54 protein-coding genes and 4 tRNA genes (2 of these 58 running past the window's edge) are annotated in these 56449 nt (G+C 67.4%); 17 read left to right on the top strand and 41 right to left on the bottom strand.

All coding sequences use genetic code 11. From position 1 onward, the window contains the following. The 5 genes from U4Y91_RS31600 to hpnI form a co-directional block, all read right to left on the bottom strand. Positions 1 to 99 carry the start of a lipoprotein gene (locus U4Y91_RS31600; protein ID WP_044849120.1) on the bottom strand. It extends 459 nt beyond the left edge of the window, so the window shows 99 of its 558 coding nt (coding positions 1–99); the start codon lies at positions 97 to 99; its stop codon lies off the left edge, out of view. An 88-nt stretch (positions 100 to 187) separates the two neighbouring features. Beyond that, positions 188 to 1243: a lysylphosphatidylglycerol synthase domain-containing protein gene (locus U4Y91_RS31595; protein ID WP_321808336.1), complete on the bottom strand. Its 1056-nt coding sequence runs from the start codon at positions 1241 to 1243 to the stop codon at positions 188 to 190. Then, positions 1240 to 2124, bottom strand: coding sequence for a hopanoid biosynthesis-associated protein HpnK (gene hpnK / locus U4Y91_RS31590; protein ID WP_321808335.1), 885 nt, complete (start codon positions 2122 to 2124; stop codon positions 1240 to 1242). The genes U4Y91_RS31595 and hpnK overlap by 4 nt, the downstream gene beginning before the upstream one ends. Before the next feature lie 3 nt (positions 2125 to 2127). Then, positions 2128 to 3570 carry a hopanoid biosynthesis associated radical SAM protein HpnJ gene (gene hpnJ, locus U4Y91_RS31585; protein ID WP_308234889.1) on the bottom strand — a complete coding sequence of 481 codons (1443 nt, stop codon included), beginning with the start codon at positions 3568 to 3570 and terminating at the stop codon, positions 2128 to 2130. Positions 3571 to 3738: 168 nt separating this feature from the next. Beyond that, positions 3739 to 4914 (bottom strand): bacteriohopanetetrol glucosamine biosynthesis glycosyltransferase HpnI, encoded by a 1176-nt coding sequence (gene hpnI, locus U4Y91_RS31580; protein WP_321808334.1) that lies wholly within the window; start codon positions 4912 to 4914, stop codon positions 3739 to 3741. 640 nt (positions 4915 to 5554) lie between these two features. Here hpnI and U4Y91_RS31575 point away from each other — a divergent pair. Next, positions 5555 to 6553 carry an LLM class flavin-dependent oxidoreductase gene (locus U4Y91_RS31575; protein WP_321808333.1) on the top strand — a complete coding sequence of 333 codons (999 nt, stop codon included), beginning with the start codon at positions 5555 to 5557 and terminating at the stop codon, positions 6551 to 6553. A 43-nt stretch (positions 6554 to 6596) separates the two neighbouring features. Here the strand turns inward: U4Y91_RS31575 and U4Y91_RS31570 are convergent, their stop codons facing one another. Next, complete coding sequence (locus U4Y91_RS31570; RefSeq protein WP_321808332.1) at positions 6597 to 7658, bottom strand: alpha/beta hydrolase; 1062 nt, start codon at positions 7656 to 7658, stop codon at positions 6597 to 6599. 174 nt (positions 7659 to 7832) lie between these two features. Between U4Y91_RS31570 and pdxY the strand changes: the two genes are divergently transcribed. The 3 genes from pdxY to U4Y91_RS31555 all read left to right on the top strand — a co-directional run bounded on the left by pdxY (position 7833) and on the right by U4Y91_RS31555 (position 12717). Further along, positions 7833 to 8693 (top strand): pyridoxal kinase PdxY, encoded by an 861-nt coding sequence (pdxY, locus tag U4Y91_RS31565; protein ID WP_044849114.1) that lies wholly within the window; start codon positions 7833 to 7835, stop codon positions 8691 to 8693. 374 nt (positions 8694 to 9067) lie between these two features. After that, on the top strand, positions 9068 to 11212 hold the full coding sequence (locus tag U4Y91_RS31560; RefSeq protein WP_321808331.1) for a phosphocholine-specific phospholipase C: 2145 nt from the start codon (positions 9068 to 9070) through the stop codon (positions 11210 to 11212). Between the two features lie 356 nt (positions 11213 to 11568). Further along, the gene (locus tag U4Y91_RS31555; protein ID WP_321798487.1) at positions 11569 to 12717 is read left to right on the top strand and encodes a branched-chain amino acid ABC transporter substrate-binding protein; all 1149 of its coding nucleotides are present in this window, start codon (positions 11569 to 11571) and stop codon (positions 12715 to 12717) included. A 219-nt stretch (positions 12718 to 12936) separates the two neighbouring features. Here U4Y91_RS31555 and U4Y91_RS31550 read toward each other — a convergent pair whose 3' ends face one another. Further along, positions 12937 to 13698, bottom strand: coding sequence for a FadR/GntR family transcriptional regulator (locus tag U4Y91_RS31550; protein ID WP_321808330.1), 762 nt, complete (start codon positions 13696 to 13698; stop codon positions 12937 to 12939). Between the two features lie 425 nt (positions 13699 to 14123). On the opposite strand from U4Y91_RS31550, the gene gudD reads away from it, so the two are divergent. Then, complete coding sequence (gene gudD, locus U4Y91_RS31545) at positions 14124 to 15476, top strand: glucarate dehydratase (protein WP_321808329.1); 1353 nt, start codon at positions 14124 to 14126, stop codon at positions 15474 to 15476. Positions 15477 to 15602: 126 nt separating this feature from the next. Here gudD and U4Y91_RS31540 read toward each other — a convergent pair whose 3' ends face one another. The 3 genes from U4Y91_RS31540 to U4Y91_RS31530 form a co-directional block, all read right to left on the bottom strand. Beyond that, on the bottom strand, positions 15603 to 16067 hold the full coding sequence (locus U4Y91_RS31540) for a DUF2214 family protein (RefSeq protein ID WP_124487413.1): 465 nt from the start codon (positions 16065 to 16067) through the stop codon (positions 15603 to 15605). A 35-nt stretch (positions 16068 to 16102) separates the two neighbouring features. Beyond that, on the bottom strand, positions 16103 to 16903 hold the full coding sequence (locus tag U4Y91_RS31535) for a hypothetical protein (protein WP_321808328.1): 801 nt from the start codon (positions 16901 to 16903) through the stop codon (positions 16103 to 16105). A 238-nt stretch (positions 16904 to 17141) separates the two neighbouring features. Further along, entirely contained in the window at positions 17142 to 18206 is a 1065-nt protein-coding gene (locus U4Y91_RS31530; protein WP_124455992.1) for a glycosyltransferase family 4 protein, read from the bottom strand. 564 nt (positions 18207 to 18770) lie between these two features. On the opposite strand from U4Y91_RS31530, the gene U4Y91_RS31525 reads away from it, so the two are divergent. Next, complete coding sequence (locus U4Y91_RS31525; protein WP_321808327.1) at positions 18771 to 20600, top strand: ABC transporter ATP-binding protein; 1830 nt, start codon at positions 18771 to 18773, stop codon at positions 20598 to 20600. Positions 20601 to 20710: 110 nt separating this feature from the next. Here the strand turns inward: U4Y91_RS31525 and otsA are convergent, their stop codons facing one another. Beyond that, positions 20711 to 22087, bottom strand: coding sequence for an alpha,alpha-trehalose-phosphate synthase (UDP-forming) (gene otsA, locus U4Y91_RS31520; protein WP_321798481.1), 1377 nt, complete (start codon positions 22085 to 22087; stop codon positions 20711 to 20713). After that, a complete protein-coding gene (otsB, locus tag U4Y91_RS31515) occupies positions 22084 to 22836 on the bottom strand; it encodes a trehalose-phosphatase (RefSeq protein ID WP_321808326.1) in 753 nt (250 codons plus the stop codon). The genes otsA and otsB overlap by 4 nt, the downstream gene beginning before the upstream one ends. 282 nt (positions 22837 to 23118) lie before the next feature. Here otsB and U4Y91_RS31510 point away from each other — a divergent pair, with 282 nt between their 5' ends. Genes U4Y91_RS31510 through U4Y91_RS31500 form a run of 3 tightly spaced genes read left to right on the top strand, consistent with a single transcriptional unit; the run spans position 23119 to position 25102 of the window. Then, positions 23119 to 23766 carry an SCO family protein gene (locus U4Y91_RS31510; RefSeq protein WP_321808325.1) on the top strand — a complete coding sequence of 216 codons (648 nt, stop codon included), beginning with the start codon at positions 23119 to 23121 and terminating at the stop codon, positions 23764 to 23766. A 15-nt stretch (positions 23767 to 23781) separates the two neighbouring features. Further along, a complete protein-coding gene (locus tag U4Y91_RS31505; RefSeq protein ID WP_321808324.1) occupies positions 23782 to 24222 on the top strand; it encodes a copper chaperone PCu(A)C in 441 nt (146 codons plus the stop codon). 10 nt (positions 24223 to 24232) lie between these two features. After that, a complete protein-coding gene (locus tag U4Y91_RS31500) occupies positions 24233 to 25102 on the top strand; it encodes a cytochrome c oxidase assembly protein (RefSeq protein ID WP_321808323.1) in 870 nt (289 codons plus the stop codon). A 22-nt stretch (positions 25103 to 25124) separates the two neighbouring features. Here U4Y91_RS31500 and U4Y91_RS31495 read toward each other — a convergent pair whose 3' ends face one another. Together U4Y91_RS31495 and U4Y91_RS31490 are read right to left on the bottom strand one after the other, a co-directional pair. Beyond that, positions 25125 to 25610 carry a GNAT family N-acetyltransferase gene (locus U4Y91_RS31495; protein ID WP_321808322.1) on the bottom strand — a complete coding sequence of 162 codons (486 nt, stop codon included), beginning with the start codon at positions 25608 to 25610 and terminating at the stop codon, positions 25125 to 25127. Positions 25611 to 25761: 151 nt separating this feature from the next. Further along, positions 25762 to 26628, bottom strand: coding sequence for a pirin family protein (locus U4Y91_RS31490; RefSeq protein ID WP_321808321.1), 867 nt, complete (start codon positions 26626 to 26628; stop codon positions 25762 to 25764). 110 nt (positions 26629 to 26738) lie between these two features. Between U4Y91_RS31490 and U4Y91_RS31485 the strand changes: the two genes are divergently transcribed. Together U4Y91_RS31485 and U4Y91_RS31480 are read left to right on the top strand one after the other, a co-directional pair. After that, positions 26739 to 27656, top strand: coding sequence for a LysR family transcriptional regulator (locus tag U4Y91_RS31485; protein WP_321808320.1), 918 nt, complete (start codon positions 26739 to 26741; stop codon positions 27654 to 27656). Between the two features lie 165 nt (positions 27657 to 27821). Then, the gene (locus U4Y91_RS31480) at positions 27822 to 28334 is read left to right on the top strand and encodes a GAF domain-containing protein (protein WP_124487423.1); all 513 of its coding nucleotides are present in this window, start codon (positions 27822 to 27824) and stop codon (positions 28332 to 28334) included. A 173-nt stretch (positions 28335 to 28507) separates the two neighbouring features. On the opposite strand, the gene map is transcribed toward U4Y91_RS31480, so the two are convergent. Next, positions 28508 to 29314 carry a type I methionyl aminopeptidase gene (gene map, locus U4Y91_RS31475; RefSeq protein WP_321808319.1) on the bottom strand — a complete coding sequence of 269 codons (807 nt, stop codon included), beginning with the start codon at positions 29312 to 29314 and terminating at the stop codon, positions 28508 to 28510. Then, a complete protein-coding gene (locus U4Y91_RS31470) occupies positions 29314 to 29550 on the bottom strand; it encodes a ParD-like family protein (RefSeq protein ID WP_321808318.1) in 237 nt (78 codons plus the stop codon). Before U4Y91_RS31470 ends, map begins: the two co-directional genes overlap by 1 nt. Before the next feature lie 140 nt (positions 29551 to 29690). Here U4Y91_RS31470 and U4Y91_RS31465 point away from each other — a divergent pair, with 140 nt between their 5' ends. From U4Y91_RS31465 to U4Y91_RS31455, 3 genes are all read left to right on the top strand, one after another. After that, positions 29691 to 30350, top strand: coding sequence for a helix-turn-helix domain-containing protein (locus tag U4Y91_RS31465; RefSeq protein ID WP_321808317.1), 660 nt, complete (start codon positions 29691 to 29693; stop codon positions 30348 to 30350). Next, positions 30347 to 30895, top strand: coding sequence for an N-acetyltransferase family protein (locus U4Y91_RS31460; protein WP_321808316.1), 549 nt, complete (start codon positions 30347 to 30349; stop codon positions 30893 to 30895). Before U4Y91_RS31465 ends, U4Y91_RS31460 begins: the two co-directional genes overlap by 4 nt. A gap of 296 nt (positions 30896 to 31191) precedes the next feature. Continuing rightward, a complete protein-coding gene (locus U4Y91_RS31455) occupies positions 31192 to 31680 on the top strand; it encodes a hypothetical protein (RefSeq protein ID WP_321808315.1) in 489 nt (162 codons plus the stop codon). 73 nt (positions 31681 to 31753) lie between these two features. Here the strand turns inward: U4Y91_RS31455 and U4Y91_RS31450 are convergent. The 6 genes from U4Y91_RS31450 to uvrC form a co-directional block, all read right to left on the bottom strand. Next, a tRNA-Cys gene (locus U4Y91_RS31450) sits at positions 31754 to 31827 on the bottom strand. Positions 31828 to 31929: 102 nt separating this feature from the next. Then, positions 31930 to 32005, bottom strand: a tRNA-Gly gene (locus U4Y91_RS31445). 51 nt (positions 32006 to 32056) lie between these two features. Beyond that, positions 32057 to 32132 (bottom strand) — tRNA-Gly (locus U4Y91_RS31440). 53 nt (positions 32133 to 32185) lie between these two features. Beyond that, positions 32186 to 32261: transfer RNA gene (locus U4Y91_RS31435), tRNA-Gly, on the bottom strand. 142 nt (positions 32262 to 32403) lie between these two features. Next, positions 32404 to 32991: a CDP-diacylglycerol--glycerol-3-phosphate 3-phosphatidyltransferase gene (gene pgsA / locus U4Y91_RS31430; RefSeq protein WP_114176520.1), complete on the bottom strand. Its 588-nt coding sequence runs from the start codon at positions 32989 to 32991 to the stop codon at positions 32404 to 32406. Positions 32992 to 33090: 99 nt separating this feature from the next. Beyond that, positions 33091 to 35121, bottom strand: a complete 2031-nt coding sequence (uvrC, locus tag U4Y91_RS31425; protein ID WP_321808314.1) for an excinuclease ABC subunit UvrC — start codon at positions 35119 to 35121, stop codon at positions 33091 to 33093. A 76-nt stretch (positions 35122 to 35197) separates the two neighbouring features. Here uvrC and earP point away from each other — a divergent pair, with 76 nt between their 5' ends. From earP to U4Y91_RS31410, 3 genes are all read left to right on the top strand, one after another. Beyond that, a complete protein-coding gene (earP, locus tag U4Y91_RS31420; RefSeq protein ID WP_321808313.1) occupies positions 35198 to 36385 on the top strand; it encodes an elongation factor P maturation arginine rhamnosyltransferase EarP in 1188 nt (395 codons plus the stop codon). 137 nt (positions 36386 to 36522) lie between these two features. After that, positions 36523 to 37080: an elongation factor P gene (gene efp / locus U4Y91_RS31415; RefSeq protein WP_014897640.1), complete on the top strand. Its 558-nt coding sequence runs from the start codon at positions 36523 to 36525 to the stop codon at positions 37078 to 37080. Positions 37081 to 37350: 270 nt separating this feature from the next. Continuing rightward, positions 37351 to 38736, top strand: a complete 1386-nt coding sequence (locus tag U4Y91_RS31410; RefSeq protein WP_321808312.1) for a sigma-54 dependent transcriptional regulator — start codon at positions 37351 to 37353, stop codon at positions 38734 to 38736. Positions 38737 to 38891: 155 nt separating this feature from the next. On the opposite strand, the gene nagZ is transcribed toward U4Y91_RS31410, so the two are convergent. From nagZ to U4Y91_RS31315, 19 genes are all read right to left on the bottom strand, one after another. Next, entirely contained in the window at positions 38892 to 39920 is a 1029-nt protein-coding gene (gene nagZ / locus U4Y91_RS31405; protein WP_321808311.1) for a beta-N-acetylhexosaminidase, read from the bottom strand. A gap of 16 nt (positions 39921 to 39936) precedes the next feature. Further along, the gene (acpS, locus tag U4Y91_RS31400) at positions 39937 to 40374 is read right to left on the bottom strand and encodes a holo-ACP synthase (RefSeq protein WP_321808310.1); all 438 of its coding nucleotides are present in this window, start codon (positions 40372 to 40374) and stop codon (positions 39937 to 39939) included. Between the two features lie 69 nt (positions 40375 to 40443). After that, positions 40444 to 41220 carry a pyridoxine 5'-phosphate synthase gene (pdxJ, locus tag U4Y91_RS31395; RefSeq protein ID WP_321808309.1) on the bottom strand — a complete coding sequence of 259 codons (777 nt, stop codon included), beginning with the start codon at positions 41218 to 41220 and terminating at the stop codon, positions 40444 to 40446. Then, entirely contained in the window at positions 41217 to 42056 is an 840-nt protein-coding gene (recO, locus tag U4Y91_RS31390; RefSeq protein ID WP_014897645.1) for a DNA repair protein RecO, read from the bottom strand. Before recO ends, pdxJ begins: the two co-directional genes overlap by 4 nt. Beyond that, on the bottom strand, positions 42043 to 42942 hold the full coding sequence (gene era, locus U4Y91_RS31385; protein ID WP_089450159.1) for a GTPase Era: 900 nt from the start codon (positions 42940 to 42942) through the stop codon (positions 42043 to 42045). The genes recO and era overlap by 14 nt, the downstream gene beginning before the upstream one ends. A gap of 60 nt (positions 42943 to 43002) precedes the next feature. Further along, positions 43003 to 44286, bottom strand: coding sequence for a ribonuclease III (gene rnc / locus U4Y91_RS31380; protein ID WP_321808365.1), 1284 nt, complete (start codon positions 44284 to 44286; stop codon positions 43003 to 43005). 153 nt (positions 44287 to 44439) lie between these two features. Then, positions 44440 to 45333 (bottom strand): signal peptidase I, encoded by an 894-nt coding sequence (gene lepB, locus U4Y91_RS31375; protein WP_321808308.1) that lies wholly within the window; start codon positions 45331 to 45333, stop codon positions 44440 to 44442. Positions 45334 to 45349: 16 nt separating this feature from the next. After that, entirely contained in the window at positions 45350 to 47143 is a 1794-nt protein-coding gene (gene lepA / locus U4Y91_RS31370; protein ID WP_321808307.1) for a translation elongation factor 4, read from the bottom strand. A gap of 238 nt (positions 47144 to 47381) precedes the next feature. Then, complete coding sequence (locus U4Y91_RS31365) at positions 47382 to 47618, bottom strand: glutaredoxin family protein (RefSeq protein WP_257767790.1); 237 nt, start codon at positions 47616 to 47618, stop codon at positions 47382 to 47384. Between the two features lie 7 nt (positions 47619 to 47625). Next, positions 47626 to 49131, bottom strand: a complete 1506-nt coding sequence (locus U4Y91_RS31360; protein WP_321808306.1) for a DegQ family serine endoprotease — start codon at positions 49129 to 49131, stop codon at positions 47626 to 47628. Between the two features lie 16 nt (positions 49132 to 49147). After that, entirely contained in the window at positions 49148 to 50200 is a 1053-nt protein-coding gene (locus U4Y91_RS31355) for a MucB/RseB C-terminal domain-containing protein (RefSeq protein ID WP_321808305.1), read from the bottom strand. A gap of 5 nt (positions 50201 to 50205) precedes the next feature. Continuing rightward, the gene (locus tag U4Y91_RS31350; protein WP_321808364.1) at positions 50206 to 50823 is read right to left on the bottom strand and encodes a sigma-E factor negative regulatory protein; all 618 of its coding nucleotides are present in this window, start codon (positions 50821 to 50823) and stop codon (positions 50206 to 50208) included. 88 nt (positions 50824 to 50911) lie between these two features. Beyond that, a complete protein-coding gene (gene rpoE / locus U4Y91_RS31345) occupies positions 50912 to 51511 on the bottom strand; it encodes an RNA polymerase sigma factor RpoE (protein WP_014897654.1) in 600 nt (199 codons plus the stop codon). Between the two features lie 91 nt (positions 51512 to 51602). Then, positions 51603 to 52067, bottom strand: a complete 465-nt coding sequence (locus tag U4Y91_RS31340) for a hypothetical protein (RefSeq protein WP_321808304.1) — start codon at positions 52065 to 52067, stop codon at positions 51603 to 51605. Positions 52068 to 52079: 12 nt separating this feature from the next. After that, complete coding sequence (gene fabF, locus U4Y91_RS31335; RefSeq protein ID WP_321808303.1) at positions 52080 to 53312, bottom strand: beta-ketoacyl-ACP synthase II; 1233 nt, start codon at positions 53310 to 53312, stop codon at positions 52080 to 52082. Between the two features lie 164 nt (positions 53313 to 53476). Further along, positions 53477 to 53716 (bottom strand): acyl carrier protein, encoded by a 240-nt coding sequence (gene acpP / locus U4Y91_RS31330; RefSeq protein ID WP_014897657.1) that lies wholly within the window; start codon positions 53714 to 53716, stop codon positions 53477 to 53479. 144 nt (positions 53717 to 53860) lie between these two features. Then, positions 53861 to 54610: a 3-oxoacyl-ACP reductase FabG gene (gene fabG / locus U4Y91_RS31325; RefSeq protein ID WP_044844773.1), complete on the bottom strand. Its 750-nt coding sequence runs from the start codon at positions 54608 to 54610 to the stop codon at positions 53861 to 53863. Between the two features lie 36 nt (positions 54611 to 54646). Further along, on the bottom strand, positions 54647 to 55579 hold the full coding sequence (fabD, locus tag U4Y91_RS31320) for an ACP S-malonyltransferase (RefSeq protein WP_166725106.1): 933 nt from the start codon (positions 55577 to 55579) through the stop codon (positions 54647 to 54649). Between the two features lie 85 nt (positions 55580 to 55664). After that, a protein-coding gene (locus U4Y91_RS31315; RefSeq protein ID WP_044844775.1) for a beta-ketoacyl-ACP synthase III crosses the window boundary here: on the bottom strand, positions 55665 to 56449 show its 3' portion. The gene runs 205 nt beyond the window's last position; only the last 785 of its 990 coding nucleotides appear in the window; its start codon lies beyond the right edge, outside the window; the stop codon is at positions 55665 to 55667.

Here is a 56449-nt window from a genome sequence, read left to right as displayed (position 1 = left end):
ACGTTGCACGTCGAGATTGCCTTGCTTGTCGTCGCAGCCGGTCAGCGCCAGCGCGGCGGCCAGCATCGTCACGGGAAGCAGCCGGAAACGGAAGATCATCGGAAGAAATGCGCGTCGAGAAAACACGCGGCAAGGATACCCGGGCAACGCGAAAAGCGCGAGACGGACCGCGCGGCCCGTCTCGGGTTCAATGCGTCGTTTCGGTGTGCGTCCCGGAATGTGCGTCGGCCTCGCGACGCGCCGCCTGCGGCGCGCGCGCCACGGCCGGCGCCCCGCTGATCCGCCGGCGCGTGCGCACCAGCTCGGCCAGTTGCCACGACCCGAGCGCGAGACAGCCGAACAGCACCTCGCGGCCGCGCTTGACCAGCGCGAGCGACAGCGCCGTCTCGCGATCGACGCCGAACATCTGCGCGAGCAGCACGACGGTCGCCTCCTGCACGCCGAGACCGCCCGGCACCATGAACGCCGCATGCCGCACGGCCTGCGTCATCGCCTCGATCGCGATCGCGCCGCCAATCGAGACCGGATGACCGAGCAGCGCGAGCGCCCAGTAGATTTCGAGCGCGCCGAGCACGTAGCCGGACAGCTGCCAGAAGAACGCACTGAACAGCAGCGGCGTGCGCGACATCAGCGCGTCGATGTCGCCGTCGAGGCGGCGGCCGTCGACGCCCTGCAGCAACCGGTGCGAATCGCCGAGCAGACGCCCCGCGAACCGCTCGATCGCATGGAAGACGCCGCCGCGCCGCATCAGCACGACGCCGAGCACCGGCAGCGGCAGGGTCAGCAGCAGCGCGAGGCCGATCGTGCCGCCGCCCATGTCGTGCGTCGTCGCGAGCAGCAGCACGAGGCCGAGCGCCGCGAACGCATACTGGACGACGATCGTCACCAGCACCTCGACGATCACCGACGCGGTCACGCGGCTCGCGTCGGGCACCTGCCAGCGCGCCATCCGGATCCCGACCAGCTCGCCGCCGATCCCGACCACCGGCAGCAGCCGGTTCACCGCCTCGCGTACGGTCGCGACCCACCACAGGAACGACAGCGACGCGCGCCGGTCGAGCAGTTGGTGCCACGCATACGCGTCGAGCAGCAGCGGCAGCGCATGGAACGGCACGAGCCACAGCAGCGCGAAGCCGGCGCGCTCGAGCATCCGCGTCACGTCGCCGATGCCTTCGTGCAGCCCGAGCGCGAGCAGGATCCCGATGCCGATCGGCCAGCCGAGCCATTTGATCCACTTGGTCATGACGGCTGCGCCCCCGCTTCGCGCGACGCGCGCGTGCCGCGCCGCGCCGCGGGCTGGCCGAACACGTCGGCAAAACCGCCGGTCGCGACGCCCGCGGCCTTCAGCGCGGCCGCGACGCGCGGCGACAGCAGCGCATCCAGTTCGTCGACCGGCCGGTAAGCGGCCATCGTCGGCGTGATCGGGCCGTCGCCGGCTTCCGCCGGATGACAGTAGATCTCGCCGACCCCGGGCGGCAGCGCCTCGAGTGCGTCGAGCAGCACGGCCTCGTCCATCGCGCCCGTATGCTCGATCCCGACCACGTAATCGTTGTGCGCGAGCCCCGCACGGTCGAGCCGCGCGCGCACCAGCGCGATCCACGGCTTGAGCAGCGCGGGCGCGCGCGTTTCGTACGGCAGCCGCACCGCACGCAGCCCGTAGTCGCGGCCGATCTCGATGATCATCGACAGCACGGTCGGATGCAGGTGGAAATGCTTGTGCGCGTTCACGTGATCGAGCGGCAGGCCGCTCGCCGCGAACGCGTCGAACTGCGCGCGGATCTCGCGGCGCAGCTGCGCACGCACGTGCGGCAGGAAGAAGAAGCGACAGCCGTCCTTCGCCATCGCGTCGCCGAAGCGCCCGTCGGGGCCGACGAGCGCCGGTATGTCATGCGCGGGCAGCGTGGCCGGCCCGTCCGCGAGGACGAGATGCAGGCCGACCGCGAGCGACGGCAGGCGCCGCGCGCGGTCGATCGCATCCTGCGCCGCGGGCGCACCGACCATCAGGCTCGCGGCGTTCAGCACGCCGTCGCGATGCGCGCGCTCGACCGCCGCGTTGACGCGCGGATGCAGCCCGAAGTCGTCCGCGGTGAAGATCAGCGCCCGCGCCGCCCGCTGCGTCGCCACGAATCAGGCCTCGTGCGCGCGCAGGAAGCGGAAGAACTCGACGCCTTCGCGCAGACGGCGCTTCATCATGTCCCAGCTCGTCAGCATCTCGCGGACGATCTCCCAGATCTTCGACGGACGGAAGTAGAACTGGCGATAGAACTGCTCGAGATGGTGATAGATCTCGTCGCGCGACAGGTGCGGATAGCCGATCGCCGCGAGCTGCACGCCTTCCTTGCTGACCAGGTTGATGGTCTTGTTCTCTTCCATCCAGCCGTTCTCGACGGCCTGCTTGTAAAGCGTCGTGCCCGGATACGGCGCAGCGAGCGACACCTGGATCGTGTGCGGATTGATTTCCTTCGCGTACTCGATCGTCTTCTTGATGGTGTCCTGCGTCTCGCCCGGCAGGCCGAGGATGAAGGTGCCGTGGATCTTGATGCCGAGCTTCTTGCAGTCCGCGCTGAAGCGGCGCGCGAAATCGGTGCGCACGCCCTTCTTGATGTTCACGAGGATCTGGTCGTCGCCGGATTCGAAGCCGACCAGCAGCAGGCGCAGGCCGTTTTCCTTCATGATCTTCAGCGACTTGTACGGCACGTTCGCCTTCGCGTTGCACGACCACGTCATGCCGAGCTTGCCCAGGCCGATGGCGATCGCTTCGGCGCGCGGCAGGTCGTCGGTGAAGGTGTCGTCGTCGAACATCAGTTCCTTCACTTCCGGCATGTTGTCGCGGATCCACTTCGCTTCCGCGAGCACGTTCTCGACCGAGCGCGTGCGGTAGCGATGGCCGCTGACCGTCTGCGGCCACAGGCAGAACGTGCAGCGCGACTTGCAGCCGCGGCCCGTGTAGATCGACACGTACGGGTAGTTCAGGTAGCCGATGAAGTAGTTGTCGATCTTCAGGTCGCGCTTGTAGACGGGCGCGACGAACGGCAGTTCGTCCATGTTCTCGAGGATCGGACGCGCTTCGTTGTGCTCGATCGAGCCGTCCTTCGCGCGCCAGCTCAAGCCCTTGATCTCGGGGAACGGCTTGCCTTCGGCGATTTCCTTGCAGGTGTAGTCGAACTCCTCGCGGCACACGAAGTCGATCGCGTCGCTCGCCGTGAGCGAGTTGTGCGGATCGACCATCACCTTCGCGCCGACCATGCCGACCAGCATCGACGGCTTCATCTTCTTCAGATCCTGCGCGAACATCGCGTCGGTCGGGAACGACGGCGTGCTCGTGTGGATGATCACGAGATCGTAGTCGTTGGCGATCTTCAGCGTTTCCTCGACCGACAGGCCGTCGGCCGGCGCGTCGACGACGCGGCTGCCCGGCACGAGCGCGGCCGGCTGCGCGAGCCACGTCGGGTACCAGAAGGAACGGATTTCGCGCTTCGCCTGATAGCGCGAGCCGGCTCCGCCGTCGAAGCCGTCATACGAAGGGGCCTGCAAGAACAGCGTTTTCATGAATGCTCCGGTAGCCTGCATAGTTCGATTCGTTTCAACGATTCAGTCAATCAACCGCGGGCCGCCCTGCCGGCGCCCGCCTCTCTGTCATGTCGCGTCGCGCGGCGTGGCCGCGCGGCGCGTCTCGGCCTTCGGGCCGGATTCGATCGGGGACCGGGCGCATCGCCGGTTCCCTTCGGGGAACGTACGTTAGCGGCCGTCCCCGCCTTCCACGATCACCGTCGCGCGTTCGCCGCCGACGACCGTCATCCTCGCGCCGCGCCACACGACGTGCGTGCCGAACACGGCCGCGAGCCATTCGAGCGCGAGCAGCGTGTCGCGCACCGCGACGAGCGGCAGGTCGCGCCAGAACGCGCGCCAGCCGTCCTCGCCGCGCGCATGCAGCACGAGCCGCCCGAACGCGCCCACGACGGCCGCGCCCCCCGCCAGCGTGCCGGCGACGGTGCCGTCGAGACGCAGCGCGAGCGCCGCGCCGATCGCGAGCCACGGCGCGGTAAACGTGATGAACAGGAACGCGAAGCCGGCCGGGTTCAGCGAACGGATCGTGCGCAGCCAGCGCGTCTCGCGGTGCCAGAGCGGCCCGAACGACGGCTCGATCACGTCGGTCGCGACCTCGACCTCGGACAGCACGGTGCGCCGCCCGAGGCGGCGCGGCAGCTCGGCCAGCCAGAAGTCGTCGGCCAGCTCGTCCTTCAACGCGAGAAAACCGCCGATCCGGTCGAGCGTGTCGCGCGTCAGCGCGAGCGTCGCGCCGAAGCCGAAGCGGCTCGAGCGGCCGAGGTGCGTGATCCGTACCGACGGCGCGAACCAGGCATCGACGAACTGCGCGCCGATCCGCGTCCAGAACCCGCCGACGCTGCGCGCATGATACAGGCACGTGACGACCCCGACCGACGCGTCGGCGAGCGGCGCCGTCACGCGCTCCAGATAGTCCGGCTTCACCGCGATGTCGCTGTCCGCGATCACGATGCGGCCGTACTTCGCGCGTTCGGCGAGATTGATCAGGTTGCTGACCTTCAGGTTCTTGCCGTGCACGCGCGCGTCGATCACGAGCGTGATGTCGCATTCCGGATAGTCGGCGCGCAGCCGCTCGACCACGGCGACGGCCGGATCGGCGGCCGACGCGACCCCGAACAGCACTTCATGGCGCGGGTGGCGCTGTTCGCAGAACGTCGCGAGGTTCTCGTACAGGTGCGGCTCGGCGCCGCACAGCGGCTTGAGCACGCTGACGGGCTCGAAACCGTCGCGCGCGGCGGTGCGCGGCGTGCGCGGGCGCGGCGCGAACGCCGCGACGAACGCATAGCCGGCCGCAGCCAGCGTGAACACGGTCAGGAGCCAGTCGAGCAGCGTGACGGTCGGCGTCATGCGCGGCGCCCTCCGGCGACGCGGGCGCCCTGCCGACCGATCGAACCGGGTTGAACGTGATTGGGTATTCCGACAGCAACGAACGCGGGCACGACCCGACTCCTTGTTCCAGCAGTGTCTGTGTAATGGGGAGGCACGGCCCATTTCCCCGAAAGCGGCCATGCCCGGCATCGCGTGGCACCTCCTCGCGCGATGCCCGGACGGGATGCGGGAAGATTCTAATGGCTGCCATCGGCACAACATGGACAGGCGCCGGATTTTAGCAGCCCGCGCCACCCCGCGCTTGGCACCACGCGAAACGGACTGCTGCGATTTCGGCAAAGCTGTGCGGCCGAGGAACCATTCTGGTGCCACCTCGTTCACGTTAGCGTAAGCACTTTGCAGGCGGATTGCAGTCTTGAAAATCAAACGTTTCGTGGAAATTTGTACGTCGATGCGAAGACATGCCCAATCGTAGTAAAGATTGGTAATTATTCGGCGATTAGATTGATTTTTGCAACAATTGCCCGCCCCGCCTTGCACCCCTGAAAGGCGCATGGGTATCCGCGCGTCGCCAGCGCGTTCCGGAACCCTTTGGCAAAATCGTCGCCATCTGTTGCGCATGCGCATCACCGCGCCCCTCCCTTCCGAAGGCCACCCGATGATTCCGTTTTCCGTACTCGATCTCGCCCCCATTCCCGCCGGCGCCGACGCCGCGCAGGCGTTCCGCAACACCGTCGATCTCGCACAGCACGCGGAGCGCCTCGGCTACCGGCGCTACTGGCTCGCCGAACATCACAACATGCCCGGCATCGCGAGCGCGGCGACCGCCGTCGTGATCGGCCATGTGGCGGGTGCGACGAAGACGATCCGCGTCGGCTCGGGCGGGATCATGCTGCCGAACCATGCGCCGCTGGTGATTGCCGAGCAGTTCGGCACGCTCGCATCGCTGTATCCGGGGCGCATCGACCTCGGGCTCGGCCGCGCGCCCGGCACCGACCAGACCACGTCGCGCGCGCTGCGCCGCGACCTGATCGGCAGCGCCGACTCGTTTCCGGACGACGTCGCCGAGCTGCAGCGCTACTTCGCGGAACCGGTGCCCGGCCAGCGCGTGCGCGCGGTGCCCGGCGCGGGGCTGGACGTGCCCGTGTGGCTGCTGGGTTCGAGCCTCTTCAGCGCGCAGCTCGCCGCGATGCTCGGGCTGCCGTTCGCGTTCGCGTCGCACTTCGCGCCCGACTACCTGATGCGCGCGCTCGAGCTCTATCGCGCGCAGTACCGGCCGTCGGCCGCGTGGCCGAAGCCGCATGCGATGGTCGGCGTCAACGTGTTCGCGGCCGACACCGACGACGAGGCGCGGCGCCTCTTCACGTCGCTGCAGCAGCAGTTCATCAACCTGCGCCGCGGCACGCCCGGCAAGCTGCCGCCGCCCGTCGACGCGCTCGAGGCGAGCGAGTTCGAACTCGCGAACGTCGCGCATGCGCTGTCGTTCGCGGCCGTCGGCTCGCGCGACACGGTGCGCGACAAGCTGCGCGACCGGATCGCGCAAACCGGCGCGGACGAGGTGATCATCACCGCGCAGATCTACGATCACGCCGCGCGCGTGCGCTCGTTCGAGCTGGCCGCGCAGATTCGCGACGAACTCGCGAACGAAACCCGCTGACCGGGCGCGCGGGCCCACCCGGGCGGGTGCGCCCGCCTGCGCGTCACTGCGGGTGCACCGCCCCCATCCCGTCGAGCAGCGCCTTGTGGAACGCGTCCGGGTCCTGGATCTGCGGCGCGTGCCCGAGCGCCGGGAATTCGATGAGCTGCGCGCCGGGAATCGCCGCCTGCGTGCGTTTCGCGAGTTCAGGGTAACGGCCGAGCTTCGCGTGCACGTCCGGCGGCGCCACGTCCTTGCCGATCGCGGTCGTGTCCTTGTCGCCGATCAGCAGCAGCGTCGGCACGCGAATCGCGCCGAGTTCGTAGACCACCGGCTGCGTGAGGATCATGTCGTAGATCAGCGCCGAGTTCCACGCGACCGTGTCGCGGCCCGGGCCGCGATACATGCCGGCGAGCATCTGCACCCAGCGCTCGTAGGACGGCGCCCACTTGCCCGCGTAGTAGGTCGCCTGCTCGTAGCGGCGGATGCCGTCCGCCGTCGTCTTCTGCTCGCGTGCGTACCAGTAGTCGACCGACAGCGGCGGCACGCCGAGCGCCTTCCAGTCCTCGAGGCCGATCGGGTTCACCAGCACGAGCTGCTCGGTCGCCTTCGGGTACATCAGCGCGTAACGCATCGCGAGCATCCCGCCCGTCGAATGGCCGACGATCGTCGCCGATTTCACGCCGACCGACTCGAGCAGCGCATGCGTGTTGCGCGCGAGTTGCTGGAAGCTGTACTGGTAGCGCTCGGGCTTCGACGACTTGCAGAAGCCGATCTGGTCCGGCGCGATCACGCGGTAGCCGGCGCGGCTCAGCACGCCGATCGTGTCCTCCCAGGTCGCCGCGCAGAAGTTCTTCCCGTGCAGCAGCACGACGGTGCGGCCGTTCGGGTGCGCCGGCTGCACGTCCATGTACATCATCTCGAGGGTGTCGCGCTGCGACACGAACGCGTAGCGGTGCACCGGCTCCGGATAGGCGAAGCCTTCCAGGCGGGAGCCGTACGCGGGCCCGTCGTTGCCGGCCGGTGCCGGGACGGCGGCCGCGGCCGACGTCGCGCACGCGGCGGCGACGCCCGCGCCGAGCAAGGCCGCACGCGCGAGAGAGAACATCTTGCAATTCGAAGGCATGGCGCTCACGGTAATGGGAAATGCACGCGGACAGCCGGGCGGCTTCGTGCCCCGCGATTCTACGCGGTCGGGCTGACGACGGCGCGCAACACTCGATGGCCGCGCGACTTCCGCGCACGCGACGAACTCGGGTATCGTGTGACGTGACCCTGAAACGCCTGCAGGCGAACGCTCATGAAAAACGTCCTCAGCATTCAGTCGCACGTCATCTACGGACACGCCGGCAACAGCGCGGCCGTGTTCCCGATGCAGCGCCTCGGCGTCAACGTCTGGCCGCTCAACACCGTCCAGCTGTCGAATCACATGCAGTACGGCCACTGGGCCGGCAGCGCGATCGACGCCGCGAAGATGGAGCAGCTGGTCGACGGCGTCGCCGCGATCGGCGCGCTCAAGCGCTGCGACGCGGTACTGTCCGGCTTCGTCGGCTCGCCGGCGCAAGCGCGCGCGACGGTCGAGATCGTGCGCTCGGTGAAGGCGATGAACCCGAACGCGTGGTACTTCTGCGATCCGGCGATGGGCCAGACGGGCGGCATCCGCCCCGAGCCCGGCGTCGAGGAATTCATCGTCGCGGAGATGCCGGCGCTCGCGGACGGCATGTCGCCGAACCACACCGAGCTGCAGAAGCTCGCCGGGCGGCGCATCGAGACCGTCGCCGAAGCCGTCGACGCGTGCCGCGCGCTGATCCGCCGCGGCCCGAAAATCATCCTCGTCAAGCACCTGCACGACCGCAGCAGTCCGGCCGACCGCTTCAACATGCTCGCCGTCACCGAGACCGAAGCGTGGATCGGCCAGCGCCCGCTGTATGCGTTTCCGCGCCATCCGGTCGGCGTCGGCGACCTCACCAGCGCCATTTTCGTCGCGCGCCGGTTGCGCGGCGACTCGGTGCGCGCCGCGTTCGAGCACACGCTCGCGGCGGTGCACGCGGTCGTGAAGGCAACCTACGACGCACGCCGCTACGAGCTCGAACTCGTCGCCGCGCAGGACGAAATCGCGCGCCCGAGCGAATGGTTCGGCGCGTGGGTGACGGACGCCTGAGGCCGCCGCATCCGCATCGCCGGCGCGCGTCGCGCGCCATCTGCTGTCCTGCTGTCCTGCTGTCCTGCTGTCCTGCTGTCCGCTTTCCTGCTGTCCGCTTCCCGCTTCCCGCTTCCCGCTATCCGCTATCCGCTGTCCCGCTGTCCCGCTGTCCCGCTGTCCCGCTTTCCCGCTGCCCGTTGCACCGCGACCGTCGGTCGTTGTCCGTTCAACGCCGCGCCTGCAAACGTTTCCGGACTTCACATGAATGACACCGAATCCCCGCTATGCTCGCGGCGGCACGACCGGCGCAGCCGCATCCTGCGCCCCGGACGCGCCTGTTTTTTCCCGCATGTCCCGCCAATCGGCTCCCCCTTTAACGCACGATAACGACCATGACCCGATCGAACCGTCGTGACTTCCTGCGCGTCGCCGCCGGCACCGCCGGCGCAGCCGCGCTGAACCTGTTCCCGCCCGTGATCCGCGATGCGCTCGCCATCCCCGCGAACCGCCGTACCGGCACGATCCGCGATATCGAACACATCGTGATCCTGATGCAGGAGAACCGTTCGTTCGACCATTACTTCGGCACGATGCGTGGTGTCCGCGGATTCGGCGACCCGCGCCCGCTGCGCCTCGCGAACGGCAAATCGGTGTTTCACCAGCCGGTCGGCCCGGCCGAGCTGCTGCCGTTCCACCCGGGCGCCGACAAGCTCGGCCTGCAGTTCCTGCAGGACCTGCCGCACGGCTGGCAGGACATGCACGCCGCCTGGAACAAGGGCCGCTACGACCAGTGGGTGCCGAACAAGGGCACCACGACGATGGCGTACCTGAAGCGCGACGACATCCCGTTCCACTACCAGCTCGCCGACGCGTTCACGATCTGCGACGCGTACCACTGCGCGATCCCGAGCTCGACCGACCCGAACCGCTACTACATGTGGACCGGCTACGTCGGCAATGACGGCACGGGCGGCGGCCCGGTGCTCGGCAACGAGGAAAAGGGCTACGGCTGGACGACCTATCCGGAAGTGCTCGAGCAGGCCGGCGTGTCGTGGAAGATCTACCAGGACGTCGGCACGGGGCTCGACGCGAACGGCTCGTGGGGCTGGACGCAGAACCCGTACATCGGCAACTACGGCGACAACGCACTGCTCTACTTCAACCAGTACCGCAGCGCACTGCCCGGCACGCCGCTGTACGACAAGGCGCGCACCGGCACCAACATCAGCGCCGGCGGCACGCTGTTCGACGTGCTGCAGCAGGACGTGAAGAACGGCACGCTGCCGCAGGTGTCGTGGATCTGCGCGCCGGAAGCGTACTCGGAGCACCCGAACTGGCCGGCGAACTACGGCGCGTGGTACATCGAGCAGGTGCTGAAGGTGCTCGTATCGAATCCGGACGTGTGGAGCAAGACCGCACTCTTCATCACCTACGACGAGAACGACGGCTTCTTCGACCATGTGCCGCCGCCGTTCGCACCGCAGTCGCGCGACAACGGGCTGTCGACGGTCGCGACGACCAACGAGGCATTCGCCGGCGACGCGTCGCACATGGCCGGCCCGTACGGGCTCGGGCCGCGCGTGCCGATGCTGGTGGTGTCGCCGTGGACCAAGGGCGGCTGGCTCTGCTCGCAGACCTTCGATCACACGTCGCTGCTGCAATTCATCGAAGCACGCTTCGGCGCGCAGTACGCGGTCACCGCGGCGAACGTGTCGCCGTGGCGCCGCACGGTATGCGGCAACCTGACGTCCGCGTTCGACTTCGCGACGCCCGACGCAAGCTGGCCGCAGCTCCCGGACACGAGCGGCTACGCGCCGCCCGACCGCAACCGTCACCCCGACTACATCCCGGTGCCGCCGGTCGTCCAGCATCTGCCGAAGCAGGAGGCCGGCCTGCGTCCGGCGCGCGCGCTGCCGTACGAACTGTTCGTGCACGGCCGGATCGACAATGCGAGCGGCCAGTTCCGGCTGACCTTCGCGAACACCGGCACCGCGGGCGCGGCGTTCCAGGTCCAGGCGCGCAATCGTGTCGACGGCCCGTGGACCTACACGGTCGACGCCGGCAAGCGGCTTTCCGACCTATGGAGCCCGGCGCCGTCGCTCGGCCTGTACGACCTCGACGTGTACGGCCCAAACGGCTTCTACTGCCACTTCCGCAGCCCCGCGGCGGCGGCGGTCGGCCCCGCGAGCATCAACCCCGAGGTGATCTACGGCTACGACGTCGCGAACGGCAACGTCACGCTGCGCCTGATGAACCGCGGCCACAAGGCCGTGCGGCTCAGGGTGACGAGCGCATATGGCCACGGCCATGCGCGCGAGTTCGACCTCAAGCCGGGTACGCACGTCGACGACTACTGGGATCTGCGCGGCAGCCACGGCTGGTACGACCTGACCGTCAGCGACGGCCGCCCGCTCGGCTTCCTGCGCCGTTTCGCGGGCCACGTGGAGACCGGCCGCCCGAGCACGAGCGACCCGGCGATCCGCACGAACGCGTCGCATGACGACGCCGAAGCCGCGTCGGACGCCCTGTCCGACTGACGACGGCGAACGCGGCGCGGCCCCGCCGGGGGCTGCGCCGCCCGCCAGCACCCGCCTCCCGTCCGTTCGTGACGGGAAACTCCCGATACCGGCCGCCCGCGCTCGCGCGGAAGCTATGCGCAAATCCGCACCGAATGCGCGGCAAATTGCCAAGACCCGTGCATATCGGCGACCTATATATCAAGACGATCGGGGCTCCTCGCAGAGCCTGACGGGAGATCCTTCCGGGAAGCATCAGCAAGCCGACCTCCCCGCCCGATTCCGAGAAGCGGTCGAACCGCCCGCCCGTCGCACGCGCCCGGCCCGCCGGCTGCGTGCGGTACCCACCCGCTGGTGTAAGAACAAGAGGAACGAACATGACATTCCGTCATTCCCTGTTGTCGGTATCGGTCGTATCCGCGGTAGCCCTTCTCTCGCAACACGCCGCCCAGGCCGCCGACGCGTCCGACGTGAAGGTCGGCTTTGCCGCGCCGCTCACCGGCGTGAACGCCGGCTACGGCAAGGATCTCCAGAACGGCGTGCAGCTCGCGCTCGACGACGCCGCCGCGCAGAAGGTGCAGATCGCCGGCAAGCCCGTGCATTTCGACCTGGTCGTGCAGGACGACCAGGCCGACCCGCGCATCGGCGTGCAGGCCGCGCAGGCGCTCGTCGACCAGAACGTGTCGGTGGTGGTCGGCCACTTCAACTCGGGCACGACGATTCCGGCGTCGGTGGTCTACGACAAGGCCGGCATTCCGGTGATCGACCCGGCCGCGACCAACCCGACGCTCACGTCGCGCGGGCTCGCGAACATGTTCATGGTGATCGCGACCGACGGCCAGAACGCCGGCAACGCGGGCAAGTACGCGGTCGACGTGACCAAGGCGAAGCGCATCGCGATCATCGACGACCGCACCGCGTTCGGCCAAGGTGAGGCGGACGAGTTCGAGAAGGCCGTGAAGGCGGCCGGCGGCAACATCATCGGCCGCGAGTTCACCAGCAATCAGGCGGTCGACTTCCGCGCGCAAATCACGAGCCTGAAGGGCAAGAACCCCGACCTGATCTTCTTCGGCGGTCTCGATTCGCTCGCCGCGAACTTCATCAAGCAGATGCGCCAGCTCGGGCTGAACGCGCAGTTCGTCGGCGGCGGCGGCGTGAAGGACAACGAGTTCATCAAGATCGCCGGCCCGGCCGCGGAAGGCGCGATGGCGTGGGAATACGGACGGCCGCTCGACGAGCTGCCGCAGGGCAAGGATTTCGAGCAGCGCTTCAAGAAGCGCTTCGGCGTCGACGTGCTGTCGTACGCGCAGTTCGGCTACGACGCGGCGTGGGCGGCGATCAAGGCGATGCAGGCGGCCAACTCGACCGATCCGAAGGTCTATCGCCCGGCGCTGAAGAAGGTCGACTTCGAAGGCGTCACCGGCCGCATCTCGTTCGCGAACGACGGCTCGCTGAAGAGCGGGATGTCGACGCTGTACCAGGTGAAGAGCGGCACGTGGAAGACCATCGTGACGAAGGGGGGCTGATCGGGCAGGATCGGCGGTCCGGATAGCCGGGCCGCCCCGGGGCGCGGGTGACGGCGGGAACGCCGCCCCGCCGCCCCTCGCACGATGCAGGTGACCGGACGATCTGCAGCCAAAGCTAAAACGATCGGCGCAATCGCACCGACCTCATACGATGACTGATGTTATGGCGATATTCGTCATAGTCTGCGGCACTGCGCAGACCGTGTCAGCGGCCACGCGTCAGCTGGCCTGCGTGTCGCGCTCCGCCTCGGCCGCCTCGTGCGCACGGCGCAGCCGCTCGCGGCTGTTGGTCAGGTGCGTGCGCATCGCGGCGCGCGCGGCTTCCGGGTCGTGACGCGCGATCGCCTCGTAAATGTCTTCATGCTCGTGATTGAGCCGGCCGACATAGCGCTCGAGGTCGTCGCCGGCGAAGCGCGCCGAATTCACGCGCGTGCGCGGAATGATCGACGCGCCGAGCTGCGTCATGATGTCGACGAAATAGCGGTTGCCGGTGGACTGCGCGATCTGCAGGTGGAACTGGAAATCGAGTGGTGCCGTGTCACGGCCGCCACCCGCCCCCGACGCGATCGCGTCGAGCGCGCGCCGCAGCGCGGCGAGATCGGTGTCGTTCGCGCGCTGCGCGGCGAGGCTCGCGCATTCGCTTTCGAGGCTGATGCGCAGCTCGAGCACCGCGAGCACGTCGCGCAGCGTCGTGATGGTCGCGGGATCGATGCCGAGCGCCTGGCGGCGCGTCGGCTCGAGCACGAAGCTGCCGATGCCGTGGCGCGTCTCGACGAGGCCGCTTGCCTGCATCCGCGAGATCGCTTCGCGCACGACCGTGCGGCTGACGCCCTGCGCCGCCATGACTTCGGTTTCGGTCGGCAGCTTGTCGCCGGGACGCAGCGTGCCGTTTTCGATCTGCGCGGTCAGCGCGTCGACGACATCTTGTGCGAGGCTGCGTGCGCGACGGCGCGGCGCTGCGGGAAGCGTGGGCACGGACATGAGGCCGGTTCCTTTTTGAATGATCGTAATGTGAGCCGAGGGTTTACGCGGGGTTTGAGCGAACGCCGATGATTCATTATACTGCGTCACAAGTCATCCGACGACTGATGATCGCGACACGGATCTCCTGTCGACCGAGGCTGGCGCTCCAGCGCCTGCCGGGTCCCGTGGTTCGCGATCGGCCGGCATTCGCGCTTCTGCGCGGCTGCCGGCGCCCGGTTTCGCGACCGATCGACGCGCGCTTGCGCGCGTGCTCCGGCCTGTCGCGACACCGGCATCGAGCGGGTCGCCCCCATCCTTTCGGGTTGCTGTCGACATGCGGGGCTTGCGCACCGCGCACGTCGGTTGTCGAATGATCGCACCTCCCGCCGCGCGCAGCAAAGATTTTGCCGCACGGCATTGCCCACTCTTTTGCCATCGCCGCCATGAACGCCGTCACTGCCTCGCCTTCCCACGACACGCCGCGCATCGTCGACTTGCAAGCCATTCCGGTCGCCGGCCACGACAGCATGCTGCTCAACCTGAGCGGTGCGCACGGCCCGTTCTTCACCCGCAACCTCGTGATCCTGAAGGACAGCGCGGGCCGGACCGGCGTCGGCGAGGTGCCGGGCGGCGAAAGCATCCGCCGCACGCTGGAGGACGCGCGCGCGCTCGTCGTCGGTCAGCCGGTCGGCAACTACCATGCGGTACTCAACGACGTGCGGCGCACCTTCGCCGACCGCGACGCGAGCGGCCGCGGCCTGCAGACCTTCGACCTGCGCACCACGATCCACGCGGTCACCGCGCTCGAAGCCGCGCTGCTCGACCTGCTCGGCCAGCATCTCGGCGTGCCCGTGGCTGCCCTCCTCGGCGAAGGGCAGCAGCGCGAGCGCGTCGAGATGCTCGGCTATCTGTTCTACATCGGCGACCGCACACAAACTGCGCTGCCCTATCGCGACGGCCGCGGTGCGACCGACGACTGGACCCGCGTGCGCGACGAAGCCGCGCTGACGCCCGAGGCGGTCGTGCGCCTCGCCGAAGCCGCGCATGCGCGCTACGGGTTCAACGACTTCAAGCTGAAGGGCGGCGTGTTCGAAGGCGCGCGCGAGATCGACGCCGTGACGGCGCTTGCCGAGCGCTTCCCCGAAGCGCGCGTGACACTCGATCCGAACGGCGCGTGGTCGCTCGACGAAGCCGTGCGGCTGTGCCGCGACCTGCATCACGTGCTCGCATATGCGGAAGATCCGTGCGGCGCGGAGAACGGTTATTCGGGCCGCGAGGTGATGGCCGAATTCCGCCGCTCGACCGGGCTGCCGACGGCCACCAACATGATCGCGACCGACTGGCGCCAGATGGGCCACGCGGTGCAGTTGCAGGCGGTCGACATCCCGCTCGCCGATCCGCACTTCTGGACGATGCAGGGCTCGGTGCGCGTCGCGCAGATGTGCCGCGACTGGGGCCTCACGTGGGGCTCGCATTCGAACAACCACTTCGACGTATCGCTCGCGATGTTCACGCACGTCGCGGCCGCCGCGCCCGGTCAGGTCACCGCGATCGACACGCACTGGATCTGGCAGGACGGTGAACGGCTGACGCGCGAGCCGCTGAAGATCGAGAACGGGCTCGTGGAAGTGCCGAAGCGTCCGGGCCTCGGCATCGACATCGACATGGATGCGGTCGCGGTCGCGCACGAGCTGTACAAGCAGCACGGGCTGGGCGCGCGCGACGACGCGGCCGCGATGCAGTATCTGATTCCGGGGTGGACGTTCAACAACAAGCGCCCCTGCCTCGTGCGCTGAGCGCGGGACGAAACGGGCGGCGGATCCGCCCGGTCGACATGCGCGGCCGGCCGGGCCTAGCCGGCTGCACCTGCCCGGCCATGCCTAGCCGGCCGCATCTGCCCGGCCACGCCTAGCCGGCCGCACCTACCCGGCCAGCCCAATCCCCCGCGCCATCCCCGACGCGGCGAGCACGATCACCATCACGAGCACGGCCTGCCAGTGGCCGATCCGCACATAGGTCCGTGCGCGACCCAGATCGGGCATCTGCTGCTGCCGTGCGGCGATGCGCCAGCGGATCAGCCCGAGCATCGGCACGATCTCGAGCAGCAGGATCAGCACGAGCGCGGTCATCTTGAGGTGAAAGAGCGGCTCATGAAGGTAGTACGCCGAGCCCTTCTCGAAGCCGCCGAATGCGCGCGTGAGCCCGGTCGCGATCAGTACCAGCGCGGACAATCCCCAGGCCGCGTCGGCCTTGAACACGCCGGGCAGGTCGGCGGCCTGCGCCGACGCGATGACCCGGCGCAGCGCACGGTTGCGTCCCGCGATCGCGGCGAACGCGACGCCGAATGCCATCAGGTGAACGGCTGCCAGCAACCAGCGGACGATCATTGCGTCTCCTTGTCGCCCGCGCCGCGCAGGCCTTGTCAGACGATCTGTTTGAGCGCCGCGTCGAGCGCGAGCACCGCGATGCGGTCGCCCTCGGTCGCGAGCGGCGCGCGCATCACGATCTGCCGGTTATGGCCGACGGCCGCCGGCGAATCCCACAGCAGCTCCACCTTCGGCCGCCGGAACAGGCTGCCGCGACGCGGCGGCACGGCGGCCGGCTGCGCACCCTGCTCGCCCACGGCGGGCGCGACCCGGCCGGGCCAGCGCACCGACAGTTCGCGCGCGTCGTACTGACCGACCTTGCGGCTCTCCATCCAGACGATCGCGGTACGCGTGAGCGTATCGAGCGAGATCGCGTAGCGGCCGACCGCGAAGCGGCGCGCGGCCACGTTGGTGCGCCACAGCGGCCGCGGGCGGCACATCCAGACGATCGCCGCATACAGCGCCGGCGCGGCGACGAGCCAGCCGTTGGTCGCCGTCACCGCGTGCAGCGCGCGGCGCCAGCCGTCCGCCCACGCGAACGCGCCGATCGACCACACGGCGAACAGGAAACCGATCAGCGCGAAGACCCGCAGCGCCTGGCGCAGCCACTGCGGCAGCGGATGGAACGGCCGCTCGGCGCGCGCGACGGCGCCCGGCAGCGCGAGCAGCAGGAAGATCAGGACGAGATAGACGAACGCCCAGGGCGACGACACCATCGCCGACAGCGACGCGCGATAGCCCATCTGGGACATCGAGAACAGCCAGCGCGCGAGCAGCACGAGACCGATCGCGCGCAACGCGAAGATCACGCCGGCGCCGGGGGCCGGTGCTGCGCGCGTGGTTTTCGTTCTCGCCAAGACTGCTCTCCTCTCGATGTTCGTGCGGGGCCGGATTTCACGGCACGGCCATTATAGGGACATTACCGTCTGGACAGACGGCCGGATGGCGTGCCGGACCGCTTCCGGGGCCGTTCGCGGCGCCGGGCGCGGCGAGAATACAACAGATCCGCGCCGCAGATGTGACAACGCCCCGCCGGAGACCCGGACGGGGCGTCGATGACGGGGCCTCAGCCGCAGTGCGGCCGGCGGCCCGGCATCAGCCTGCGTTGACTTCGCGCAGCACCGTGCGGTGCTTCTGGCGCAGCAGTTCCTCGTAGCCCTTCACGTAGTTCTGCGCCATCACCTTCGACGAGAAGCGGGCTTCGAATGCGGCGCGCACCTTCTCGCGCGGCAGCGTATCGAGGCGCTTGAGCGCCGCGACGGCCGACAGTTCGTCTTCGACGACGAAGCCCGACACGCCGTTGTCGATCACTTCCGGCACCGAGCCGCGCTTGAACGCGATCACCGGCGTGCCGCACGCCATCGCCTCGATCATCACCAGGCCGAAGGGCTCCGGCCAGTCGATCGGGAACAGCAGCGCATGCGCGTTGCCCAGGAATTCGGTCTTTTCCGACTCGCTGATTTCGCCGATGTACTCGACGTGCGGCAGCGCGAACAGCGGCTTGATCTTCTCTTCGTAGTACGCGCGGTCAGCCTTGTCGAGCTTCGCGGCGATCTTGATCGGCAGGCCGGCCTGCTCGGCGATGCGGATCGCGGTGTCGACGCGCTTTTCCGGCGAGATGCGGCCGAGGAACGCGAGGTAGCTCGGCTTCACGTTCGGGATCGGCGTCAGCAGGTTTTCCGGCAGGCCGTGATACACGGTCGACAGCCAGTTCGCCTGCGGCAGCGGGATGCGCTGGTTGTCGGAGATCGACACGACCGGCACGTCGCTGAACGCATTGAAGATCGGCTGCAGTTCCGGCAGGTCGAGACGGCCGTGCATCGTCGTCAGATGCGGGACCGGCTGGCGCGAGAACAGCGAGAACGGGTAGTAGTCGATGTGGCAGTGCAGGACGTCGAACTCTTCCGCGCGGCGGCGCACCTGCTCGAGGAGCAGCATGTGCGGAGCCATCACGTCGCGGATCGTCGGGTCGAGGCGCAGTGCCTGCGGCCAGCACGCTTCGAGCTTCGCCGACGTTTGCGAATCGCCGCTCGCGAAGAGCGTGACGTCATGCCCCATCTCGACAAGTGCTTCGGTGAGGTAGGACACCACTCGCTCGGTACCACCGTACAGTTTCGGGGGCACCGCTTCGTGCAACGGAGCGATTTGGGCGATTCGCATGCGTAACTCCTAAAAAATCGGCTAAAAACCAGGTATGGGTCGGCAACCTGCCGGCGGTCCGGGCTGGATGCATTTCATCCGAAAAATCGGACGAATCAGCCTGCCGGGGGCGTCGAACCCGCGCTGCTCAAGGAGCGTCGGCGACGCGACAGGCATAGAACGTTTGAAACGAAGACCCGTTGACAGGGGTTCGTAAAAAACCTGGAATCGAACCCGGAGCCGATTATCTAGGGTTAATCCCGATACGGCGCACAACATTTCAAACTCTTTGCTTTGTTACAAAGGCGCAACACTTTGCAACCCGCGGACTTGGGTGTCCGTTCTAGAGTGGAAGGCCCTTTTGGCGTTCCGAGTCATCCCGCCACGGCCGGCAGCGTGATTCCGGTGCATGCGGCAGGACGGATGCCGGATTTTATCTCAAAATTGATCGCGCGCCCCTGACCAAGGCAAGATTCGCGCAGCGCAATGCACGGCCTTGTTTACAATGCCGGATTATTCAGTCCGGGCGGCCGCGGGCTGCGATCCAGCCGATCCGCTCAATCACCGAATCACCGCACGCATATTTTGGAATCTCTCACCCCTGCCCAGCGCAACGCCCACAACGCGAAGCTGTCGAGCTACGCGCATCGGCCGATCGCGTTCCTGTTCCGCTACATCCGCCTGCATCCGGTCGCGCACCTCGTCGTGCTCTGCAGCGTGCTGGCCGCCGTCGGCTGCGCGCTCGGCTCGCAATACGCGATCAAGCACCTGATCGACGTGCTCGCGACCGGGCGCCATCATCCGGGCCCGCTGTGGAGCGCGTTCGCGCTGCTCGTCGGCCTGATCGCGGCCGACAACCTGCTGTGGCGCGTCGGCGGCTGGGCCGCCGCGCACACGTTCGTCGCGGTCACCGGCGACCTGCGGCGCGACCTGTTCCAGTACCTGATCGGCCATTCGCCGACCTACTACTCGGAAAAGCAGCCGGGCACGCTCGCGAGCCGCATCACCGCCACGTCGAACGCCGTCTATACGTCGGAGAACACGATGGCGTGGAACGTGCTGCCGCCGTGCATCGCGGTGATGGGCGCGATCCTGATGATCATCGTCGTGAACCCGCTGATGGCCGCCGGGCTGCTCAGCTGTTCGGCCGTGCTCTCCGTCGTGCTGTTCAAGCTCGCCGGGCGCGGCTCCGCGCGCCATCACGCGTTCGCGTCGAAGGCCGCCGCGGTCGACGGCGAGCTCGTCGACGTGATCGGCAACATGGGCCTCGTGCGCGCATTCGGGATGACGCTGCGCGAACAGAAGCGCTTCGGCGCGACGGTGAAGGCCGAGATGGACGCGCGCCAGCAAAGCCTGTTCTACCTCGAGAAGCTGCGCCTGCTGCACGCGGTGATCACCGCGATGCTGTCCGCCGGCCTGCTCGGCTGGGCGCTGTGGCTGTGGGATCAGGGCCGCGCGACCTCCGGCGACATCGTGCTCGTCAGCTCGCTCGGCTTCACGATCCTGCACGGCACCCGCGATCTCGCCGTCGCGCTCGTCGACGTCACGCAGCACGTGGCACGCCTGTCCGAAGCCGTGAAGACGCTGCTCGAGCCGCACGGAATGCCGGACCGCTCCGACGCGCAGCCGCTGTCGGCCAAGGGCGGCCGCGTCGATTTCGAACGCGTGACGTTCGCATATCCGCATCGCCGCGCGATCCTCGACCACTTCGATCTCCAGATCGAACCGGGCCAGCGCGTCGGCCTGATCGGCAAGTCGGGCGCCGGCAAGTCGACCGTGCTCGCGCTGCTGCAGCGCTTCTACGACACGCAGGACGGCGCCGTGAAGGTCGACGGCCAGGACGTGAAGGCGATCACGCAGGACAGCCTGCGCCATGCCATCGCGCTCGTGCCGCAGGACATCTCGCTGCTGCACCGGACCATCTACGACAACATCGCGTACGGCCGCCCCGAGGCGACCCGCGAGGAAGTGCTCGCCGCCGCGCGCGACGCCCGCTGCTCGGAGTTCATCGAGGCGATGCCGGAAGGCTATGACACGATCGTCGGCGACCGCGGCGTGAAACTGTCGGGCGGCCAGCGCCAGCGCATCGCGATCGCGCGCGCGATCCTGAAGGACGCGCCGATCCTGCTGCTCGACGAAGCGACGTCCGCACTCGACAGCGCATCCGAGGAAGCGATCCAGAGCGCGCTCGACCGCCTGATGGTCGGCCGCACGGTGATCGCGATCGCGCACCGGCTGTCGACGCTGCGCAACTTCGACCGGATCATCGTGATGAGCAACGGCAAGGTGATCGACGACGGCAGCCCCGACGTGCTGCGCAACCGTCCGGGCCTGTACCGCGACCTGCTCGCGAAGCAGCACGGCCGCCATCACGCCCCCGACGGCACCGCACCGACCGGCGAACGCGTGGCCTGACGCCGCCCAGGCAGCATCCCGTCCTGGCAGCCGATAAAAAAGCCGCCGTGCGTGAAGCACGGCGGCTTTTTTTCATCGCGGCGCGCGGGCTCCGCCGCGCGGCGCGCCCATTACACGCGCTGCAGGTCGCGCAGGAAGTTGTCGCGCCACACCGACACGTTGTTCTCGCGCAGCTGCGCAATCATGTCCGCATAACGCGCGCGCCGCTCCGCGAGCGGCATCGTCAGCGCCTGCGACAGCGCATCGGCCATTCCGTCGATGTCGATCGGATTGACGATCAGCGCGCCCGTCAGCTCGCGCGCGGCGCCCGCGAAGCGCGACAACACCAGCACGCCCGGATCGTCCGGATTCTGCGCGGACACGTACTCCTTCGCGACCAGGTTCATCCCGTCGCGCAGCGGCGTCACGAAGCCCACGCGGGCGAGGCGATACAGTGCGGCCAGCACCTGCCGATCGTACTGGCGGTGAATGTAGAGAATCGGCGCCCAGTCGAGCTCCGCATAGCGGCCATTGATGCGCCCCGACTCCGCTTCGAGCTGCAGGCGGATGTCCTGGTACGCGCGCAGGTCGGCGCGCGTCGACGGCGCGATCTGCAGGAACGACACGCGGTTGCGGATCGAGGTCTGGTGCTCCAGCAGCTTCTCGAACGCGCGGAACCGCTCGACGAGCCCCTTCGAATAATCGAGCCGGTCGACGCTCATGATCAGTTGGCGCCCGCGCAGCGACGTGGCCATGCGCGCGGCCTTGCCGTGCTCGCCCGCCTGCGCGAGCGACGCGATCTCGTCCGGATACACGCCGATCGGATAGGCGGCCGCGCGCAGCGTGTTGCCGAACGCGCTCACGCGCACCGTGTGCCCTTCGCGCGCCACTTCGCCGCCGGCCTCGAACTCGATGTAGTCGCAGAACGCGCGCAGGTCCGGCTCGGTCTGGAAGCCGAGCAGATCGAACGCGCACAGCGACTCGACGAGTTCGCGATGCGGCGGCACGTTGACGAGCACCTGCGCGGCCGGAAACGGAATGTGCAGGAAAAAGCCGATGCGGTTCTTCACGCCGGCCGCACGCAGCGCACGCGCGAACGGGATCAGGTGATAGTCGTGCACCCAGATCACGTCGTCGTCCTGCAGCAGCGGCACGAGCTGCTGCGCGAGCCAGACGTTCACACGGCCGTAGCCGTCGAACTCGTGGCGGTCGTACTGGATCAGGTCCGCGCGGTAATGGAACGCGGGCCACAGCGTCGCGTTCGAGAAACCGCGGTAGTACTGGTCGTAATCGCGGCGCGACAGCCCGACGGTCGCGAACGTCACGGGGCCGCGCTCCTCGATGCGGATCTGCGGCGCACCGGACGCGACCACCTCGCCGCTCCAGCCGAACCACATGCCGCCCGTCTCCTTCAGCGCATCGTAGACGCCGATCGCGAGACCGCCCGCCGCCGGCTCGCCTTCCGAAATCGGGGCGACGCGGTTCGAAACGATGATGAGTCGGCTCATGCGCCCGGCTGCTCCGCGCCAAGCCAGCGGGCGATCTGCGCGTGCAGCGCGTCGACCGAGTCGAGCCGCGTGCGGGCCGACGTCTCGCCCGCGCCGACCTTGATCGACAGGCCGCCGCGCGCGTTGACCACCGCGAAGCCCTTCTCGTCGGTCAGGTCGTCGCCCGCGAACAGCGGCACGCGGCCCGCGAATGGCGGCTCGTCGAGGAACGCGGCCAGCGCGCGCCCCTTGTCGACACCCTTCGGCTTGATCTCGAACACCATCTTGCCGGGCTGCAGCACGTACGCATCCGCATATTCGGCGACGAGGCGCTCGGCCGCTGCGCGCGCGGCCGGCTCACGCTCGGGCGCGTTGCGGTAGTGCAGCGCGACGGCCGCCCCCTTGATTTCGAGCAGCATGCCCGGATGACGGTCGACGACGGCCGCGAGCTCGCGCTCGATGCGCAGCAGCCGTTCGTCGTTGAAGCCGATGCGCTGCGTGTCGCCGTTCGCGTCGCGCCGCTCGGCGCCGTGCAGGCCGGCGATCGGCAGGTCCGGCATGTTCAGGAACGTGTCGAGGTTGTCGATGCCGCGACCCGACACGACGGCGACTGCACCGTGCGAACGGCGCCGCAGTTCATCGAGCAGCGACAGCAGCGACGGCGGCACGTGAATGCTGTCGGGCGTCGGCGCCAGCTCGACGAGCGTGCCGTCGAAGTCGAAAAAGAACGCGGTATCGGTCAGGGACAGGGAAGCCGGAACGGATTGCATCGATTCGATGGTCTGAGAGCGGCCTGCAAACGCGGGGCCGCCGCTGCGAGAATGGAATTGTGCGCATCTTACCGCGCCTGCGTACCGAGATGGGCGAAACCGGTGCGGGGCTTGCCTCGCGCCGCCATCCGCGTCAACTGCGACATATTGCCCCGCTCGCCCGTGCCGCACGGGTTTCGAAAGGACGCGGGCGCGGGAATTGCGCTACAGTCGGCAACCGCCGGCCGCGCGACGCATGGCGCCGCGCCGGCCGACGACCGTTCCGTCCGATCGAGCCCCAGGATGTCGTCTGCCCGTCCCGCGCCGCACTGGCGCTTCCTCAGCCTGACCCGCCTCGTCCGCACGGCCGCGGCGCTGACCGCCGCCGTCGCGCTCGCCGCCTGCACGCACGACGAGCCGAGCTGGCGCCTGACCAACGTCACGGGCCACCTGCCCGACCTGTCGTTCACGCTCACCGGCGGCGACGGCCGCCCGGTCGACGCGAACGCGTTTCGCGGCCGCATCGCGCTCGTCTATTTCGGCTACACGCACTGTCCGGACGTCTGCCCCGAAACGATGGCGCGGCTGATGGAAGTGCTCGCGAAGCTCGGCCCGCAGGCGAACGGCGTGCGCATCCTGTTCGTCTCGGTCGATCCCGCGCGCGACACGCCGCAGGCGATGCAGTCGTACGTCGCCGCGTTCGATGCCGCGCACGCGCACGGCCTGACCGGCACCGACGGCCAGATCGAATCGCTCGCGAAACGCTATCGGGTCGCGTACCAGATGGAAAAACGCGATCCGTCCGGCGGCTACGAAGTCACGCACAGCTCGGCCGTGTACATCTTCGACGCGACCGGCCGCGCGCGCCTGCTCGCGACCGACCGCGATTCGCCCGACGCCATCGCCGCCGATGTACGCCGGATCATCGACACCGCCTCCACTCCCTCCTGAATTCCGAACTCCGACATGAAGACGACCCTCAAGACGTTCGCCCTCCTCGCCGCGCTGTGCACCGCTGCGCAAGCCAGTGCCGCGGGCGCGATCACCGCGCAGAATGCATGGGTGCGCTGGCTGCCGAACCGGCTGCCCGCGGGCGGCTACGTGACGCTCGTCAACACGGGCGACAAGCCGGTCGATCTCGTCGACGTCGACAGCCCCGACTACGGGATGGCGATGCTGCACCAGACCGTGTCGAACGGCTCGACGCAGAAGATGGAAATGGTCGACAAACTGACGATCCCCGCGCGCGGCAAGGTCGACATCGCGCCGGGCGGCTATCACTTCATGCTCGAGGAACCGAAGCACGCGATCAAGCCCGGCGACACCGTGCGCCTGCGCCTGAAGTTCTCCGACGGCGAAACGGTCGACACGCCGTTCGCCGTGAAGTCGCCGGCCCAGGCGAAGTGATGCGCGCGCGATGAACGTCCTGTACTGGCTCGATCCGTGGGAACCGTCGCCGACCGTGGTCATCGCGGTGCTGACGGCCGCCGTGCTGTTCGCGCGCGGCGTGAAGAAGGCGAAGGTGTCGCCGCTGCGGCAGTTCTCGTTCTGGCTCGGGCTGACGGCGCTCTACATCGCGCTGCATACGCGGCTCGACTACTTCTTCGAGCACGAATTCTTCCTGCACCGCGCGCAGCACCTGGTGCTGCATCACCTCGGGCCGTTCTTCATCGCACTGGCCTACCCGGGCGCCGCGATCCGCGCGGGCATTCCGTTTCGCTGGCGGCAACGCTTCGTGCGCCCCGCGCTCGCGTGGGCACCCGTGCGCGCGACGCTCGACGTGGTGTTCCATCCGGTCGTCGCGGTCGTGCTGTTCGTCGGGCTGATCTATTTCTGGCTGCTGTCGCCGATCCACTTCGTCGCGATGCTCGACTGGCGCCTGTATCGCGTGATGAACTGGAGCATGGTGATCGACGGGCTGCTGTTCTGGTGGCTCGTCGTCGATCCGCGTCCCGCGCCGCCAGCGCGGCTGTCGCCGGGCCGCCGGATCCTGATCGTCGTCGCGGCGATCCCGCCGCAGATCGCGCTCGGCGCGCTGATCTTCTTCACGCCGCACGAGCTGTATCCGATCTACTCGATCTGCGGACGCGCATTTACGTGGCTCAGCCCGCTGCGCGACCAGCAGATCGGCGGCCTGCTGCTGTGGATTCCGGGTTCGATGATGAGCGTGATCGGCGCGCTGATCGCGCTGCGGCACTGGTTGCGGTTGTCCGCGCGCGGTCGTCTGATCGGCGAACGCGCGGTGCAGCACGCGGACAAGCCGCCGGTGCCGCACGCCGCGCACTGACCGCGGCGCCGCGCGGTGCGCATCACGCGCGCGCGCTGCTCATCCACACGTGCGGAATGCCGTCCTCGTCATGCACGTCCGAACTCGGCGTAAAGCCGAATGCGCCGTAGAAACGCTGCAAGTGCGCCTGCGCGTGCAGGCTCACCGGCGTATCCGGCCACTGCGCGCGGATATGCTCGAGCGCGCGCGACAGCAGCCCGTTGCCGAGGCCCGCGCCACGGAACGCGGCTGTCGTCAGCACGCGGCCGATCCGCACGTCGGTGTTCTGCGCATCGGGCAGCAGCACGCGCAGATAACCGGCCAGGCGGCCGGCCGGATCGAACGCGGCCAGGTGCCACGCGGTCTGGTCCGCGTCGTCGATGTCGCGATACACGCAGTTCTGCTCGACGACGAACACGGCGCTGCGCGCCTCGAGGATCGAATAGACTTCGCGCGCAGTCAGCGCGTCGAAGGATTTCCAGCGCCAGTCGAGATCGACGGCGCTCGGGGATGCGGCGGATGCGTTCATGTGCGGTCCTGATTCGGGCGCGCCGGCCGGCGCGCGGCAACCGTCGATTATGCCCCGAAGCGCACACCGCGCGCGACCGCCTGCTCGCGCGCGAAAAAAAGCCCCGCATCGCGCGGGGCCTGTTCGTCATGCCGTTATTACTGCACGACTGTCATGCCGGCATCTGGCCGAAGCGGCCGTTGTTGAAATCGTCGATCGCGGTCCGGATTTCCTCTTGCGAGTTCATCACGAACGGCCCGTAACCGACGACCGGCTCATCGATCGGCTCGCCGCTCAGGATCAGCAGCTTGGCGTCGCCGTTCGCTTCGATCTCGACGTCGCGGCCGTCGCGGCTCAACTGCACGAACTGCGCTTCGCGGGCGACCGTCTCACCGTTCACCAGCAGCGTACCGCTCAGCACGACCACCGCGAGCGTGCGCCCTTCGGCGACCGGGAACCGCGCACGGCCGCCGGCTGCGAGCCGCACGTCCCACACGTCGATCGGCGTGTGCGTGCGGGCCGGGCCGCGCCGCCCGTCGAATTCACCCGCGATGATCCGCGCGCGACCTGCGCCGTCCGGCAGTTCGACCACCGGGATGTCCGCGTCCAGAATCGTCTGATAGCCGGGCGCACCCATCTTGTCGGCGGCGGGCAGGTTCACCCACAGCTGCACCATCTCGAGCGGACCGCCCCGCTTCGTGAACGCTTCCGAGTGGAATTCCTCGTGCAGGATCCCGCTCGCGGCCGTCATCCATTGCACGTCGCCCGGGCCGATCACACCGCCCGCACCGGTCGAGTCGCGGTGCGCGACTTCGCCGTCATAGACGATCGTCACCGTTTCGAACCCGCGGTGCGGGTGCTGGCCCACCCCGCGCGGTGCCGAAGCCGGCTCGAAGTTCGCGGGACCCGCGTAGTCGAGCAGCAGGAACGGGCTCAGGTGCGTCCCGTGAGACTGGTAGCTGAACATCGAACGCACCGGGAAACCGTCGCCGACCCAATGACCGCGCGGCGCACTGTACACACCCTGGATCTTCTTCATTTGCCTTCTCCGAATTGCGGCGAAACACGTGTTTCGCATCCTGAGTAGGAATATAGAGGTGGAACGATCGATCCGGTAGACTGCCAAAATCGCACTCAGCGTTCTATTTCATGAACGATAACGAACGGGATCTGAACGATCTCTATTACTTCGTGCAGGTGGTCGAGCACGGCGGCTTCGCGCCGGCCGGGCGCGCACTGAACATGCCGAAGTCGAAGCTGAGCCGCCGCATCGCGCTGCTCGAGGCGCGGCTCGGGATGCGGCTGATCCAGCGTTCGACGCGCCGTTTCACCGTCACCGACGTCGGCCAGACCTACTACGCGCATTGTCGCGCGATGCTCGTCGAGGCGGACGCCGCCGACGAGGCGATCGCGCTGCTGCACGAGGAGCCGCGCGGCATCGTGCGGGTCAGTTGCCCGATCGTGCTGCTCGATTCGCTGGTCGGCACGATGATCGCCGCGTTCATGGTCGCGTGCCCGCGCGTCGAGATTCACCTGGAAGCGACCAACCGGCGCGTCGACGTGGTCGGCGAAGGGATCGATGTCGCGATCCGCGTGCGCCCGCCGCCGCTCGAGGACAGCGATCTCGCGCTGCGCGTGCTGGCCGAGCGCGGCCAGTGCCTCGTCGCGAGCCCCGCGTTGCTGCGCGAGCGCGGCGTGCCGGCCGTCCCCGCCGACCTGACCCGCCTGCCGAGCCTCGATCACGGCGTGCCGCAGGCGACGCACGTGTGGCGGCTGCGCGGCCCCGACGGCGCGCAGGCGGAAATCCACCATCAGCCGCGGCTCGTGACGGGCGGCATGCTCGCGCTGCGTGCGGCGGCCGTTGCGGGCGTCGGCGTCGTGCAGTTGCCGACGATGATGGTGCGCGACGAGGTCGCGCACGGCGACCTGGCGACCGTGCTGCCCGACTGGGCGCCGCGCCGCGAGATCGTGCATGCGGTGTTCGCGTCGCGGCGCGGGCTGCTGCCCGCGGTGCGCGCGCTGCTCGATTTCCTGGCCGAGCGGTTCGCCGAACTCGAACCTGATTGAGCGACATCGCCACGGCGATCGCCCCGCGTTCGGCGTTCGGCGTGTGCGTCGCGAACCGGACGCTGCAGACCGGCCGCGCGTGCCGTAGACTGCGGGACGCGCATCGCGCTTTTCACGGCCCTTTTCACAACCCCGCTGTTCACAACCTCTTTTCGCCTTTCAGCCATGTTCACGCTGTCCACCGACCCTCACGCCTCCAAGGCCGAACTCTATGCGACGCTCGTCGAGCAGGCACGCGCGCTCGTCGAATCGGAACGCGACCTGACCGCGAACGCCGCGAACTTCTCCGCGCTCGTCTATCACTCGCTCGACCGCCTGAACTGGGCCGGCTTCTATTTCTTCGACGGTTCGGAACTCGTGGTCGGGCCGTTTCAGGGCAAGCCCGCGTGTGTGCGGATCGCGCTCGGCAAGGGCGTGTGCGGCACGGCTGCGCAGACCCGCGAGACGCAGGTCGTGCGCGACGTGCATGCATTCCCCGGCCATATCGCCTGCGACGCCGCGTCGGAATCGGAAATCGTCGTGCCGCTGGTAGCGGCCGACGGCACGCTGATCGGTGTGTGGGACGTCGATAGCCCCGTCGCCGCGCGTTTCGACGACGAGGACCGCAACGGGATGGAAGCGCTGTGCCGCGTGTTCGTCGAACACGCGTGGCAGAAGGCGCGCGGTCGAGCCGCATGACGCTGCCAGCGGCGGCTGCGGAGGCCGCCGCCTGCTGATCGCGCCGCTTGGCCGCCAACGAAAACGGGCCCCGTTGATGAGCGGGGCCCGTTTTCGTTGCGTCGTTGCGTCGTTGCGTCGTTGCGTCGTTGCGTCGTTGCGTCGTTGCGTCGTTGCGCGCGGCCCGCCGCGCGTCAGGCCGCGTGCGTGCCGGAAAGCGCCGCGAACGCCGGCGGCGTCACGTCGTCCGACAGGATCTCGAAGCCCTGCTCCGTCACGACGACCATGTGCTCCCACTGCGCGGACAGCGAGTGATCCTTCGTGACGACCGTCCAGCCGTCCGCCAGCACGCGCGTATCGCGCTTGCCCGCATTCAGCATCGGCTCGATCGTGAAGATCATCCCCGGCCGCAGCGGCACGCCGGTGCCCGGGCGGCCATAGTGCAGCACCTGCGGCTCGTCGTGGTACACGTCGCCGATCCCGTGCCCGCAGTACTCGCGGACCACGCTGAATCCCTCACGATGCGCGACCTGCTGGATCGCATAGCCGACGTCGCCGAGCGTCGCGCCGGGACGCACCGCGCGGATGCCCGCATGCATCGCCTCATAGGTCGTCGCGACGAGGCGCCGCGCGAGTTCGCCCGGCTCGCCGACGAAGTACATTCGGCTCGTGTCGCCGAACCAGCCGTCCTTGATCACCGCGATGTCGAGATTCACGATGTCGCCGTCGCGCATCGGCCGCGACGACGGAATGCCGTGACAGACCACGTGATTGACCGACGTGCACAGGGTTTTCGGATAGCCGTGATAGCCGATATTCGCCGGGATCGCGCCGAGCACGTCGACGATATATTCGCGGCAGCGCACGTCCAGCTCGTCGGTGGTGACGCCCGGTTTCACGTGTTCGGTGATCATCGTCAGCACCTGGGACGCGAGCTTCGCGGCCTCGCGCGACTTGGCGATTTCCGCGGCACCGCGGATCGGGATTTCGCGCCTCGCCATTACGCCACCTGCTCGATGCCGTGGGCGACCGACTCCGTGCGGCCGGCATCGCCGCCGCGCGCTTCGGTCTCGATCAGCAGCCGGCAGATATCGCCGTAGGACAGCGACGGATTGAGTTCCGCCAGCATCCCGACGCGCAGCCAGTGCTCCGCCTGCGCATTGATCGAACGGCTCAGCGCGGTACTGGTCGAGCGCAGCCGTTCGTGCATGTGCTCGGATATCTTGATGATTCCCATATGTCTCTAATTAAACGAAATATAGCCGTTTCGTATATTACGCTCACCCCGGTCGCCGGGCAAGCGCCGGGCTGCCGGCGAATCGCCGATCCGGGATCCTGTTGACATCGAATTCCAACTTGCTGGAAAATAAATCCATCATGCAAGAACCAACCAGCGCCCCTGCCGACGACACCGGCATCAACGAACGCATCGCCCGGCGCGTGCGCGAGCTGCGCACGCTACGAGGCTACACGCTCGATGCGCTTGCCGCGCGTTCCGGTGTCAGCCGTTCGATGATCTCGCTCATCGAGCGCGCGTCGGCGAGCCCGACGGCCGTCGTGCTCGACAAGCTCGCGGCCGGTCTCGGCGTGTCGCTGGCCGGGCTGTTCGGCGGCGATCGCGACGACGCGCCCGCGCAACCGCTGGCGCGGCGCGCGCAGCAGGCGGAATGGCGCGATCCGGCGTCCGGTTACGTGCGGCGCAACCTGTCGCCGCACGGCTGGCCGTCGCCGATCCAGCTCGTCGAGGTCGATTTCCCGCCCGGCGCGCGCGTCGCGTACGACTCCGGCGGGCGCGAAAGCGCGCTGCATCAACAAATATGGGTCGTCCACGGGCGCGTCGACGTCACGTGCGGCGACCAGCTTCACGAACTTCACGAAGGCGACTGTCTGGCCATGCGCGTCGATCAGCCGCTGATTTTCAGCAACCCGTCGTCGCACGTCGCGCGCTATGTCGTCGCGATCTGCGATGTCCCCGCCGCCGCCGGCGCGCGGAGTGTTTCATCCGTTCAAGGCCGACAGGCGCAGGAGCCCGCATGAATTCCCCGAAACCGCGCGAAGACGTGCGCCTGATCGATTGCAGCGAGGCCGAGCATGCCGCGGCCATCCTCGACATCCTGAACGATGCGATCGCGAATTCGACCGCGCTGTACGACTATCGGCCGCGCCCGCCGGAAGCGATGGTCACGTGGTTTGCGACGAAGCGCGCCGGCGGTTTTCCGGTCGTCGGCGCGGTGGATGAATCGGGCGCGCTGGTCGGCTTCGCGAGCTGGGGCACGTTCCGCGCGTTCCCCGCGTTCAAGTACACGGTCGAACACAGCGTGTACGTCCACCGCGACCATCGCGGCCGCGGGCTCGGCGAGCTGCTGCTGCGCGAGTTGATCCGGCGGGCGCGCGAAGCCGAAGTGCATGTGCTGGTCGGCTGCATCGACGCGACCAACGGCGGCAGCGTCGCGCTGCACACGCGCCTCGGCTTCGTGCACTCGGGCACGATCACCGAAGCGGGCTTCAAGTTCGGCCGCTGGCTCGATGCGGCGTTCTATCAGCTGAGGCTCGACACGCCGGCTCGGCCGGTCGATGGCTGATCGGCATCGCCGCATGGTCGGCACGCTCATGGTGACGCGGGCGGCGTAGACGGCGCCGCAGCGCCACCATCACTTCTCTCCCGCGACAACGCGCGATCGAGCCGCCTTGCCGCCTTGCCGCGTTGTCGCCCCGCCTTCAGTCTTTCCAGACGCATCCCGGGCCCCGGGCCCGCACCTTTTCCCCGTGACCGCACGTGTGACGTTCGCCGCATTCTCGCGCGAGAACGGTAGCGATACGGTATTCCCCAGCGGCCGCAGCACGGTCGCATACCGATCCATCACCCGGAGAATGCCGTATGAAAACGCCCCATGCCCTGCCGCACCATCCTGGCTCGCGACGCGATGCCGGCCTCGCGCGACGCGCGGCCCGATGTGTTGCGTGGTCGCTTGCCGCCCTCCCGCTTTTCTGCGGAGAAGCGTTCGCGGCCGGCGCGTGTCCGACGCCGTTTACGCTGAGCGGCAACACCGATCTGCTGTGGAAGGAGGTCACCAACAACCAGTGGCGCAACATGCTGCCGCGCGGCTGGACCGACAACGGTTTCCATTTCTACAGCCGGGTGCGCAGCCGCGGTCCGGAAAACGGCATCAACACCCCGTCGGATCTCGAATCGGAAATTCGCAAACAGGTTTCGGACGAACCGGCCGGCGGCAACAACCCGAATCGCCGGACGATCACACTGCCGATCCTGAACAGCAAGGGCCAGCATCTGCTCGCGATTTACGACTACGACGGCAAGAGCACGTCGAAGTGCGAGCTGGTGACGCTGACGTATCCGGCGGAGTAGATGCGCGGATGAAGTGCGGATCGAGCGCAGAAAAAAGAAAAGCCCCGCCGAAGCGGGGCTTTTCTTTTCTTGCTGGAGGCGCGAACCGGAGTCGAACCGGTCTAAACGGCTTTGCAGGCCGCTGCATAACCGCTTTGCTATCGCGCCAAAAGCGGACTGTCCGGATGCCATGGAGGCAAGCGACAGATTCTCTTATTCGAGGACCGTCGGTCCATCAAATAAAAAGGGAAGCGTGGCTTCCCCATGACTTGGAGCGGGAGACGAGTCTCGAACTCGCGACCTCAACCTTGGCAAGGTTGCGCTCTACCAACTGAGCTACTCCCGCATTGTCCTGCACCTGCAGCGCTTTGCCGTACAACACGCTGCCAGAAAAATCTGGAGCGGGAGACGAGTCTCGAACTCGCGACCTCAACCTTGGCAAGGTTGCGCTCTACCAACTGAGCTACTCCCGCATGTGTCCTGCATCTGCAGCGCTTTGCCGTACAACACGCTGCCAGAAAAAATCTGGAGCGGGAGACGAGTCTCGAACTCGCGACCTCAACCTTGGCAAGGTTGCGCTCTACCAACTGAGCTACTCCCGCGTATTGCTGCGCTACTGCGTCCCCGTCACACACTTACTTCGTCGTGCAGCGGAGAAGCGAGATTATGTCGAAGGCACATTCGTGTGTCAAGGGCTTTTCCAGCCCTTTTTCCAAAAAACTGCGAACCGACCGTGCGGGCCGGTCACGCGCCGCCGCGCTCGCGAATCTGCGGCCATGCGAGCTTCATGTAGTACAGCATCGACCAGATCGTCAGCACCGCCGCGAGGTACATCAGCCACTCGCCCCACACGCGCGTGTCGATCGTCGCGACGCCGAGCGGCAGCGGGCCGTAGTACAGCAGCATCGGAATCGCGACCATCTGGCACGCGGTCTTGAACTTGCCGAGCTGGTTCACCGCGACACTCTTCGACGCACCGATCTGTGCCATCCATTCGCGCAGCGCCGAAATCGCGATCTCGCGGCCGACGATCACGAGCGCGATCGCCGCATCGACCCGCGAAATCTGCACGAGGATCAGCAGCGCGGCCGTCACCATCAGCTTGTCCGCGACCGGATCGAGGAACGCGCCGAACGACGACGTCTGGTTCCACTTGCGGGCGAGAAACCCGTCGAACCAGTCGGTCAGCGCGGCGAGGATGAAGATCGCCGCCGCCGCGAGGTTGCGGTGCGCGCCGCCCATCACCGTGTCCGGCAGATAGAACACGCCGACGACGAGCGGGATCAGCACGATCCGTACCCACGTCAGGAAAATCGGGAAATTGAACGGCATGGCATGCGGGTCAGTAAAGGATTCGCAATTGTGCCGTGTCGACCGGCCTGCCACAAGAACGCGAGATCGCGCCCAGGCGCGGCCGGTCGCACGGCCGGATCAGTGAAGCTGCTTGTAGATCTGCTCGGCGAGCGCGTGCGAGATGCCGTCGACGCTCGCCAGCTCCTCGACGCTCGCCGCGACCACACCGCGCAGCCCGCCGAACCGCGCAAGCAGCCGCTGCCGGCGTTTCGCACCGACCCCTTCGAGCTCCTCGAGCCGCGAGGTCTGGCGCGCCTTCGCCCGTTTCGCGCGCATCCCGGTGATCGCAAAGCGGTGCGCCTCGTCGCGGATCTGCGCGACGAGCATCAGCGCGGCGCTCTCCTTGCCGAGTTCGAGCGGCGTGCGGCCGTCGGCGAACACGAGCGTCTCGAGGCCGACCTTGCGCCCCTCGCCCTTCGCGACGCCGACCAGCATCGACGTATCGAGCCCGAGCTCGGTGAACACCTGGCGCGCGATCTCGACCTGCCCCTTGCCGCCGTCGATCAGCACGATGTTCGGCAGCAGGCTCGCTGCCTCGGCCTGGCGCGTCGATTCGCCGTCGATGCCGGCCGCGTCGTCGGCGGCCGCCGCCTGCGCGGCCTGCTCGACCATCTTCTCGTAGCGGCGCGTCAGCACCTGCCGCATGGCCGCGTAATCGTCGCCCGGCGTGATGCCGGTGATGTTGTAGCGACGGTACTCGCCCGACTGCATCTTGTGATGGTGATAGACGACGCACGACGCCTGCGTCGCCTCGCCCATCGTATGGCTGATGTCGAAACATTCGATCCGCAGCGTCGCGAGATCGTCGCCTTCGAAGCTGAGCGTTTCCGCGAGCGCGCGCGTGCGCGCCTGCTGCGAACCCTGCTCGGACAGCAGCCGCGCGAGCGCGATCTGCGCGTTCTGCTCGGCCATCGACAGCCACGCGCGCCGCTGCCCCTGCGGCTGCCGCACCAGCGAGACCTTGTGACCAGCCTGCTCGGACAGCAGCTCGAGCAGGTCGCGGCTCGCGGGCGCATGGCTCGCGACCAGCACGGGCGGCACGCGATTGCCGAGATAGTGCTGCGCGATGAACGCATCGAGCACCTCGGCCTCCACCGACGCGCCCGCGTCACGCGCGGCGGCAGCTTCTTCCGCGGGCCGGTCGGGCAACGCTGCAGCGGTGTCGTCAGCAAGCTCCGCTGCCTCGGCCTCGTCGCCGAGCCCGCCTTCGGCCAGCGTCAATGCACTTTCGACGTGCGCCGGGAAATAGGCCTTGTCGCCGAGATGCCGGCCGCCGCGCACCATCGCCAGGTTCACGCACACGCGTCCGCCCTGTGCAACCACCGCGAGGATGTCGACGTCGCTGTCGCTGCCGACCTCGATCGCCTGCTGGTGCAGCACCGTCGCGAGCGAGCTCATCTGGTTGCGCACGGCGGCCGCCTGCTCGAACTTCAGCTCGGCCGCGAACGCGTGCATCTTCTGCTCGAGTTCCTTCATCACTTCCGATTGCCGGCCGAGCAGGAACCGCGCGGCGTTCGACACGTCGATCGCGTAGTCGTCCTCGGAAATCGCGCCGACGCACGGCGCCGTGCAGCGCCCGATCTGATGCAGCAGGCACGGCCGCGTGCGGTTGTTGAAGACCGAATCCTCGCAGGTGCGCAACTGGAACACGCGCTGCAGGATCTGGATGCTCTCGCGCACGGCCCACGCGCTCGGGAACGGCCCGAAATACTGGTTCTGCTTGTCGACCGAGCCGCGGTAGTACGCCATGCGCGGAAAGCGGTGCGCGGTGAGCTTCAGGTACGGATACGACTTGTCGTCGCGAAACAGGATGTTGTAGCGCGGCGCGAGCGCCTTGATCAGGTTGTTCTCGAGCAGCAGCGCCTCCGCCTCCGAGCGCGTGACGGTCGTCTCGATGCGCGCGATGCGCGTGACCATCATCGCGATGCGCGGCGACAGCTGCGTCTTCGTGAAATAGCTCGAGACGCGCTTCTTCAGGTCGCGCGCCTTGCCGACGTAAAGCACGACGCCCGCCGCATCGTAGTAGCGGTAGACGCCCGGCATGTGCGGCAGTTGCACGAGGATCTTCTTCGGTTCGAACGGGGTGTCGGCGGCTTCTGGGGATGTCATGCGCGATTCGGGTGCCTTGTGGCGCGGAACGGGTCCATTAGAATCGCCAGTTTAGAGCATTCACCGGCCCGCTTCGATGCCCCGCACCGCCCCCGCCTCCCCTGCGCCGCTCGCACCCGACGAACCGATCGCGTGCGACCTCTTCTGCACCGTGATCGACAACTTCGGCGACATCGGCGTGTGCTGGCGCCTCGCCCGCCAGCTCGCGCACGAGCACGGCTGGCAGGTGCGCCTGTTCATCGACGACCTGCGCACCTTCGCGCGGCTGCTGCCGGGGGTCGATCCCGATGCCGGGCGGCAAACGCTCGACGGCGTCGTGATCGAACACTGGCATGCAGAAGTCGGCGACGCACTGGAGATCGCCGACGTCGTGATCGAGGCATTCGCGTGCGAGCTGCCCGGCGCCTATCTCGCGGCGATGGCGCGCCGCGCACGCCGCCCGGTGTGGATCAATCTCGAATACCTGAGCGCCGAGGACTGGGTCGCCGATTTCCATTTGCGGCCGTCGCCGCATCCGCGCTATCCGCTGCTGAAGACGTTCTTCTTCCCGGGACTGTCGGCCGGCACGGGCGGCGTGCTGAAGGAACGCGACCTCGACGCGCGCCGCGCGGCCTTCGAAGCCGACGCGGCGGCGCGCACCGCCTGGTGGCGGCATGCGACGGGCGACGCGCCACCGGCGCCGGGCACGACCGTCGTCAGCCTGTTCGCGTATGAGAATCCGGGCGTCGACGCGCTGCTCGCGCAGTGGCGCGACGGCCCGTCGCCCGTCGTCGCGCTCGTGCCCGCCGGCCGCGTGTCGCCGGCCGTCGCCCGCTTCTTCGGGGTCGAATCGTTCGGCGCCGGCGCGCGCGCAAGCCGCGGCAATCTGACCGCGTACGGGCTCGCGTTCGTCCCGCAGGCCGACTACGACCCGCTGCTGTGGGTGGCCGACGTCAACTTCGTGCGCGGCGAGGATTCGTTCGTCCGCGCGCAATGGGCGCGCAAGCCGTTCGTGTGGCACATCTACCCGCAGGCCGACGATGCGCACCTGCCGAAGCTCGATGCCGCGCTCGCACACCTGTCGACCGGCCTCGCCGACGCACCGCGCGCGGCGCTCGAGCGCTTCTGGCATGCGTGGAACGGCGCCGGCACGCCCGACTGGGCCGATTTGCTGCAACATCGTGCCGTGCTGGACGCCAACGCGGCCCGCTGGGCCGACGCGCTGGCGAGCGTCGGCGATCTCGCCGGAAAGCTGGCGGAATACGCAAAATCTCAGTTAAAATAAGCGGTTATCCGACGGTTGACCACGCAAGCGCACGCGTTTGAGCTTTGGGCGCCCACCGGAACGCACCCTCGCTTGCGCCGTCAGCCGTTGCGCAACGCTCAGGCACCTATTTATTTGATTGGATCAGGACAGTTTTTATGAAGACCGCACAGGAACTCCGCGTAGGCAACGTCGTTCAGATCGGCAGCGAAGCATGGGTCATCGCAAAGGCGGAATACAACAAGTCGGGCCGTAACTCCGCCGTCGTCAAGATGAAGATGAAGAACCTGCTGTCGAACGCAGGCCAGGAATCGGTCTACAAGGCTGACGACAAGTTCGAAGTCGTCATGCTCGACCGCAAGGAAGTGACGTACTCGTACTTCGCCGACCCGATGTACGTGTTCATGGACGCCGACTACAACCAGTACGAAGTCGAAGCGGAAATGATGGGTGAAGCGCTGAACTACCTCGAAGACGGCATGGCTTGCGAAGTCGTGTTCTACAACGAGAAGGCGATCTCGGTCGAACTGCCGACGGTCCTGGTTCGCGAGATCACCTACACGGAACCGGCCGTCAAGGGCGACACGTCGTCGGGCAAGGTGCTGAAGAACGCCAAGCTCGCAACGGGCTTCGAACTGCAAGTGCCGCTGTTCTGCAATACCGGCGACAAGATCGAAATCGATACGCGTACGAACGAATATCGCAGCCGCGCGTAATCGCCTGCGATTTCCGGATCGAACAAAGCGCCCTGCGGGGCGCTTTTTGTTTGTCTGCCGTCAACAGCAGCGGGCGTCGGCACCATGGACAACACAAAATCCAGCATTAAAGGTATTCAATTTGTATCATCGGTAACTGTTTTATAGCGTCAGAGAAATAATGCACGTCAGGCGTTCAGCGGGGCATAAAATCAGTTTTTAATCTGACATGCGGCTGCGGCCGGCTCGATGGCCGACAGCCCGCCTCTCTTGACTCGACTCGCGTCCACCATGCCACACGCCCTGATTGTCGAAGACGATCCCAACAGCCTGTCCGGCCTGACCGCGCTGCTCGCCGCAGACGGCTTCTCGGTCGACACGGCCACGTCGCTCGCCGAGGCACGCACGGCGCTCGGCCGCTCGATTCCCGATGTTGTCCTCGTCGACCTGAACCTGCCGGACGGCAGTGGGTTCGACCTGCTCCAGCACCTGCCGCAGCAGCAACCGAACGGCTCGCTGCCGGTGATCGTGCTGACGGGCAACGCGACGGTCGAGAGCGCGATCGAAGGCCTGCGTCACGGCATCTGGGACTACCTGCTGAAGCCGATCAACATTCCGCGCCTGCGCAGCCTGCTGGCCCGGATTCCGCGCCCCTACGAACTGATCGACGAAGTGCGGACGCTGCGCGCGTCGCTGCGCCACCTCGGCCGCTTCGGCGCGCTGGTCGGCTGCAGCGAGGCGATGCAGCACGTGTACGACATGATCGAGCACAACGCGGGCACCGAAACGGCCGTGCTGTTCACCGGCGAAGCCGGCACCGGCAAGAAGCTGGCCGCGCGCACGCTGCACGACCTGAGCCGGCGCCGCAAAGGGCCGTTCGTGTCGTTCGACTGCCGCACGATCGCCCAGGCCGGGCGTCACGGTGCGTCGCTCGACAGCGTGCTGTTCGGCCATGAACGCGGCGCGTTCGACGGTGCCGAGCGGCGCGAGTCGGGCCTGTTCGAACAGGCCGGCGGCGGCACGCTGTTCCTCGACGAGATCACCGCACTGCCGCTCGTGCTGCAGGAGGCGCTGCTGCATGCGCTCGACTCGCAGAACTTCATGCGGATCGGTGGCACGAGCTCGATCGCGAGCGACTTCCGGCTGATCGCGACCACGCGCCGCCCGGCCCGCGAGGCGGTCGCGAACGGCATGCTGCGCGAGGATCTGTGGCTGCGTCTCGATGCGGCATCGATCACGATGCCGCCGCTGCGCGAACGCGACGGTGATGTACTCGCCATCGCGGACGCGCTGATCGACGACCTCAACCGCGAAGCGCGCGGCACCGGCCGCAGCACGACCGACAAGCGCGCGGCGCCGGGCTTCGTGCGCGAATGCGTGTCCTACGAATGGCCCGGCAACGTGCGCGAACTGCAGGAGCGCGTGCGCTTCGCCTATGACGCATCCGGCGATTTCATCGAAACGCTGCGCGCGGGCGAAGCGAGCTTCGCGGCCGGCGCCGCGCTGAACGGCAGCAGCGTGCAGATCAAGGTCGGCACCCCGCTGTCCGACGTCGAGGATCTGCTGATCCGCGCGACGCTCGACGCGGTCGGCGGCACGCGCCATCGCGCGGCGACGCTGCTCGGCATCAGCCCCAAGACGCTGTACAACAAGTTGCAGCGGATGAAGGTCAACTGACCGCGCCGCCGTTGTTCGGGGCGCCGGCCAGAACTGACGGTTAGTTGCGCAAAGACGTGTCGCCCCGCGCTTTGCCGTCAAAGCAAAAAGCCGCGCAAAAGCGCGGCTTTTTGCTTTCGGCAACGGGACAGGCGGCATCGTGCCGCCCTTCCCGCTTACGCCAGTGCGCTGCTCAACAGCGCCTGCGCCTGCAGATACTCAGGCTGCGCGATCAGCTTGTCCCACTTGAGCGGCTTGCCGCGCGCCCGCATCCGCTTGATGCGCCGCACCGACTCGGCCGATGCCTGCGCCTTCAGGCCGTTCAGCACGACTTCGGCTGCATCCGGCTGGTTGCAGACGAGCACCATGTCGCAACCGGCGGCGAGCGCCGCATCGGCCGCCTGCGTGAGCGTGCCGCCCTCGCGTGCCGCCTCCATCGACAGGTCGTCGCTGAAGATCGCGCCCGTGAAGCCGAGCTGCCCGCGCAGGATGTCCTGCAGCCACACGCGCGAGAAGCCGGCCGGCCGCTTGTCGACCTGCGTGTAGATCACGTGTGCGGGAATCACCGCGGACAGCGACAGGCCGAGCCAGTCGTACGGCGCGACGTCCTGCTTGAGGATCGCGTCGAGCGGCCGGTCGTCGGTCGGCAGCGCGACGTGCGAATCGGCTTCCGCGAAGCCGTGCCCCGGGAAATGCTTGCCGCAGTTCGCCATGCCCGCGAGCGACAGCCCGTGGTTCAGGCTCTTCGCGAGCAGCGTGACGACGCGCGGGTCGCGATGGAACGCGCGATCGCCGATCACCTTCGAGTGCCCGTAGTCGAGATCGAGCACCGGCGTGAAGCTCATGTCGATCCCGCATGCGCGCAGCTCGGCCGCCAGGATGTAGCCGACCGCGGTCGCGACCTTCGTCGCGAGCAGCACGTCGCGGTCCCACAGTTCGCCGAGGCGGCGCATCGCCGGCAGCACCGTGAAGCCGTCGGTGCGGAACCGCTGCACGCGGCCGCCTTCGTGATCGACGGCGATCAGGATGTCCTCGCGCACCGCGCGGATCGAGTCGGTCAGCGCGGTCAGCTGCGCACGGTTCTGGAAATGCCGCGCGAACAGGATCACGCCGCCGGTGTTCGGATGCGCAAGGCGCCGCGCATCGTCGCGCGACAGGGCCGTGCCGACGACGTCGAGCATGACCGGGCCGGGAGTCGTTTTCATCGAATCGGAAAGTCCGTCAGGGAGTGGTTCGGGAAACAGGTGCGGGTGCAGGCGGCGCTACGTCGGTCTCGGCGACCACGAACGACACCGCGTAGTCGCGTTCGTCGCTGACCGTCACGCGCGCCGTGATGCCGCGCGCGGCAAGCCAGTCGGCCAGCTCACCCGACGCGACGACGTACGGTTCGCCGCTGCGTTGGTTGAGAGTCTGCAGCGCGCGCCACGTCATCGGCCAGTGCATGCCGAGCCCGATCGCCTTCGAGAACGCTTCCTTCGCGGAAAAGCGCGTCGCGAGAAACGCGATGCCGCGCGCCTCGGAGCGCGCGCGGCGCGCATGGAACACGCGCAGCTCGTCGGGACCCAGCACCTTCTCGGCAAACCGGCCGCCCGTGCGCTCGAGCACGGCCGCGATGCGACTCACCTGGACGATGTCGGTACCGATGCCGTAGATCGCCATGTCAGCGCCCGCCGTGATACACGGACGACGCCGGGTGACGAGCGAAGCGCGCGCGCACGGAATGCATCGTCAGCGCGCGCCGCCGTGCAGCGCGGCCACACGCGCGGCGACCATGATCGCCTTCATCTCGCGCACCGCGTTGTCCCAGCCCGCGAAGATCGCGTGCGCGACGATCGCGTGGCCGATGTTCAGCTCGACGATGCCGTCGATCGCGGCGATCGGCTGCACGTTCGTGTAATGCAGGCCGTGACCGGCGTTGACCTTCAGGCCCAGTTGCGCGCCGGCCTGCACGCCCGCGACGATGCGTTCGTATTCGCGCTGCTGCTCGGCTTCGTCGTGTGCATCGGCGTAGCGGCCGGTATGCAGCTCGACCACCGGCGCGCCGGCTTCGTGCGCGGCGCGGATCTGCGTCTCGTCCGGATCGATGAACAGCGACACGCGCACGCCGGCGTCGGCGAGCTGCCGGCATGCCGCACGCACGGCCTCGAAGCGGCCGGCGACATCGAGACCGCCTTCGGTCGTCAGTTCCTCGCGCTTCTCGGGCACGAGGCACGCGTCGTGCGGACGCACTTCGCATGCGATGTCGAGCATCTCGGCCGTCACCGCGCATTCGAGGTTCATCCGCGTCTTCAGCAGCGGGCGCAGCGTGCGCACGTCGGCGTCGACGATGTGGCGGCGGTCCTCGCGCAGGTGCAGCGTGATCGCGTCCGCACCGGCCTCTTCGGCGGCGAGCGCCGCGCGGATCGGATCGGGATAGGCCGTGCCGCGCGCGTTGCGCAGCGTCGCGACGTGGTCGATGTTCACGCCGAGGTCGATGACGGTGGGCGTTGTCAGGAAGAAGCTCATAGGTTTTGCAGGTCGATCAGGATCTGACGCGTGGCAAGCGGCGTACCGCCGAGATAGGTGTTCAGCAGGAAGCGCATCAGCGTCTTGCTTTGCGCGACCGTCTGGGCTCGATGGTAATCGTCCTGCTCCATGTCGAGCAACGTCTGTCCGGTAATCACCGGCCAGTGCGACGGCACGTCGTCGTCCGCATTGCGCACGCCGCGCTCGGGATCGAACACGTAGCGGCGATCGGGCTCGACCGCCCGGCGCGCGACCGTGCGGTTCAACGCCATTGCATAGCCGGTCTCGCGCAGCAGCACGCGCTCGAACGAACGCAGCACCTGCACCGCGGGTTCGCCGTGCGCGAGGCGCGTGAGGGTCAGCACGTAATGATTGAAGAGCGGCGGCTGCGGATCCTCGCGCGCGCAGAATTTCACGAGCAGCTCGTTCGCGTAGAAGCCGCACAGCAGCCCGTCGCCGCCGAGCGGCAGCATCCCGCCGACCCATTCGGCGCCCGTCAGCGTGCGCACTTCGGATTTGCCCGACCAGGACAGCAGCAGCGGCTGGAACGTCTGCAGCACGCCGCGCAGCGCGGAGTGCGGGCGCTTCGCGCCCTTCGCGACGAGCGCGAGCCGGCCGTGATCGCGCGTCAGCACGTCGATGATCAGGCTCGTTTCCCGGTACGGATAGCTGTGCAGCACGAATGCCGGCTGCTCAGCGACGCGGAAATCGGACGTGCGAGAGGTCGCGCGCCGCGCCTTGCGACGCGGCGGTTCGGGCGGTGCCGGCAACGGCGCGTCGTTCGCGCCGGCGGTCACCGCATCTTCGGTCGACGTCAGCGCGTCATTCGTACCCATAGGCGCGCAGCCCCGCCTCGTTGTCGGCCCAGCCGCTCTTCACCTTCACGAAGGTCTCGAGGTACACGGGGCCGTCGAACAGCTTCTCCATGTCCATCCGCGCCTCGGTACTGATCTGCTTGAGCTTCTCGCCCTTCTTGCCGATCACCATCGCCTTGTGCGAATCGCGTTCGACGAGGATCGTCGCGAAGATGCGCTTCAGGCGCCCTTCCTCCTCGAACTTGTCGATCAGGACGGTGCTCGTGTACGGCAGTTCGTCGCCGGTCCAGCGGAACACCTTCTCGCGCAGGATTTCGGCCGCGAGAAAACGCGAGCTGCGGTCGGTCAGCTCGTCCTCGCCGTAGATCGGCTCGCCTTCCGGCAGGTACGGCTTGATCGTGTCCAGCAAGCGCTTGATGTCTTCCGGGCGCTGCGCCGACAGCGGCACGAGTTCGGTGAATTCGCGCAGCCCGCTCATCTGCTGCATGAACGGGAACAGCGTCGCCTTGTCGGTCACGCGGTCGATCTTGTTCGCGATCAGCAGCGTCGGCATGCCGGGCGGGATCAGGTCGAGCACCTTCTGGTCGTCGGGCCCGAAGCGGCCGGCCTCGATCACGAACAGGATCACGTCGACCGACGTGAGCGTCGACGTGACCGCGCGGTTCAGCGAGCGGTTCAGCGCGGTGCTGTGACGGGTCTGGAAGCCCGGCGTGTCGACGAACACGAATTGCGCGTCGTCGAACGTGTTGATGCCGGTGATGCGATGGCGGGTCGTCTGCGCCTTGCGCGACGTGATGCTGATCTTCTGGCCGACGAGTGCGTTCATCAACGTCGACTTGCCGACGTTCGGGCGGCCCACGATCGCGATCATGCCGCAACGGAAACCGGTAGGAGCGGGAGTGTTCATATCGTTTGGGAGACAGGTTCGGAAACGGCCGCGCGACGCGCGGCACGATCGATGGGCAATTCAGTGATCGGCATCGGCCACGCGCGCCTGCGCGGCAGCGAGGCTTGCGCCGCCCTGCGGCGTTTCGGTGTCGGGTGCCGCGGCGTCGCGGGCGCGCGGCGTCGCACGCGACGCGGCGTCGGAACCGGCAGCAGGCTTGTCGGCGGACGACACGGCCGGATCGGTCGCCTGCCCCGCCGGCTTGTCGGCTGCACGGGGCGCGCCTTCGGCGGGCTTGTCGGCGCGTTCGGCGGGCTTGTCCGCCACGCGCGCGCCGGGTTCGCTGCGATCCGCCGGCTTGTCTGACGGTTTGTCGGTCGCCTTGTCGGCAGGCTTGTCGGCCGTCGACTTCGCGGGCCGGTCGGCCTTGTCCGCGGCTGTATCGACATGCGCCGCGCGAATCGCGGCCATCGGCGCCTGCGCCGGCCGGTCGCCCGGCTGTGCGGCGGCATCGGCCCCTGCAGACGCGGCAGCGGCCGCCTTCGCGTCGCGCGCCGCCGCACGCTCCTTCCGTTCCGGAGAACGCAGGTCGAGCGCTTCCTGCACCCCCTTCACGCCCGGCACGATTTCAGGCTCGACATGCTTCGACCCGCGTGCGTTCTTCGAACGCTTCGGCTTCGAGGCGAGCATCGGCGCGGCCGCCAGCACCTCGTCGAGCGCCTTCTTCGCGGCAGCCTGCTCGGCCGCGCGCCGGCTCGCGCCGGAGCCCGACACCTTCACGTCGAGCTTCGGCACCGTGCATTCGACCTCGAACTGCTGATTGTGCGCCGCACCATGGGTCGCGACGACCGTGTAGGTCGGCAGCGCGATCTTGTGCCCCTGCAGGTATTCCTGCAGCAGCGTCTTCGCGTCCTTGCCGAGCGTGCGCGGATCGATGTGATCGAGAATCGGGATATAGAGGCGCTTGATGACCCCTTGGGCGGCTTCGAAGCCGCCATCGAGGAATACCGCCCCGATGATGGCTTCGAACGCGTCCGCGAGGATCGACGGGCGACGGAAGCCGCCGCTGCGCAACTCGCCCTCGCCCAGCCGCAACCCTTCGGAAATATTCAGGGCCTGAGCGATTTCATACAGCGACTGCTGCTTGACGAGGTTGGCGCGCACGCGCGACAGGTCGCCTTCGTCCAGCTTGCTGAAACGCTGGAACAAAAGGGCGGCCACCGCGCAATTCAGAACGGAATCGCCGAGAAACTCGAGCCGTTCATTGTGCGTGGCACTGTGACTGCGATGGGTCAAAGCCTGGCGCAACAATTCCGCATTGCGAAATTCGTAGCGTAGCCGGCTTTCCAACTGGGATGGGGGCATGTGCAGGAGTATAACGCGGGCGCCGGTCGGGCCGAAACGGCACGGCCGGACGCGAAAAGGCGTGACGAGGCGGTGTTGCCGCCGGTTCTTAAAGTAGTTCGGCAATACGCGACGCGGCCCGTGCGTCGCGTATTGCGTGTGAATCGAATGCGGTCAGTTGAAGGAACCGATGCGCTTCAGGTCGCCGAAGTTCATCCAGATGAAGAACGCGCGGCCGACGATGTTGTTGTCCGGCACGAAACCCCAGTAGCGGCTGTCCGCGCTGTTGTCGCGGTTGTCGCCCATCATGAAGTAGTGACCGGGCGGCACCTTGCAGATCACGCCGCGGCTGTTGTACGTGCAGTTGTCGCGATACGGATAGTCGTAGGCGCCCATCACGAACGGCGGTACGGCGGGATTGTTGAGGATCGCGTTCTTCTTCGTGCCGATCGTTTCCTCGAACTGCTTCGCGTAGTTCTGGCGCTCGTCGTCGAAGAAATCCGGCAGCGGCGTTTCGGGCACGGGCTGGCCGTTGATCGTCAGTTGCTTGTCCTGGTATGCGACCGTGTCGCCCGGCAGGCCGATCACGCGCTTGATGTAGTCGACCGACTCGTCCTTCGGATAACGGAACACCACGACGTCGCCGCGCGACAGCGGGCTGCCCTGCGTGATCTTCGTGTTCGTGATCGGCATGCGCAGGCCGTATTCGAACTTGTTGACGAGGATGAAGTCGCCGACCAGCAGTGTCGGCACCATCGAGCCCGACGGGATCTTGAACGGCTCGACGATGAACGAACGCACGACGAACACGGCCAGGATCACCGGGAAGAAGCTCGCGGTGTACTCGAGCCACCACGGCTGGCGTAGCTTTTCGTCGCGCAGCTTCGAACGCGTCTGCCCTGCGTTTTCGTCCGCGAAACGCTTGTCGATACGCGACTGCTGACGATCGAACTCCTCGATCGCCACGTCGGCCGCCTTGCGCCGCCGCGGCAGGAACACCAGTTTGTCCAACACCCACGCTACGCCCGTCACGACGACGAGCACAAAAAGAATCAGCGCAAAATTCATAAAAGGATCAGTCCTGTTATTTGTCTTCGACGCGCAAGATCGCGAGGAACGCCTCCTGCGGGATCTCGACCGAACCCACCTGCTTCATGCGTTTCTTACCTTCTTTCTGCTTCTCGAGCAGTTTCTTCTTTCGCGTGATGTCGCCGCCGTAGCACTTCGCGAGCACGTTCTTGCGCAGTGCCTTGATGTTCTCGCGTGCGACGATGTGCGCGCCGATCGCGGCCTGGATCGCCACGTCGTACATCTGGCGCGGAATGATCTCGCGCATCTTCGCGGCAACCTCGCGACCGCGGTATTGCGACTGCGACCGGTGCACGATGATCGACAGCGCGTCGACCTTGTCGCCGTTGATCAGCATGTCGACCTTCACGACGTCCGACGAACGGTATTCCTTGAACTCGTAGTCCATCGACGCATAGCCGCGCGACACCGACTTCAGGCGATCGAAGAAGTCGAGCACGATCTCGGCCATCGGGATTTCGTACGTGAGCTGCACCTGGCGGCCGTGATACTGCATGTTGATCTGCGAGCCGCGCTTCTGCTCGCACAGCGTGATCACGGAACCGACGTAGTCCTGCGGCATGTACAGGTTCACGGTGACGATCGGCTCGCGCACTTCGGCGATGCGGCCGGGCTCCGGCATCTTCGCCGGGTTCTCGACCATGATCGTCGAGCCGTCGCTCTGCACGACCTCGTAGACGACCGTCGGTGCGGTCGTGATGAGGTCCATGTCGAACTCGCGCTCGAGTCGCTCCTGCACGATTTCCATGTGCAGCAGCCCGAGGAAGCCGCAGCGGAAACCGAAGCCGAGTGCCTGCGACACTTCCGGCTCGTACTGCAGCGACGCATCGTTGAGCTTCAGCTTCTCGAGCGATTCGCGCAGCGCGTCGTACTGGTTCGCCTCGACCGGATACAGCCCCGCGAACACCTGCGGCTTCACTTCCTTGAAGCCCGGCAGCGGTTCGGCGGCAGCCTTGGTCACGTGCGTGACGGTATCGCCGACCTTCGCGGCCGTCAGTTCCTTGATGCCGGCGATGATGAAGCCGACCTGCCCCGCCGACAGCGAGTCGAGATTACGCGACTTCGGCGTGAACACGCCGACGTGCTCGACCGGATACTGCGCGCCGGTCGCCATCATCTTGATCTTGTCCTTCGGACGCAGCGTGCCGTTGACGATCCGTACGAGCATCACGACGCCGACGTAGTTGTCGAACCACGAATCGATGATCAGCGCCTGCAGCGGCGCGGCCGGATCGCCCTTCGGCGGCGGCACCTTCGCGATCAGCGACTCGAGCACGTCTTCGACGCCGAGCCCCGTCTTCGCGCTGCAGCGCGTCGCGTCGGTCGCGTCGATGCCGATCACGTCCTCGATCTCCTCGATCGCGTTCTCGGGGTTCGCGGCCGGCAGGTCGATCTTGTTCAGCACCGGCACGACCTCGACGCCGAGCTCGATCGCCGTGTAGCAGTTCGCGACCGTCTGCGCCTCGACGCCCTGGCTCGCGTCGACCACGAGCAGCGCACCTTCGCACGCGGACAGCGACCGGCTGACTTCGTACGAGAAGTCGACGTGCCCCGGCGTGTCGATCAGGTTCAGGTTGTAGACCTTGCCGTCGCGGGCGCGATAGGACAGTGCCGCGGTCTGCGCCTTGATCGTGATGCCGCGCTCGCGCTCGATATCCATCGAGTCGAGCACCTGCGCTTCCATTTCACGGTCGGCGAGGCCGCCGCATACCTGGATGATGCGATCCGCGAGCGTCGACTTGCCATGGTCGATGTGCGCGATGATCGAGAAATTGCGAATATGATCCATTCAGTGCCGATCAAGCGAAAAAGGCGCGCTCGACGACTGCGGAGCACGCCTTGTAAGTCGGTGAAAAAACGGCTTATTTTAGCCGAAAAGGCCTTTGCCGGGCGGTAATTTGGGACGCCTGGTTAGGGGCGGCCGGCTAGCGACGCCCGGCCAGGGGCGCCCCGCCGGAGGCCCTGGCCGGCGGATCCACCGCCGGAAGCCCCGCGCAACGCGCGGCCGGCCGGCAGCGGAGCCGAGTTCAGCGCCGGGCCGCGAGCGCGCCGCGCACCCTCGCCTCATCGAACCGGTGGCGGCACACTTCCGTGCCGTCCAGCAACAGCACCGGCACGTCCTCGTCGTAACGGGCAACGAGTGCCGGATCCGCATCGATGTCGACGTAGTCGACCGCGACGCCGAATTCGGCCGCCACCGGCGCCAGCGCATCGCGCAGGTCGTCGCACAGATGGCACCAGCCGCGGCCGTAGAGCGTGAACATCGGCGCGTTACTTCTGAACCGGGCGCGGACGCACCGGCACGAACTGCGTGTTGTCGCCGCGCCGCACCAGCACCGCGACCGCCTTCTGCGGATCGAGCTGCGCGGTCACGTCGGCGAACTGCTTCGCGCTCGTGATGTCGGTGTCGCCGACGCGCAGCACGATGTCGCCGCGCTGCAGGCCCGCACGGGCCGCCGGGCCGTCGACGCCGTCGATCTGCACGCCGTTCTTCAGCTTCAGCGACTTCAGCTGATCCGCCGAAAGGTCGCTAACCGTCAAGCCGAGCGAATTCGCCTGGCGCGGCTTCTGCGGCGCACTCTTGCGCTGCTCGGCCTTCGCCGTCGTCTCGGCCGGCGTCTCGGCGATCGTGATCGGCAGATCGCGTGCCTGACCCTTGCGCCACACGCTGACGGTCGCCTTGGTGCCCGGCTTCGTGTCGCCGACCATGCGCGGCAGATCCGACGCCGTATCGACCGGCCGGCCGTTGAACTTCAGGATGATGTCGCCCGGCTGGATACCGGCCTTGTCGGCCGGACCGCCCGGTTCGACGCTGCTGACGAGCGCGCCTTCCGCCTTCGGCAGCCCGATCGAGTCGGCCACGTCCTTCGTCACCTCGCCGATCGCCACCGCGATGCGGCCGCGCGTGACCTTGCCGGTCGCCTTCAGCTGGTCGGCCACGCGCATCGCCTCGTCGATCGGGATCGCGAACGAAATGCCCATGAAACCGCCGGTGCGGCTGTAGATCTGCGAGTTGATGCCGATCACCTCGCCCTGCATGTTGATCAGTGGGCCGCCCGAGTTGCCGGGGTTCACCGCGACGTCGGTCTGGATGAACGGCAGGTAATCGCCCGTGTTGCGGCTCTTCGAACTCACGATGCCGGCCGTCACGGTGTTGTCGAGGCCGAACGGCGAACCGATCGCGACGACCCACTCGCCGACGCGCACCTTGTTCGAATCGCCGATCGCGACGACCGGCAGGTTCGACGCCTGGATCTTGACGACCGCGACGTCCGTGCGGTCGTCGACGCCGATCAGCTTCGCCTTGAATTCGCGCTTGTCGGTCAGCGTCACGTAGATGGTGTCCGCGTCGTCGACGACGTGCGCGTTGGTCATCACGTAGCCGTCTGCCGACACGATGAAGCCCGAACCGACACCGCGGTTCTGCTCGGTGTCGGGCGGATTGTCCGGCGCCGGCGCGTTCTTCGGGTTGCCATTGCCGCTGCCGCCACCGTTGCCGGGCGCCTGCGGCAGCGGAATGCCGAAGAAGCGCCGGAAGAATTCCGACATGTCGCCATTATCGAAGCCCGGCGGGAGCACGCCGCGCGGGCCGGCCGTCGGCACGTTCGCGGTGGTCCGGATGTTCACGACGGCCGGCCCGACCCTTTCGACCAGATCGGCGAAATCGGGAAGGCTGGCAGCGGGCGGCGTGACCGCGGCCGCGGTATGCGGGGCGAGCGGCAGGCAGGCACACAGCACCGCCGCCGCGAACACTTTGCGCAGCGTGAGTTTCGTCATGTCGGAAGCCGTAGCGTTACTTGGAAGCCTTGTATTCTATGGCAGACGCGAACTGCTGCAACGTGGCCGGCGGCACTTCGCCGAGCACGGTGATCCAGTAGTCGCCGCGACGCTTCACGAGCACGTGGGTCGCGCCGGTGCTGCCCGCGCCTTCCTTGCGCGTATTCTTTTCGGCCGGCTCGATGAAGACTGAGATCGTCGCGAGGCCGTCGGTGAAGACGGCCTGGTCGACCGGAATCGGCGGATCGCCGGCGTCGCGCGCGGCCATCGGCCGGCGCACCTCGCGAATCTTCCGGAAGCCGGCGATGGTCGGCGCGATCTGCCAGCCCTGCGCTTCCATGTCGACCGCCGCGACCGGCGGGCGGACCACCGTCCAGCCGCTCAGGTTACGCATGCCGGCCGCGATCGCGGATTTGTCACCGGTCGCGCCGCCCGTCTGCAGCTGCGAAAACGCGACCTGCTCGAGCACGTGATCGCTCGCATCGAGCGTCTGCGAACGCAGCAGCAGCCCGGTGCGGACGTCGGCCCACAGCTTGTAGGTGAAGCGGTACGCATCCTTCGGCACGAGCTCGACCACCTGCGCGTCGATCCCGGCCACCCGGTCCTTGCCGAGCAGCTTCGCGTCGTAGACCGACATCACGTGCTCGCCGCCCGCACCGAGCAGCGCGGGGAACGAATCGCGCGTCTGGCGGCGCTCGACCACGCACAGCTTGCGCTCGGGCACGAACGTGTACAGCTCGTCGTTATGCCGCAGCACCTTGCGCGGCTTGCCGTCGAGCGACTCGATCCGCTCGAACTCGCCGTCGCGGGACGCCACATGCGCGATGCGCGACGACTGGACATACGCGCCGCGCTGGTAGACGAACGTACCCTCGTAGCTCTGCTGCTGCGCCGCCTGCTGGATGCGGTCGAGCCAGTCCGCCGCACCCTTGCGGGTCGCGACGGGATCGTCCGGTTGCTGGGCGCTGGCAGGCAGGGATTGAACGGACAACAGGGCGGCTGCGCAAAGCAGGAGAGCCGGCAGCCGCTTCCATCCGGAGATGGCGTGATTCAACTGCAATGTCCGCATCGGGTTTATTGGCCTGGCGTGGTGGTCACGGCAGCGCGGATCAGCGGCATCGAGCCCGTGACGACGGGCTGCTGCGCGAATTGCTGGTGCGCTTCAAGGTATTGGTCGAGACTTGCGTCGCGGATGATGTTGACGTCCTGCAGGCCCGGCTGCGCCGATGCCTGTGCAACCGTCACGCGCTGCAGGTTGCTGCCTTGCGGCGCGCCTGCCGATGCGACCTGGACGGCGCCCGGCGCACCCGCCGTCTGCATCTGCGGGACGACGATCCACGTCAGCGTGGCTGCCGCGGCGGCCACCGCGAACGCGGGCACGACACGCCGGCGCAGCGACAGCAGCTTGCGCGCGACGGGCGCGGCGGCCGGGGCGAGCAGGTGCGGCTCGCTTTCGAGCGCGGCGGACATGCGCGCGGTGAACGCGACGCTCAGCGCGGGCGACAGCGCGAGCTCGTCCGAGCGCAGCGCATCGCCGATCAGGTGGTAATGGGCCCACGCAGCGCGATCCGCGCGGTCGAGCTCAGCCAGAAACTGCCCGTGATCCGGGCCGTCGAACGGTTCACCGTCGACCAGAGCGGAAAGGCGCTCGCCGCGCGAGCACGCTTGCGACTGCGTATTGACCGACCCCATGATGCTCCCCATCTTGCACACACCCCGTCGTGATTTCACGACTCTATCCGTAACTAGACCCCGACCCGCGTCGTTGCACCCGTCGCGCTTACCAGCGCTTGCCTTCGGGCGTATCGAGCAGCGGACGCAATTTCGCAGCGATTGCCTCGCGCGCCCTGAAGATCCGCGACCGGACCGTCCCGATCGGACAATCCATCATTTCCGCGATCTCTTCGTAGCTCAGGCCCTCGATCTCGCGCAGCGTGATTGCCTGGCGCAGTTCTTCGGGCAGCAGAGCCATTGCAGCGTTGACCGTCTCGGCAATCTGCTTGCTCATCAACATCGACTCAGGCGTGTTGATATCCCTTAGTTGGTCTGCGTCGGAGAAAGTTTCCGCTTCCTCGGCATCGGCCTCGGTGGACGTCGGTGCCCGGCGACCCTGCGTCGCAAGGTAGTTCTTCGCCGTATTGACGGCAATCCGGTACAACCACGTGTAGAACGCCGACTCGCCGCGAAATTGCGGCAGCGCACGATACGCCTTGATGAACGCGTCCTGGGCCACATCCTCGACCTCGGCGGGATCCCGCACGAGGCGCGAGATCAGCCGAATGATCTTGCGGTGGTATTTGGAGACCAGGAGTTCGAACGCCGCCTTGTCGCCTTTCTGTACGCGCTCGACCAGAGCCTGATCGATTTCTTTTTCACTCACCTGACAAATCCGTTAACTAGGGATGCAACGCGGAACGTTATTGTAGCGTTCCGGCGCCGGCCGCTGGTTACGGCTGGTAACCGCGCCGCCGTCACGCCCGCCCCGCCGTGCCCGCGGTACGCGCCAGCACGGACAGCGCGCTGAACGACGCGGCGTCGAGCGCATCGGCCGGGATCAGCAACGGCCGCGCGCGCCGGGCGCCCTGCCCGACCGACAGCACGAGCAGCAGGCTGCTCCAGTGTGCATGGCCCGTCACGCGGCCCCGGGCCAGCAAGCGCCCGGTGCGGCCAAACGCCGCAATCTCCCCGAATGCATCGATCCGCAACTCGGCCGGCAGCCGGCGGGCACAGGCCCGTGCGGCACACACGGCAAGCAGCGCGGCGGTCGCCGCCGACACGCCCGCGCCGGCGGCGGCACCGGCCCGCGGCGCCCAGAACAGGTACGCGGACGCGGCCGCCGCCGCGACGAACGCGGCCAGCACCACATACGACACGGCCGAGGCCCGCAACGCAAAGCGCTGCGGACGCCCGGCCGGAGCATCGAATGGACTCGTCAAGCGATTTCAGCGTCAGACGCGCTTGAACACCAGCGTGCCGTTGGTACCGCCGAAGCCGAAGTTGTTCTTCACGGCCACGTCGATCTTCATGTCACGCGCGGTGTTCGCGCAGTAATCGAGATCGCACTCGGGGTCCTGGTTGAAGATGTTGATGGTCGGCGGCGATACGCTGTTGTGCATCGCCAGCACCGTGAACACCGATTCGAGGCCGCCCGCACCACCCAGCAGGTGGCCCGTCATCGACTTCGTCGAGTTCACGACGAGCTTGTACGCATGCTCGCCGAAGGCCGCCTTCACCGCGTCGGACTCGTTCTTGTCGCCAAGCGGCGTCGACGTGCCGTGCGCGTTCAGGTACTGGACTTCGTCGGCGTTCACGCCGGCGTCGCGCAGTGCCGCGACCATGCAGCGGCGCGGACCGTCCATGTTCGGCGCGGTCATGTGGTACGCGTCGCCCGCCATGCCGAAGCCCGCGACTTCCGCATAGATCCTCGCGCCGCGCGCCTTCGCCGATTCGTACTCTTCAAGCACCATCACGCCCGAGCCCTCGCCCAGCACGAAGCCGTCGCGATCCTTGTCCCACGGACGGGACGCAGTAGCGGGATCGTCATTGCGGGTCGACAGCGCACGCGCGGCCGCGAAGCCGCCGATGCCCAGCGGCGACACCGTCGATTCGGCGCCGCCCGCGACCATCACGTCGGCGTCGCCGGCCTGGATCAGGCGCGCCGCGAGGCCGATGCTGTGCAGACCGGTCGTGCAGGCCGTGACGGCCGCGAGGTTCGGGCCCTTCAGGCCGAACATGATGCTCAGGTGACCCGAGATCATGTTGATGATCGAACCCGGCACGAAGAACGGCGAAATCCGGCGTGGGCCGCGATCGACGTAGGTCTGGTGCGTGTCTTCGATCATCGGCAGGCCGCCGATGCCGGAGCCGACCAGCACGCCGATGCGTTCCGCATTGGCTTCGTTCACTTCGATGCCGCTGTCCCGGATGGCCTGGACGCCGGCTGCGATGCCGTAATGGATGAACGTATCCATGTTGCGGGCTTCCTTCGCCGGGATGTACTCCTCGGCGCTGAAACCCTTCACTTCGCCCGCGAATTGGCAGGCGAGGTTCGACGCATCGAACTTCGTGACGGTGGCGATACCGGACTTGCCGGCGACGAGATTGGCCCAGCCGTCGGCAACATTATTGCCAACAGGCGAAATCAGCCCCAGGCCTGTAACAACAACACGACGGCGGCTCACGGTAACCTCTTTTCCATTATTGGATGACAAAAACAAAAGCCACAGTGGCCACAGGAATCAGCCCTGCGAGCCCTGTGGCTGTTAGTCCGTCCGGCACGAAGCCGGCAGGATGGCGCGTCAATCGCGAAGATCGCGGCGACGTGGCGGACAAGCGCGAAAGGCGCTTACGCCTTGACGTTTGCGCGAGCGTAGTCGATCGCTTGCTGAACGGTCGTGATCTTCTCTGCTTCTTCGTCCGGGATTTCCATGCCGAACTCGTCTTCCAGAGCCATCACCAGTTCGACCGTGTCGAGCGAGTCCGCGCCCAGATCGTTCACGAACGAAGCTTCGGTCTTGATCTCGGCTTCCGCGACGCCCAGTTGCTCAGCGACGATCTTCTTGACACGTTGTTCGATGTTATCCATTACCCCTCCGAGGGAAAGTTCAGATTTACAAGTGCGCGCATTTTATCAGGTTTGCTGACGCCAAAACGCGCGTTGGCTTGATGGTCGATCAAGCACCGATCCGCCTGAAAAACGGGATACGGCGCGGATGGTAAACGAAAACCGTTACGACATGTACATGCCGCCGTTCACGTGCAGCGTCGTGCCGGTGATATAACCGGCCTGCGGCGATGCGAGGAACGCGACGGCATGGGCGATGTCTGCCGGGCTGCCGAGGCGGCCGAGCGGAATCTGGGTCTTGAGCGCGGCCTGCTGTTCTTCCGGCAGCGTCTTCGTCATGTCGGTGTCGATGAAGCCCGGCGCGACGCAGTTCACCGTGATGCCACGGCTGCCGATTTCACGTGCAAGCGCACGCGTCATGCCCGCGACGCCGGCCTTCGCGGCCGCGTAGTTGACCTGGCCCGGGTTGCCGGCCGAGCCGACCACCGACGTGATGTTGATGATGCGGCCGCCGCGGGCCTTCATCATCGGGCGCAGCACCGCGCGCGACAGGCGGAACACCGACTTCAGGTTGGTGTCGATCACCGCGTCCCAGTCCTCGTCCTTCATCCGCATCGCGAGCTGGTCCTGCGTGATCCCCGCGTTGTTGACGAGCACGTGGAGCGCGCCGAACTCCTTCACGGTCGCGTCGATCAGCGCTTCGGCAGCCGCCGCGTCGTTGACGTTCAGCACCGCGCCGCGGCCCGTCACGCCCGCTTCCGCGAACCCGGCGGTAATCGCGGCGGCGCCCGATTCGCTCGTCGCCGTGCCGATCACCGTCGCGCCCAGGCGCGCGAGTTCGAGCGCGATCGCCCGGCCGATGCCGCGCGATGCGCCGGTCACGATCGCAACCTGTTTATCGAGAGTCTTTTCCATGAATCGAATATCCGTCTCTTGAGGAAAGGCGCCGCGTCAGGCGGTCGCCAGCTTCAGTGCTTCGTCGAGCGAAGCCGGATCGAACACCGAGGCGCCGACCAGGTTGCCGTCGATGCGCTTCGTCAGGCCTGCCAACACCTTGCCCGGACCGCATTCGATCACGTGCGTGACGCCCGTGCCCGCGATGTGCTGCACGCATTCGACCCAGCGCACCGGGCCTGCGGCCTGGCGCACCAGCGCGTCCTTGATCGCGGCCGGATCGCTGACCACCGCGACGTCGATGTTGTTGACGACCGGAATCTGCGGCGCCTTCACGTCGACGTTCGCGAGATAGTCGCGCAACTGGTCCGACGCCGGCTTGAGCAGCGACGAATGGAACGGCGCCGATACCGGCAGCGGCAGCGCGCGTTTCGCGCCCTTCGCCTTCGCGATCTCGCAGGCCTTCTCGACGGCCGCCTTCGCGCCCGCGATCACGACCTGCGCCGGCGCGTTGAAGTTCACGGCTTCGACGACGCCCGCTTCCGCGGCTTCGGCGCACACAGCGCGCACCGTGTCGTCATCGAGACCCAGGATCGCCGCCATGCCGCCCTGGCCGACCGGCACGGCCGTCTGCATCGCCTGCGCGCGGAAGCGCACGAGCGGCACCGCGTCCTTGAACGCGATCGCGCCCGCGGCGACGAGCGCCGTGTATTCGCCGAGGCTGTGGCCCGCGACGATCGACGGTGCCGGACCGCCGGCCTGCTGCCACGCGCGATAGCACGCGTAGGCGGCCGTCAGCATCACGGGCTGCGTGTTGGTGGTCAGATTCAGCTCTTCGGCCGGACCTTCGGCGATCAGCTTGCCGAGATCCTGATTGAGTGCATCGGATGCTTCCTGGAGCGTCTCGCGCACGACGGCCAGATCGGCGAATGCGTTGAGCATGCCGACCGACTGCGAGCCCTGCCCCGGAAAAACGAATGCGAATTTCATATCGTCCCCAATTGAATCGATTCGGACGGCGCGCGCGAACGGCGCGCCGGTTCGGGATCCGCGCGCAGCAGTTGCGCGCCGCGGATCAGTAGCGGAAGACGGACGCGCCCCACGTGAAGCCGCCGCCGACGCCTTCGATCAGCACGTGCTGACCGCGCTGGATGCGGCCGTCGCGCACCGCGGCGTCGAGCGCCAGCGGGATCGACGCAGCCGACGTGTTGCCGTGCTGGTCCACCGTCACGACCATGCGCTCCTGCGGCAGGCCGAGCTTGCGGCAGGTGCTGGTCATGATGCGGATGTTGGCCTGGTGCGGAATCAGCCAGTCGACCTGCTCGGGCGCGAGATTCGCCTTGGCGAGCGCCTCGATCGCGACCTTTTCGAGCACGTTGACCGCGAGCTTGAACACGGCCTGCCCATCCATGTACAGGAACGCGCTGCCGTCGATCACACCGCGATTGACGTTGCCCGGCGTGCAGAGGATGTTCGAATAGCTGCCGTCCGCGTGCAGCGCGCTGCCGAGCACGCCCGGCTCTTCCGATGCGGACAGGATCACCGCGCCCGCGCCGTCGCCGAACAGCACGCAGGTCGTGCGGTCCTTGAAATCGAGAATGCGCGAGAACGTCTCCGCGCCGACGATAAGCGCCGTGCGGTGCTGGCCGCTGCGGATGAAGCTGTCGGCCGTCGCCATCGCATAGGCGAAGCCCGAGCACACGGCCTGCACGTCGAATGCCGCGCCACCGTTCTTGATGCCGAGCTTGTTCTGCAGCAGGCAAGCCGTGCTGGGGAACACGAAATCGGGGGTCGAAGTCGCGACGATGATCAGGTCGATCGACTGCGGATCGATATCGGCCGCCTCGATCGCACGGCGCG

This window comes from Burkholderia sp. BCC1993, from assembly GCF_905339865.1.
Taxonomy (GTDB): domain Bacteria; phylum Pseudomonadota; class Gammaproteobacteria; order Burkholderiales; family Burkholderiaceae; genus Burkholderia.
Note: the sequence above shows the minus strand (reverse complement) of the source record. Positions and strands in the feature narration are given on the sequence as shown.

Bases quoted from the DNA above. Each gene is read 5' to 3' on its own strand.
- U4Y91_RS31595 (WP_321808336.1), bottom strand. From the start codon at position 1,243: ATGACCAAGTGGATCAAATGGCTCGGCTGGCCGATCGGCATCGGGATC.
- hpnJ (WP_308234889.1), bottom strand. From the start codon at position 3,570: ATGCAGGCTACCGGAGCATTCATGAAAACGCTGTTCTTGCAGGCCCCT.
- hpnI (WP_321808334.1), bottom strand. From the start codon at position 4,914: ATGACGCCGACCGTCACGCTGCTCGACTGGCTCCTGACCGTGTTCACG.
- U4Y91_RS31575 (WP_321808333.1), top strand. From the start codon at position 5,555: ATGATTCCGTTTTCCGTACTCGATCTCGCCCCCATTCCCGCCGGCGCC.
- U4Y91_RS31570 (WP_321808332.1), bottom strand. From the start codon at position 7,658: ATGCCTTCGAATTGCAAGATGTTCTCTCTCGCGCGTGCGGCCTTGCTC.
- pdxY (WP_044849114.1), top strand. From the start codon at position 7,833: ATGAAAAACGTCCTCAGCATTCAGTCGCACGTCATCTACGGACACGCC.
- U4Y91_RS31560 (WP_321808331.1), top strand. From the start codon at position 9,068: ATGACCCGATCGAACCGTCGTGACTTCCTGCGCGTCGCCGCCGGCACC.
- U4Y91_RS31555 (WP_321798487.1), top strand. From the start codon at position 11,569: ATGACATTCCGTCATTCCCTGTTGTCGGTATCGGTCGTATCCGCGGTA.
- U4Y91_RS31550 (WP_321808330.1), bottom strand. From the start codon at position 13,698: ATGTCCGTGCCCACGCTTCCCGCAGCGCCGCGCCGTCGCGCACGCAGC.
- gudD (WP_321808329.1), top strand. From the start codon at position 14,124: ATGAACGCCGTCACTGCCTCGCCTTCCCACGACACGCCGCGCATCGTC.
- U4Y91_RS31540 (WP_124487413.1), bottom strand. From the start codon at position 16,067: ATGATCGTCCGCTGGTTGCTGGCAGCCGTTCACCTGATGGCATTCGGC.
- U4Y91_RS31530 (WP_124455992.1), bottom strand. From the start codon at position 18,206: ATGCGAATCGCCCAAATCGCTCCGTTGCACGAAGCGGTGCCCCCGAAA.
- otsA (WP_321798481.1), bottom strand. From the start codon at position 22,087: ATGAGCCGACTCATCATCGTTTCGAACCGCGTCGCCCCGATTTCGGAA.
- otsB (WP_321808326.1), bottom strand. From the start codon at position 22,836: ATGCAATCCGTTCCGGCTTCCCTGTCCCTGACCGATACCGCGTTCTTT.
- U4Y91_RS31510 (WP_321808325.1), top strand. From the start codon at position 23,119: ATGTCGTCTGCCCGTCCCGCGCCGCACTGGCGCTTCCTCAGCCTGACC.
- U4Y91_RS31505 (WP_321808324.1), top strand. From the start codon at position 23,782: ATGAAGACGACCCTCAAGACGTTCGCCCTCCTCGCCGCGCTGTGCACC.
- U4Y91_RS31500 (WP_321808323.1), top strand. From the start codon at position 24,233: ATGAACGTCCTGTACTGGCTCGATCCGTGGGAACCGTCGCCGACCGTG.
- U4Y91_RS31495 (WP_321808322.1), bottom strand. From the start codon at position 25,610: ATGAACGCATCCGCCGCATCCCCGAGCGCCGTCGATCTCGACTGGCGC.
- U4Y91_RS31490 (WP_321808321.1), bottom strand. From the start codon at position 26,628: ATGAAGAAGATCCAGGGTGTGTACAGTGCGCCGCGCGGTCATTGGGTC.
- U4Y91_RS31485 (WP_321808320.1), top strand. From the start codon at position 26,739: ATGAACGATAACGAACGGGATCTGAACGATCTCTATTACTTCGTGCAG.
- U4Y91_RS31480 (WP_124487423.1), top strand. From the start codon at position 27,822: ATGTTCACGCTGTCCACCGACCCTCACGCCTCCAAGGCCGAACTCTAT.
- map (WP_321808319.1), bottom strand. From the start codon at position 29,314: ATGGCGAGGCGCGAAATCCCGATCCGCGGTGCCGCGGAAATCGCCAAG.
- U4Y91_RS31470 (WP_321808318.1), bottom strand. From the start codon at position 29,550: ATGGGAATCATCAAGATATCCGAGCACATGCACGAACGGCTGCGCTCG.
- U4Y91_RS31465 (WP_321808317.1), top strand. From the start codon at position 29,691: ATGCAAGAACCAACCAGCGCCCCTGCCGACGACACCGGCATCAACGAA.
- U4Y91_RS31460 (WP_321808316.1), top strand. From the start codon at position 30,347: ATGAATTCCCCGAAACCGCGCGAAGACGTGCGCCTGATCGATTGCAGC.
- U4Y91_RS31455 (WP_321808315.1), top strand. From the start codon at position 31,192: ATGAAAACGCCCCATGCCCTGCCGCACCATCCTGGCTCGCGACGCGAT.
- pgsA (WP_114176520.1), bottom strand. From the start codon at position 32,991: ATGCCGTTCAATTTCCCGATTTTCCTGACGTGGGTACGGATCGTGCTG.
- uvrC (WP_321808314.1), bottom strand. From the start codon at position 35,121: ATGACATCCCCAGAAGCCGCCGACACCCCGTTCGAACCGAAGAAGATC.
- earP (WP_321808313.1), top strand. From the start codon at position 35,198: ATGCCCCGCACCGCCCCCGCCTCCCCTGCGCCGCTCGCACCCGACGAA.
- efp (WP_014897640.1), top strand. From the start codon at position 36,523: ATGAAGACCGCACAGGAACTCCGCGTAGGCAACGTCGTTCAGATCGGC.
- U4Y91_RS31410 (WP_321808312.1), top strand. From the start codon at position 37,351: ATGCCACACGCCCTGATTGTCGAAGACGATCCCAACAGCCTGTCCGGC.
- nagZ (WP_321808311.1), bottom strand. From the start codon at position 39,920: ATGAAAACGACTCCCGGCCCGGTCATGCTCGACGTCGTCGGCACGGCC.
- acpS (WP_321808310.1), bottom strand. From the start codon at position 40,374: ATGGCGATCTACGGCATCGGTACCGACATCGTCCAGGTGAGTCGCATC.
- pdxJ (WP_321808309.1), bottom strand. From the start codon at position 41,220: ATGAGCTTCTTCCTGACAACGCCCACCGTCATCGACCTCGGCGTGAAC.
- recO (WP_014897645.1), bottom strand. From the start codon at position 42,056: ATGGGTACGAATGACGCGCTGACGTCGACCGAAGATGCGGTGACCGCC.
- era (WP_089450159.1), bottom strand. From the start codon at position 42,942: ATGAACACTCCCGCTCCTACCGGTTTCCGTTGCGGCATGATCGCGATC.
- rnc (WP_321808365.1), bottom strand. From the start codon at position 44,286: ATGCCCCCATCCCAGTTGGAAAGCCGGCTACGCTACGAATTTCGCAAT.
- lepB (WP_321808308.1), bottom strand. From the start codon at position 45,333: ATGAATTTTGCGCTGATTCTTTTTGTGCTCGTCGTCGTGACGGGCGTA.
- lepA (WP_321808307.1), bottom strand. From the start codon at position 47,143: ATGGATCATATTCGCAATTTCTCGATCATCGCGCACATCGACCATGGC.
- U4Y91_RS31365 (WP_257767790.1), bottom strand. From the start codon at position 47,618: ATGTTCACGCTCTACGGCCGCGGCTGGTGCCATCTGTGCGACGACCTG.
- U4Y91_RS31360 (WP_321808306.1), bottom strand. From the start codon at position 49,131: ATGACGAAACTCACGCTGCGCAAAGTGTTCGCGGCGGCGGTGCTGTGT.
- U4Y91_RS31355 (WP_321808305.1), bottom strand. From the start codon at position 50,200: ATGCGGACATTGCAGTTGAATCACGCCATCTCCGGATGGAAGCGGCTG.
- U4Y91_RS31350 (WP_321808364.1), bottom strand. From the start codon at position 50,823: ATGGGGTCGGTCAATACGCAGTCGCAAGCGTGCTCGCGCGGCGAGCGC.
- acpP (WP_014897657.1), bottom strand. From the start codon at position 53,716: ATGGATAACATCGAACAACGTGTCAAGAAGATCGTCGCTGAGCAACTG.
- fabG (WP_044844773.1), bottom strand. From the start codon at position 54,610: ATGGAAAAGACTCTCGATAAACAGGTTGCGATCGTGACCGGCGCATCG.
- fabD (WP_166725106.1), bottom strand. From the start codon at position 55,579: ATGAAATTCGCATTCGTTTTTCCGGGGCAGGGCTCGCAGTCGGTCGGC.